Origin of the sequence: Streptomyces geranii (genome assembly GCF_002954775.1) — a bacterium.
Classification (GTDB): domain Bacteria; phylum Actinomycetota; class Actinomycetes; order Streptomycetales; family Streptomycetaceae; genus Streptomyces; species Streptomyces geranii.
In genome coordinates this window covers 1-55,869 of the sequence record NZ_PJME01000013.1, presented here as the reverse complement: position 1 = coordinate 55,869, position 55,869 = coordinate 1, and the positions used below count along the sequence as shown (strand labels likewise).

The window sequence follows — 55,869 nt, the reverse complement described above, 5'->3', positions numbered from 1 at the left end:
GCTCTCGCTCGGCACCTTCGGTGTCGCGTACGCGGCCCGGCCGGTCGGCGCGCTCTTCCTCGGCCACTTTGGCGACCGGCTCGGCCGCAAGAAGATCATGGTGTTCACGCTGATCCTGATGGGCGTCTCGACGTTCCTCATCGGCTGCCTGCCCACCCGTGACCAGGTCGGCACGCTCGCCCCGGTGCTGCTCGTGCTCTGCCGCGTCCTCCAGGGCATCTCGGCGGCCGGCGAGCAGGCCAGCGCCAACTCCATGACCCTGGAACACGCGCCACCGGACCGGCGCGGCTTCTTCACCAGCTTCACCCTGAGCGGCACCCAGGGCGGACAACTGCTGGCCACCCTCGTCTTCATCCCGATCGCGGCCATGCCCGAGGACCAGCTGCTGGCCTGGGGCTGGCGCATCCCGTTCTGGCTGAGCATCGCGGTCGCCGTCGTCGGCTACGTCATCCGCCGCAAGCTGGAGGAGACCCCGGCCTTCGAGCAGCAGGCCGCCTCCGAGGGTGTCGTGAAGCTGCCGCTGCTGATCCTGCTGCGCGAGCACTGGGCGGACGTACTGCGGGTGATCGCGGGCGCGCTGGTCGCGTCGGTCTCGACGATCTTCACGGTCTGGGCGCTGGCGTACGCGACCAGCGACGCGGTGGGCATGGACCGCTCGTCCATGCTCTGGGTGGCCGCGCTCGCCAACCTGGTCGCGCTGGCCGCGATCCCGCTCTGGGCCACACTGTCCGACCGCATCGGCCGCCGCCCGGTGTTCCTGGCCGGCGCGGCGGGCAGCGGGATCATGATGTTCGTGTACCTGTGGGCGATCTCCACGGGCTCGTACCCGCTGATCCTCGTCCTCGGCATCATCACCTTCGGCGTGGTCTACAGCGCTGCGAACGGCATCTGGCCCTCCTTCTACGGCGAGATGTTCTCGACCCGAGTCCGGCTGTCGGGCATGGCGATCGGCACGCAGATCGGCTTCGCGGTCGCCGGTTTCGCGGTCACCTTCGCGGCGGAGATCGCCGGTCCGGACGGGGACGACTGGTTCTCGGTCGCCCTGTTCACGGCGGCGCTGTGCATCCCGCCGGTACTGGCGGCGATCACGGCGCGCGAGACGCACAAGGTGCCGACGGAGCGGCTGGGCGAGCGGGGCGTGGAGAACGTCGCGGAACGGGCGACGGTCTCCGCCTGAACGCTCCCCCCCCACCCACTGAAGTCCCCAAGTCCCCAACTCCCCGAGTCCCCGACAGCCCTGGGCTGTTCGGGGACTCGGGCATTTCCAGTCGGTATAACCCGATTGATGCTCGTCGCATGGTTGACAGCTGACGTTTCACGCAAGAACATCGGCCAAAACGAGCAAAAAGGAACAGCGCCTCCGCGCGTACCGGCCGATTTCAGGGGCGGCCGGTGCGCGCGGTTCCCCCGTTGACCTATCGTTGCCCGATCACAGACGCGAGAGGCGGGCGGGCGAGGGAGTGGCGGGGTCGGCCGGGTGGATACGGGTGCCGGTCGGCGACGACTCGGCCCGCTGGGCCACGCGGGGCGGAACCCACAAGGTACTGCTGGTCGTCCACAACGTGACGTCGGCGACCCGGCTCCTCGACATACTCCCCCTCTTCGACGACGACCTCCGCGTCCAACTCCTCGTGACCTGCACGGAGTCGTCGGCGTTCCGGGCGGGCGTGGCGGAGTTGCTGGCGGAGACGGGGGTGCCGGTACTGCCGTGGGAGCAGGCTGTCGAGACACCGGTGGCGTTGGCGATCGCGGCGAGCTTCGGCGGACAACTACCGGATATTATCGGACACTTGGCCATATTGTCGCACGGTATCGGGTATACTAAGAGGCTGGCGACAACCCGACACCCAACAGCGGGCGGCGGGAGTTCGGAAGTCGGCGGGCCGGTTTTCGGGTTGTCGCCCGAGTGGCTGCTCGACAAGGACGGCGTTCCGGTCGCGGACGCGCTGGTCCTGTCGCATCCCGAGCAGTACGAGCGACTGCGCACCGCCTGCCCCGAGGCCGTCCCGACCGCCGTACTCGCCGGGGACCCCTGCTGGGACCGCATGCTCGCGGCCCGACCGTACCGCGACCGCTTCCGCCGAGCCCTCGGAGTACGGGCCGGCCAGCGGCTGGTGGTCCTCAACTCCACCTGGAACCCGGAGTCGTTGTTCGGCGACGGTGATGGCGGCGATGGCCACGGCGACGACATCCTCCCATCGCTACTCCCGCGCCTGACCTCGGAGTTCCCGGCCGACGAGTACCGGTTCGCGGCCGTTCTGCACCCGAACATCTGGCACGGCCACGGTCCCGGACAGATCCGCGCCTGGCTCGACCGCGCCCGCCGGTCCGGGCTCGCGCTGATCGACCCCCTGCACGGCTGGCGCCAGGCACTGATCGCGGCCGACGCGGTGATCGGCGACCACGGCTCGGTCACCTATTATGTGGCGGCGCTGGGCACCCCCGTCCTGCTGGGAGCCGCTCCCCTGGCGGGCCTGGCGCCCGATGCCCCGGTCCACGACTTCGTGCGCGACGCCCCGCGCCTCGATCCGGCACTCCCGTTGCGCCTCCAGGTGGAGACGGTCGTCAGCGACCACCACCCCCGCCCTGAACCCGCCGAGTTCACCAGCTCCGTACCCGGCGAATCGGCCGGGCGACTGCGCCGCCTCTTCTACGACGCCCTCGGCATCCCCGAGCCCACCGAACCGGCGCTGCTGAACCCACTTCCCCTGCCCCCGCACGAACCCCCCTCGCACACGGTGCCGTTGCTCGTACTCACCCGGCTGCTGGGCACCGCGGAGGTCGAGGTCACCCGGTACGCACGGCCGCACCCGCCCGCCGACAGCACCGGCGAGGCGCATGTGGCCGTGCACGAGGACACCCGGGAGACGCACCAACTCGCCCTGGCCGATGTGGTGTTCCGGTACGGCGCACCGGACGACGTCCGCTTCGGCTCTCCGGAGCAGTGGACGAGCGAGGCACTGGCCCTGCACCCGCACTGCTCACTGACCGCCTATGTCAGCGGCCCCGGCGACTGCACGATCCGTACACGCGACGGTGAACTCCTGTCCCTGCGCGCCGAGTCGGGGTCGGACGCCGACCCGGCCGCTTACGCCTCGGCCCTGTACGCGTGGCTCGCCGCCGGGAAGTCGCTGGACGAGCCGGTCGCACTGGGCCTGACGGTACGGACGGGTGCGGTCACGCACCGGGCCACGGTCACCCGGCGCTGACGCACCGCTCCCGCAGCGTCCGCAGATGGGCGAGGTGGTACGCGGCGTTCTCCTGGCCGAGTGCCGTGATCGCCGCGTCCACCAGCGGCAACGCCTCCGTGAACTCACCGCCGTCCAGGCGGGTTTCGGCGAGGTCGGTGAGCGTGCGGGCGGTGTTGTAGGCCTCGCCGGTGTCCCGGAAGAAGCTCAGGGCCTGTTCGAGGCGTTCGCGGGCCTCGTCCCGGCGGCCCTGGCCTCGCAGGGCGCGGCCCCGGTGGCGTTCCAGCAGGGCGCGGGCGCGTGCGAGGTCGGCGGCGCCCTCGTCGGTGGGGCCGATGCCGTCGAGGATGCGGTAGGCCTCATCGAAGCAGTCATACGCCTCGGTGAAGCGCCATTGGCGCAGTCTGAGCAGGCCGAGGAACTCCACCGCGGAGGCGTGGCCCCTCGTGTGTCCGGCGGCCCGTTCGGCCCGGGCCGCCGCCAGTGCTTCCGGCTCCGCCTCGTCCCAGCGGCGCAACTCCGTGTAGGTGTGGGCCAGTTGGGCGTGCAGGGAGCCCGCCGTGCGGCTGTCGGTGAAGTGGGCGTCGGCTGTCCTCGCGCCTGCCTGGAGTGCGGAGAGCAGGACGTCGTGGTGGCCGGCCTTCAGCTGGAGGGGCCACAGTGCCTGGCACAGCCGTACGACGGTGTCCCAGTCGCCGAACTCCTCGGCCGCGCGCACCGCTTGGACCAGGTTCTGGGCCTCTGCGGCGAGGGCGGCGACGGCCGTGCCCCGGTCGCGATACGAGATCGGCGAGGTGCCTGACGGGACGCGCCAGCTCTCCGGGAGGGCGGCCTGCGCGGCGCCCACCGCCAGGTCGAGGTAGTGCTCGACGGTGCGGGTGACGGCCGCCGAGCAGGCGGCGATGCCGTCGGTGGCGGCGGCCGTGCGCTCGGCGTGGGCGCGTACGGCCGGGCGGTAGCGGTAGCGGCCGACGTCCGTCGGGTCGAGCAGCAGCGCGGCGGCCAGTTCGTCCAGGAGGTGAACCGCGTCCTCCTCCGCCAGGTCGGCGGCGCGGGCGGCTGCGGCGGCGTCGAGGGCTGGCCAGGCGTACAGGCCCGCGAGGCGGTAGAGGCGGGCGGCGTCGGGGGTCAGCAGGCGGTAGGAGTCCTCGGCCGCCCGGCCCACCGTGTCCAGCGCGGGATCGCTGGGGCTCTGAGCGGACTCGGACCTGGCAGGGACGGGTGCCGTGAGGCGGGGTGCCGCCGCCCGCAGCGCGTACGGGGAGCCGGCGCAGCGGTCGAGCAGGTCGGGCAGGGTGGCGCGGGCCGCGCCGATGGCGGGCTTGCCGACCAGCTCGGTGAGGAGTCGCTTGGCGTCCTTGCGGGCCAGGGGGCCGACCTGGACGCGCAGTGCGTCGAGGCCGGTGAGGGGCCGACGGGCGACGACCACGGTCACCACGCCAGGAGCCGAGGTGAGCAACGCCCTTACCTGACCCGCCGATTGGGCGTGATCGAGGACGAGGAGGAGCCGTCGGTCGGCGAGGCAGCCCCGGAAGAGGTCGGCGCGGTCGGCTGCGGCGGGCGGTATCTCCTCGGCGGGCAGGCCGAGTTGACGCAGGAGCATGCCCAGGGCGGCGTCGGGGCCGAGGGTGCGCAGATCGACGTAGAGCTGGCCGTCGGGGAAGCGGGACTGCTGCCGCCAGCCCCAGTGGATGGCGAGGGTGCTGGTGCCGATGCCTTCGGGTCCGTGCAGCAGGGCCAGTCGGGGGCGGCCGTCGAAGGCGCGGGTGGCCTCCTTGTCCAGGGACTTCAGGGCTTCCTGACGGTCCGTGAAGAAGCGCGGGGAGGCCGGCAGTCCGGCCCGGCGGGCGAAGGTCCCGGTCAGGGCGCCCTGCGCGGGCACTCCTTGCGCGAACAGCGTCCAGGCGCGGGCGAGTTGAGGATCGCTGCGCACCCGGTCGTGGACCAGGTGGGCGACCTCGGTCAGCTGTCCGGGGGTCGTGGGCGCGACGACCTCGCGCCCCGCGATACGGCGGACGACACCTCCGGCGGACTCCCAGGCCCACCGTCCGGCCTCGTTGGCCATGCCCGATCCGACGGCTCCGAGTACCGCGCCGATGGCGCCCATCGAAATCGGATCCATGATCCCGCACGCTCCCCGTCTCCCGCGCCCCGCACGGCCGTTGCACCGCACTGTGGATCAACCCTAGCGGCAGAGCGGACAGACTGACGGGGGGTCACCGGTGCGGCAGCCCGTACGCCCGCTCCACCCTGATCCGCAGCACAAGCCGCCCGTCCCGGACCATCGTCGTGCGGTAGTCGTCCCAGTCGGGGTGTTCGCCGCGTACCGCGCGATAGAGGCGGACCAGTTCCTCGACGGTCTCGTCGTTCGGGTCCTGTGCCACCGGCGTCAGGTCGGCGGTGCCCTCGACGACGGTGTACGCCCAGCGGTCGGCACTGGTCACGTGGTAGGAGACGCGGGGGTCCCGGCGCAGATTGCGGGTCTTGGCGCGGGAGTCGGTGAGCGAGATGCGGATGGTGCGTTCGTCGGGGTCGTAGGTGTGGTTGACGTTCGAGAGCTGGGGGCGGCCGTCCGCCTTGAGGGTCGTCAGCACTCCGCCGTCGTACTCGGAGAGCAGCTTGAGGAGCACGTCCTGGGTGTCGTCCTGCTTGTCGTCCTGAGTCATGCCTCGATCAACGGCGCTTCCGCACCATCCATTCCGGATACAGTGTGAACAGGCAACAGTAGACACTGTCTACTCCCCCCTGGTAGACAGTGTCTATGAGTGATGACTCCCTGCGCACCCGCCTCATCGACGTCGGCGTCGACCTGGTGACCGCCGAAGGCATCGACGCGCTCACCCTCCGCGAGATCGCCCGCCGCGCCGGTGTCTCCCACGGCGCCCCCCGGCGCTACTTCCCGACCCATCTGGAGCTGCTGTCGGCCATCGCCCGCCGCGGCTTCACCGAGTTGGCGGCGCAGGGGGCGCGGGCGATCGAGGGGAGTACGGCGGGGCCGCGCGAGCGGATCGGGACGCTCGGGCGCGTGTATCTCGACTTCGCGCTCGCCAACCGGGGCATGCACGAGCTGATGTTCCGTCACGATCTGCTGGAGAGCGGCAAGTTGGGGTTGCGCGAGGCCAGTCTGCCCGTGTTCGCCCTGCTGGTGGACCTCGTCGGGCAGGCGCGGCCGGACGCCGATGCCCGGCTCGTCGCCGGGGCGTTGCTGGCGAACCTCTACGGCATCGCCCAGCTGTGGAGCTGGGGCAGCCTGCAACTCACCACTGGTGCAGACGACTTCGCGCCCCTGTTGCGTACGGCCCTCGACGCGCACCTCGGGCCGGAGGAGCGGTGAGCGCACATCGTCGGGTCGCGCTGGCGAGCAGTGTGATCGGGGCGGTGGTCGTCGCTCTCGACGGCACCGTGCTGACCATCGCGCAGCCCACCCTGCAACGCGATCTGCACGCCTCCTTCGCCGAGGTCCAGTGGACGAGCACCGGGTATCTCATCGCGGTGGCGAGCCTGTTGGTGTTCGCCGGGCGGCTCGGCGACCGGTACGGGCATCAACGGCTTTTCGCCATCGGGGTGTTGGGGTTCGGGGCGGTGTCGGCGGGCATCGGGGTCGCGTCCGGGGTGGGCTGGGTGATCGGACTGCGGGTCCTCCAGGGGGTGTTCGGCGCGCTGCTCCAGCCCGCCACCCTCGGGATGCTGCGTGCCGCGTTCCCGCCCGACCGGCTGGGGATGCCGATCGCCGTGCGGACCAGTGCGATCGGCGTCGCGGCGGCGGCCGGTCCGCTGGTGGGCGGGGTGCTGGTGACCCACCTGGGCTGGCGGTCGGTGTTCTTCCTCAACGTCGTACCGGCGCTGGTGCTGGGCGTCCTGGCACTGGCCGTACGCCCGCAGGGCCCGCCCCGGGCCACTCCCCCGGCCGGAGGGCGCGGGCGGCTCGACCTCCCCGGGGCCGCCCTGCTCGCGCTGGCCCTCGCCTGCCTCGTGCACACGCTCGTGGGTGTCCCGGAGCACGGCTGGAGTGCCTCGGCCGCACTCGGGCTGCTCACCGCGACCGGGGCGGGCCTCCTCCTCGTACGCCATGAACGGCGTACGGCCGACCCGCTGCTGCCGCCCGACGTGCTCGGGTCGGCGGTCGTGGGCGCCGCGCTGGGCATTCTCGTGGCCGCGTCCGCTGCGATGTTCGGCACACTCTTCGTGGCCAGTTTCGTGCTCCAGGACGAGCTGGGCATGGACCCGCTGCGGACGAGTCTGGCCGCGCTGCCGGGTGGCGCGGCGATGGTGCTGGGGGCGCCGCTGGCCGCCGTGGCGATGCGTCGGTACGGGGCGCGGCGGACGACCGCGGTCGCGTTGGCGCTGCTCGCGCTCGGGGTGCTCGGGCTGTTCCGGGCGGCCGGGATGATGGCGGTCGGCGGCGGGTTTCTGCTGCTCGGAGCGGGTTTCGGGACCGTGATGGTGACCGCGACGGCCGTCGTCGTACGGGAGGCGGCGGCCGGGTCGGCGGGGGTGGCGGGCGGGTTGCAGCAGACCGCGATGAACGTCGGGCCGGTCCTCGGGGTGGCCGTGGCGGCGACGCTCGCCACCGTGACCGACGGGCTGCGGGTGGCGTTGCCCGTGCTGGCGGGTACCGCACTTGTAGGCCTACTGGCCGCCCGGAAACTGCCGGACGTGGGTGACCGGAGGGCGACGACTGTGGGCCCCCTGCGTCACCATGGGGGGTCTGAGGCCTGAGGTGGTCCTGTCGGGGTATGACAGGACGGCACTTCAAGCGACCGGAGGGGAACGATGGCACAGCTGCGACAAGAGGTCGATCCGAGCGAGGTCGGACTGGACGCGAAGGCGCTCGACCGCCTCGACCAGCACTTCGCCCACTATGTGGACGAGGGACGGCTGCCCGGCTTCCTCGTGTCCGTGGCCCGTGCGGGCCGCGTCGCGCACCTCACCACGCACGGCCGGCGCGACATCGCGGCCGGCCTTCCGGTCGAGGCCGACACGCTGTGGCGGATCTACTCCATGAGCAAGCCGGTCACCTCGGTCGCCGCGCTGACCCTGATGGAGGAGGGACGGCTCTCGCTCACGGACCCGGTCTCCCGCTTCCTGCCGGAGTTCGCCGACCCGCAGGTCTACGTGAGCGGCTCCGGCGACGACCTCACCACCCGGCCCGCCCAACCCCTCCTGGTCAAGCACCTGTTGACCCACACGGCGGGTCTCACCTTCGCGTTCTACCACTCGCACCCCGTCGACGCCCTCTACCGCGAGGCCAACCTGGAGTCGTCGGTGGTGCCGGGCACGACACTGGCGGAGACCTGTTCGGTGTACGCGGGGCTGCCGCTCCAGTACGAGCCGGGCACGCAGTGGAACTACTCGGTCGCCACGAACGTCCTCGGCCGGGTCATCGAGGTGGTGTCCGGGCAGCCGCTCGACGAGTTCGTCACCGACCGCGTCTTCCGCCCGCTCGGCATGACCGACGCCGGTTTCTGGCTGAGCGGCGAACAGACCGACCGGCTGGCCGAGTTGTACGGGGAGACCGAGAACGGCGGGATCGAGCCGACCCTCGGTCTGCCGTTGAAGTGCCGGCCCCGTTTCCTGTCCGGCAGCGGCGGTGTCGTCGCCTCCGCCCATGACTACCACCGGTTCATGGAGATGCTGCGCCGGGGCGGCGAACTCGACGGCGTCCGCGTCCTGTCGGCCGAGACCGTGGCCCTGATGACCTCCAACCATCTGCCCGGCGGCGTCGACCTGCGCGCCTTCGGCGCCCGTCCGCACGACGAACCCGGCAACGCGGGCGTCGGCTTCGGCCTCGGCGTCTCGGTCGTGATCGACCCGGAGCGCACCCTGGCCCCGACCGGCCTCGGTACGTACGGCTGGAGCGGGGTGGCGACGACGACCTTCTGGGTCGACCCGAGCCGTGATCTGACGGTGCAGTTCATGACCCAGGTACGACACCGGACGAGCCAGACCTACTGGCAGGACCTGCGGCGGCTGGTGCACGAGGCCGTAACCGATTAGCTGCCGCTGGGCAGTTGGCGGGGAGCGTGCCGCCGTCAGCCGACGGTGAGCCTGAACTCCAGTCCCTCCCCGCCGAGTTCACCGAGCCACTCCTCCGAACGCCGTGCCGTCTCGGCGGCGCGGCTGAGGCCCGGTGGCAACGAGCCGTCGAGGATGTGCCGGACACCCAGGGCGAGTGTGCGGGAGACACAGCGGGCCATCGCGCTCTCGGCCGCGTCGCCCTCCAGGTCGAGGAGATACCGGCCGGACCAGTTCCGCCGCCCCGAGCCACCCTCCCCCTCCCCTTCCGCGTCCACTTCGAGGGAGACCGCCAGCACCACCCGGTCGCGGTCCGCGTCGGTCGTCGGATAGCGCGCCGCCAACTCCCTTGCCAGCGGGCCGATCCGCTCGTCGTCGCCGCCCTTCAGCTCGGCGAAGACGGAGTCCCAGGCGCTGAGCCAGCCGTCCAGCCGCAGGGTGCCCCGGACGAAGGACTCCGCCTTCCACGCCTCCGGCAGCTCGTACTGGCCGACGAACGGCAGGCTGTCCCGGTTCGGGTACACCTCGAAGGTCTCGCCGTCGATCACGTGCGGGCGCGTGACCTCCCAGGGCCGGTCGGCGACCGTCTCGCCGCCGTCCTCGATGTAACGGGCGGGCGAGCGCAGGGCGTTGAGGACTCCTGCGGGTGCCCAGCTGAACCGGTACCTGAAGTCGTTGGGCACCGCCGGGATGCCTCCGCAGTAGGAGGTCAGGCGGTACGAGGCCGCAGTGCCGGCGCCGATCGTGTGCTCGGCGCGGGTGACCAGGCTGTGCGCGAAGAGGTGGTCGATGCCCGGGTCGAGCCCGCACTCGGTGAGGACGACCAGGCCTGCCGTCTCCGCTGCCGGTACCTGCTCAAGTACCGGCTCCGATACGTAGCTTGAGCAGGCGAAGTGCGCTCCGCCCTGGACGCAGGCCGCGAGGAGCGGGGCGTGCTCGGGGGCCGGGAGCATGGAGACGACCACGTCGCCGGGGGCGAGTTCGGCGGTGAGCGCGGGGAGGGTGTAGGCGCGGGGCTCGGCACGGCCGGTGAGGCCCAGGTGGGCGAGGGCCTCGGCGGCACGGTCGACCGTGCGGTGCCACACGCGTACATCGCGCACGGCGTCGCTGTCGCACAGGGCGGCGAGGCCGCCACCCGTGGACAGGCCCGCGCCGATCCAGTGGACGGTGCCGCTCGCGGGGACCCGCTCACTCATGGTCCAACTCCTCCTTGACGATGCCGAGTTCACGGCACACCTGATGGAACCGGTCCAGACAGCGCCCCCAGGCCCCGCCCACCTCGAAGTCGAGGAGCTGGGGCACCAGGTCCGCCGAGAAGTCCGCGCTGGCCTCGCGTGGCAGCAGGGACGGCAGGTTGTCGATGGCGATCAGATCGAGCGCGGGCTCGTCCCGGAGGCGGCGCACCGGGTCGTCCCAGGTGGTCGCCGTGTCGTACACCGGGAGGAGGTTCATCGGCGAGCCGACGTCGACGGTGACGTCCGAGAGGGTGCGCAGACGGCGGCCGGGGGTGTCCAGGTCCGCGTCCGTGAGGAAGGGCGGGACCGGGGTGGTCGTAAGGACGGTGTTGACCAGCAACTCGTGTGCCAGCAGGGCCGGTCGGTCGAGGTCGCGGGTCTCGGCGAGGTCCCAGCAGGTGGGGTCGATCCCGGCCTCGTCGAGCGCGACCCGCGCGCCCCGGCCGCTGCGGCCCAGGGCGCCGATCACCAGCGCGCTCAACCGGGTTCCGGGCGCCCGGAGTTCGGCCTCCAGGGCGTCCTTGGTGGTGGGCTGCAGGGGAGTTGTCAGCGTCCCCCGGTGCTGGAGCACGGCGAGGGCGGCTCCCAGATATCCGGCCCAGAAGCCGAAGGCGGCCAGCCGCCTGCCCTGTTCGTCGGCCAGGTACTCCAGGTCCAGCAGCGCCCCGCCCCCGGCGACGAAGCGGGTCAGCAGCTCGGCCGCGCCCGGCTGGCCCTTGTAGGCGTGCCCGAAGAAGATGTGCCGGTGGCGCAACTCGCCCGGCTCGTCGGGGAGTTCCTTGAGACCGACGATCACCGCGTCCGAGGGGGCGGAGACCCAGGACCCGCCGTCGGCAGCGCCGCAGCCGACAGCCTCGTACTCCTCGATCGGGAAGATCCGTTGCGGGGACTCCTCCACGGTCAGGCGCACGCCCGCCTCGACGAGCCGCCGGGCGTCGGACGGGACGACGGCGGTGCGGCGTTCGGTCGTGCGGGTCTCGTGGCGCAGCCACAAGTGAAGCTCGGTCATACGAGGTTGACCTCCGGGCGCAGGGCATCGGCCGCGAAACGGCCGGCGCTCAAGGGGCTGATGTCGACGAAGGGTACGCGGCCGAGGTACAGGTCGCGGACCACCTCGCCGACCGCCGGTCCCTGGAGGAAACCGTGGCCGGAGAAGCCCGTCGCGTAGAGGAGGCGGGAGACCGAAGTCGCCTCGCCGATCAGGGCGTTGTGGTCCGGGGTGATCTCGTACAGGCCCGCCCAGCCGCCGGTGCGGCGCAGGTCGAGCAGGGCGGGCGCCCGGTGTTCCATCGCCTCGTACAGGCGGGGGATCCAGCGGTCGTGGGTGTCGGTGGCGAAGCCGGTCGTCTCGTCGGGGTCGGACATGCCGAGGAGCAGGCCGGGTCCCTCGGTGTGGAAGTAGAGGCTGCTGCTGAAGTCGATGGTCATGGGGAGCGTGGGCGGCAGTCCGGGGACGGGTTCGGTGACCGCTATCTGGCGGCGCAGGGGGTCCACGGGCAGGTCCACGCCCGCCATCGCGCCGACGGCCCGGGACCAGGCGCCGGCCGCGCAGACGACGGTGTCGGTGGCGATCCGTCCCCGGTCGGTGACGACGGCCTCGATGGTGTCGCCCTCACCGTTCTCGCCGTCGCGTTCGATGCCGGTGACCTCGGTGTGCCGCAGGACGGTCGCGCCGTGGCGCCGGGCCGCGGCGGCGTAGCCGTGGACCACCGCTTCGGGGGTGCAGTGGCCGTCGTCGGGCGAGTAGGCCGCCGCGAGCAGGCCGTCGGTGGTGATCAGCGGGGAGAGGCGGCGGGCCTCGGCGGGCGTGAGCATGCGGCTGGGCACGCCGAGGCCGTTCTGCAGCGCGACGCCCGCCTCGAAGGAGGCGACGTCCTCGGGTGTGGAGAGGAGGAAGAGGTAACCGACCCGGTGGAGCCCGATGTCCTGCCCGATCTCCTCCCCGAACCGCCCGAACGCCTCCAGGCTGCGCGCCCCGAGCTGGATGTTGAGTTCGTCGGAGAACTGCGCCCGCACCCCACCGGCGGCCCGCGAGGTCGACCCGGACGCCAGTTCGTCCCGCTCGACGAGCACCACGTCCCGTACACCGGCCCGGGCCAGGTGATAGGCGATGCTGGCGCCCATCACCCCGCCCCCGATCACGACGACCTCCGCCCGCGTGACGCTCATCGACCCGCTCCCCACGCCGGGTGGCCGACGGCCCGCGCCGCTGCCACGTCCCGCACACCGGGCCCGACGCCGTCCGGGCCGGTGCGAGCAGCGGTTCGCACGCCCGCGCTCATCGGCCCACCGCCGACCGCACCGGCGCCCGCCCGCCGCAGGGCACTCATCGGCCCGCTCCCCGCGCCGCGCGCACCACGGCCCAGGCCGCCGCCGCGTCCTGTACACCGAGTCCCACGCTGTTGTAGAAGACGATGTCCTCCGGGCCCGTACGGGCGGTTCGCGCGCCCGTGAGGACGTCGCCGAGGGCGATCAGGTTCTCGCGGGTCAGGGGGCCGTTGCGCAGGGCGTCGATCACCGGGCCCGCGTGGCCTGCGGCGGTCTCCGGGTCGTCGACCACCACGGCCGCCGCCCGGCGCAGCACCTCGGGGTCCACCTCGCTGCGGGTCGGTTCGAACGAGCCGACGCTGACCACCGTGCAGCCGGGGGCGAGCCAGGCGCCGCGTACGACCGGGGTGGTGCTGAGGGTGCAGGCCGCGACCAGGGACGCCCCCGTCACCGCCGCCTCCGGGGTGTCGGTCGCCTCGGCGGCGATGCCCAGTTCGGCCGCGAGCAGGTCCGCCGCCCGCGCTCGGCGCTCGGGGGTCGGGCTCCAGATCCGTACCGCCTTCAGGTCCCGCACCCGGGCGACGGCCCGCGCGTGGGCGAGTGCCTGGGTGCCCGCGCCGAGCAGGGCCAGTTCGGCGCTGTCGGCGGTGGACAGCGCGTCGAAGGCCACGGCGCTCGCGGCGGCCGTGCGCGCGGTCGTGACCGCCGTGCCGTCCATGACGGCGGCGAGCGCGCCCGTCACCGGGTCCAGGGCGGTGATCACGGCGTGCACGGTCGGCAGGCCCGCCGCCGCGTTGCCGGGGTTGACGCTGCCGAACTTCGCCACCGCGCCGGTGTCCCGGGACAGCCGGGAGACGTACGCGAAGACCACACTGTCGTCGAAGCGGCTGGGATGCATGATCTTCGCGGGCAGATCCGGCAGCTCCGGCTGGTCCGGTGGATCGGGTCTGCCCGCGCCGCCCGCTCCCAGCGCGGTGAACGCCGCGCGCTGCGACGCGATCGCCGTGTCGGGGTCGAGCAGGGCCGTCACCCGGTCCCGGGAGAGGAAGAGGACGTCGTCGGTCATTCCCTCTTCCTTTCCGGAATCGGGGCCTCTCGCACCCCGCTCACCCGGTCAGGTCAGGACCAGTGCGCCACCGCGTCGAGATGCGGCAGGACGTGGTCCAGCCGTTCGCGCTTCGTCCGCAGGTAGGTGATGTTGTTCTCGCACGGCGGGATCAGCAGCGGCACGTCCTGGGCGATCTTGATGCCGTGCCGGAGCAACGCCTCGCGCTTGCGCGGGTTGTTGGACATCAGGCGGACCGAGCGGACCCCGAGGTCGTGCAGGATCTCGGCCGCGACGCCGTAGTCGCGGGAGTCCACCGGCAGGCCCTGGGCGAGGTTCGCCTCGACGGTGTCCAGGCCCTCCGACTGCAGCTGCATCGCGCGCAGCTTGGCGAGCAGGCCGATGCCCCGGCCCTCATGCCCTCTGAGGTAGACGAGAATGCCGCTCCCCTCGGCGACTATCGCGCGCAGCGCGGAGTCGAGCTGGTCGCCGCATTCGCAGTGCTGGGAGCCGAAGGCGTCACCGGTCAGGCACTCGGAATGCAGCCGGGTGAGTACGTCGTCCTCGGTGATCTCGCCGTAGACCAGCGCCACTTGCTCGTCACCGCGATCGTGGTCCATGTAACCGACCGCCTGGAAATCGCCGTACACGGTGGGCAACGGCGCATTCACGACGCGTTCGACTCCCGACGGCTGGGAGGCTTTGCCGAGTACGCCAATTTTTTCTGTCATGATCTGGTTCCTAAGCAGAGACGAAAGGCCGTGAGAACATGGATGATTCGGGAATACGGTTGCCGGTGGACACTACGGAAGACGTACGGACACGAGCCGCCGGCGTCTCAACACAGGTCGCCGTTCTTCCGGTCGGTAGCTTCGAACAGCACGGCCCCTTCCTCCCGTTGACGACAGACACCCTGGTCGCCTGTGCCGTAGCCCGGGAGATCGCAGCCGCGTACCCGGTGCACCTCCTTCCGCCGGTGACGATCGCCTGCTCGCACGAGCACGCCGCCTGGCCGGGAACCGTCAGCATCTCCTCCGTGACCCTTCACGCGGTAGTACGGGACATCGCCGACTCGCTGCGCCGCTCGGGCGTGGACGCCCTGGTCGTCGTCAACGGGCACGGCGGAAACTACGTACTGGGCAATGTCGTTCAGGAATCCTCCGCGCTCGGTGAGCGGATGGCGCTGTTCCCGGCCGCGGAGGACTGGGAGACGGCGCGCGAGCGGGCCGGTGTGGTGACCTCGCTGCTCACCGACATGCACGCGGGGGAAATCGAGACCTCCATCCTTCTGCACGCTCATCCCGAATTGCTCCGTCCCGGTTATGAGACCTCTGATTTCGTCGCCGACGACCGTCGGCATCTCCTCACCCTCGGCATGGCCGGTTACACCGATTCCGGTGTCATCGGCCGTCCTTCCCTGGGCTCCGCCGAAAAGGGGAAGGCGTTGCTGGCGAGCTTCGCCGAGTCCTTCGGGGCGTATTTCTCGATGCTGACCGCCGACGGCGGCAAAGACGAAGACGATGACGGGGTCTCGGCCGGGGCCGGCGACCAGAAGTAGCGGACGACCAGGACGACCGCGCCGGGCAGGGCGGCGACGAAGCTCAGCACGCCGTACACGACGGCGACGCTCAGCCCCATGCTCGCGCCCAGGCCCGCCGCGCCGAACGCCCAGACGGTGACGCCCTCGCGGGGGCCCCAGCCGCCGACGTTCAGCGGAACGCCCATCGCCAGCAGGGCCAGTACGGCGAGCGGCAGCAGTTGGGCGACCGTGGCGTGGGAGCCGGCGACCTTGGCGGCGACCACGAACATGCCGAGGTGGCCGGAGAGGACGATCACGGAGGAGAGGGCCACGCCCGGCGCGTTCTCGCGGGAGAGCAGGGCGCCGCGTGCCTCGGCGAGTACGGCGCGCAGGGCGCGGGCGCGGCGGGCCGCGACGCTCGGGGCCCGGTTCATCCGGACCGCGACGACCACCGCGAGGGCGCCGACCGCGGCGAACGCCGCCATCAGCGCGACCCGGCGGGCCTCCGCCATCACGGGTGACGGCTGGGTCAGCAGCACGCCGGCGCCGACGGCGACCAGCGCGATCTGCCCGGCGGCCCGTTCGAGGACGACCGCGCGGACTCCGCGCCCGACGTCGCCCGCGCTCTGTCCGTGCCGTACCGCGCGGTGGACGTCGCCGAGGACGCCGCCGGGGAGGGCGGCGTTCAGGAACAGCGAGCGGTAGTAGTCGGCGACGGCGGGGCCGAGGGGGAGGCTGATCCGGAGGCTGCGGGCGACCAGGGCCCAGCGCCAGGCGCTGAACACGGTGGTCAGCAGTCCGATGCCGAGGGCGACGAACAGCGTCGGTACGTCGATGCGGCGCAGGCCGTCCAGGAAGACGCCGGTGCCGAGGCGCCAGAGGAGGATGCCGAGGATGGTCACTCCGGCGAGGGTGCCGAGGTGGGGGCGGATGCGTTTCGCTGCGCGGCTCAGGCGGCTCGGGGGTTTTGCCTGGGCGGCGGCCCCTACGAAGCCGATCACGCCTGCTCGACCGGCCGACGCGGAGCGCCCCGCGGGGTAGGCGGTTCGTTGGGTGCGGGTCAGTGGGGGCTGGTCGCGCCCCGCGGCGGAGCCGCTGATCGATACCGTCCCGCGCCCTTTTCGGGGCGCTTCCACCGTCTGGATGCTCATGACGTTGCCCCGCCCGTCGGCCTCGCCAGGGCCAGGAGGTCGCTGTGGTGGACCTCGACCCGTAGTTCGCCCGCCGCGCAGGCCTCAAGACGGTCGGTGAGGTACTGGTCGGCCTTCGGCTTCAGGGAGGGACGTTCCTCCACCGCCGCCGCGACCCAGCCGCGCAGCCACTCCGCGGTGAGGGGGGCCTCGACCGGGCCCAGGCGCCAGGCGCTCGGGTGGACGTGGACCGTGGCGCCCCGCTGGTCGAAGGCCTCGCAGGCCGCCGTGACCGCGTCGGGACCGAGCAGGCCCGCCCGGCGCTGGTGGGCGTTGAACGCGTCGGCGATGTCCCCGTCCAGCGGGTCGGGGGAGGCGAACTCGACGCGGCCGGCGACGGAGAGGGTCAGCAGGGCGGGGCAGCCGACGCCCGCGCAAGCCGTGGCGAGGGCGTCGACCTCCTCACGGGTGAGGACGTCGAGGAGGGCGGAGGCGGTGACCAGGGAGGCGCCGACCAGGGCGTCGGAGGTCAGCCGGGCGACATCGCCGCGCCGGGTCTCGACCGTCACGCGGCTGCCGTCGGCGGCGGCGCGCGGCGAGGCCACGGCGGCGAAGTGCAGGAGGTAGGGGTCACGGTCGTGCAGGACCCAGTGCTGGGCACCGTCGAGCCGGGGCGCGAGCCAGCGGCCCATGGAACCGGTGCCGCAGCCCAGGTCGTGGACGACGAGACCGCCCGCCTTGCCGGGCAGGTTGGCCAGCCGGATACGGAGCGGGTCGAGCAGTTCGACGGCGCGCGCGGCGGCGTCGGCGCCCTCGCGCAGCTCCAGCCAGTCGGGAGCGTAGCGGGGCGGGTCGTCGGGCCCGGCCTCGCGCAGCCGGATGGTGCCCCGCTCCCCCGGTGCGACCGGTCCGGCGCCGGGCTTGACGTCCCGGTGGGTGGGCTGGGCCGGAATCCCGGCGGCGGGCTTGGCGTTCGCGTCCACCGGCGTCACCGGCCCCCGTCGCTGGATCTCGGCCGCCGCGGAAGTAGTGACGGTCGTTGCCTTCTTCATGCCGCGCTCCTTGCATCCCCGAGGTTCCGCCCCGACGCCCCCACGAGACCCCGCAGCGCGGCCACCCGGCGTCCCCGGGCGGCGACCAGCTCGACGTCGGCGTCCAGGGACGGCACGGAAGCCGACCGTCCCGTCTCCGCCGGGGCCGAATCCGCCATCGTCATCGCCTTCTTCACGCCGCGCTCCTTACTGCCCGAGGGCTCCGCCCCGACGCCCCCACGAGGCTCCGCAGCGCGACCACTCGGCGCACCCGGTCGGCGACCAGCTCGACGTCGGCGTCCAGGGACGGCACGGAAGCCGACCGTCCCGTCTCCGCCGGGGCCGAATCCGCCATCGTCATCGCCTTCTTCACGCCGCGCTCCTTGCTGCCCGAGGGCTCCGCCCCGACGCCCCCACGAGGCTCCGCAGCGCGACCACTCGGCGCACCCGGTCGGCGACCAGCTCGACGTCGGCGTCCACGACCACTGCCGCCGCGCACCGCGAGGCTCCCGAGACGATACGTCCCCGCACCCCGACGACAGTCCGCAGCGAGGCCACCCGACGCGCCCGGTCGGAGACCGGGTCGAGGGCGGTACCCGAGCCGAGGCCGATGGCCGGGCCGAGGCCGGAGACCGAACTCGGCCCGGAGACCGGGCCCGGCCCACTGGCCGGACCCGGGCCGGAGGTCATGCGTACCGCCGACCCCCGGCGCCCGGTCCTCTGTCCCGTCGAGGGGACTGTCATCGCTGTCTTCATGCCGCCCTCCGGGGTTCCCAGGGAATCCGGCCCAACACTCCGGCCAGGCTTCGTGCCGTCGCCGCCCAGCCGTCCAGGGCCGCCCGGCGGCCCCGCGCCGCTGCCTTCAGGCGGCGGCGGACGTCCGCCTCGCCGAACCAGCCGCGGAGTTCCGCCGCCAGGGCGGCCGGGTTCTCCGGGGGTACGAGGATGCCGGGGACGCCTCCGTCGGGGGCGCGGCCGACCGCCTCGGGGAGGCCGCCGACGTCCGTGGCCAGGACCGGGATGCCTCGGGCGAGGGCCTCCGTGACCGCCATGCCGTACGTCTCCGCGTAGGAGGTGAGGACCATCAGGTCGGCTGCCGCGTAGGAGGCGTCCAGCTGGGCGCCCGCCTGGGGGCCGGCCAGGTGCAGGCGGTCCTCCAGGCCGTGCTTGGCGATCAGGGCGCGCAGGTCGGCGACGTACTCCGGGTCCTGCTCCAGGCCGCCCACGCAGACGCAGCTCCACGGCAGGTCGGTCACCGCGGCCAGCGCCTCCACCAGGCGGTGCTGGCCCTTGCGCGGGGTCACGGCGGCGACGCACAGGAGGCGGGAGACGCCGTCCGTGCCGGAGGCGAGGGGGGCGATGTCCGCGCCGGGGGCCGCCATGTGGACGCGGTCCGGGGCGAGTCCGTGGTGGGAGACCAGGCGGCGTACCGCCCAGTCGCTGGTCGCGATCACCGAGGGCACCGCCCGCAGGACGGTCCGCTCCAGGGCGTCCAGCTCGGCCGCGACCGCCGGTTCGAGGCCCGTCTCGTCGCCCAGCGGGAGGTGCACCAGCACGGCGAGGCGCAGGCGTTCGGCCTCCGGGACGATGATCTCGGGGACCCCGCAGGCCACCAGACCGTCGAGCAGGACGACCGTGCCGTCCGGCAGGTCGCTCAGCGTCCGGGCCAGTTCCGCGCGGGCCTCCGCACCCGGCCGGGGCCACTCACCGGCGACGGCGTGCTTGTGCACCTGCCAGCCGAAGCCGGGCAGGTCGAGGCTGATCCGCCGGTCGTAGGCGTTGCCGCCGCTCGGCGTGGCCGGGTCGTCGACGCCGCCCGGCATCACGAAGTGGACGGAACGCAGGGACATGGGGATGATCGCCGCGTTCTTGAGGGCCGCGTTCTGCACCGGCACGTAGTTGAGCGTCTTCTGCACGTGTACCTGTACCTGTACCTGAGCCGGGGCGGCCGAACCGGCCGCCGGGGAGAGGGAAACCGCGCGGTCGAGGGTCGTGTCGGTCACAGGGCACGCTCGTAGCTCGCCCAGGCGACATGCGATTCGTGCAGGGTGACGGTCAGGCCCGCCAGGCCTCGCGCGCCCTCGCCCAGCGCGCCCTTCTCGATCCGTGCGGCGAGCCGGTCGGCGATGACCTTGGCCAGGAACTCCGTGGAGGTGTTGATACCGGCGAAGTCGGGCTCGTTGTCCAGATTGCGGTAGTTCAACTCGCTCACCACGGCACCCAGTTCCTGTGTGGCCAGGCCGATGTCGACGACGATGTTGTCCTCGTCCAGCTGTTCGCGGCGGAACGTGGCGTCGACGAGGAACGTCGCGCCGTGCAGGCGCTGCGCGGGCCCGAAGACCTCGCCGCTGAAGCTGTGGGCGATCATGATGTGATCGCGGACGGTGATGCTGAACAACGGACGACCCTCCAGGTGCGGCGCGTCTTGTCCCGTGCTGATCGCTGCCGGGGCATGCCGAGTAGTACGGCTGCTCAGGGCAGCCTGTTCAACTCGTTCAACGGCTTGTTCAATCGGAATAGCGGACTCGGTGGCACAGGGCCGGGATCTCCCCGGAGGCCAGCTTCGGCAGCAGGTCCGGAAGTTCCTCGAAGTCGCTCTCCCCGGTGACCAGGGCGTCCAGCGCCGGATCGGCCAGCAGGTCGAGGGCGAGGGCGAGCCGGTCGGCGTAGGTACGGCCGGGCCGCGCGGACGGTGACACGGTCCCCACCTGGCTGCTGCGGACGGTGAGCCGCCGGGAGTGGAACGCCTCGCCGAGCGGCAGGCTGACGCGCCGGTCGCCGTACCAGCTCAGCTCGATCACCGTGCCCTCGGCGCCGAGGAGTTCGAGGGAGCGGGTGAGCCCGGCCTCGGTGGCGCTGGCGTGCACGACCAGGTCGCACTCCCCCAGCGCGTCCTGCGGCAGCGCGAAGTCGACGCCGAGCGCCTCGGCGGTCTTCGCCCGCCCGGGATCGGCGTCCAACAGCTGCACGCGCACGCCCGGGAAGCGGGCGATCAGGGCGGCCACGGAGCAGCCGATCATCCCGCCGCCGACCACGGCGATCCGGTCCCCGGCGAGCGGGGCCGCGTCCCAGAGGGCGTTCACTGCGGTCTCGACGGTCCCGGCGAGCACGGCCCGTTCGGCCGGCACCGACTCCGGCACCACTGTCACCGCGCCGGCCGGGACGACGTACCGCGTCTGATGCGGGTAGAGGCAGAAGACCGTACGGCCGACGAGCGCGGCCGGGCCCTCCTCCACGAAACCGACGTTGAGGTAGCCGTATTTCACCGGACCGGGGAACTCGCCCTCCTGGAACGGCGCCCGCATGGCCGCGTACTGGCTGACCGGGACCCCGCCCCGGAAGACGAGGGTCTCCGTGCCGCGGCTCACGCCGGAGAAGAGGGTGCGGACCAGTACCTCGTCCTCGCCGGGCGCCGGAAGTCCGACGTCACGGATCTCTCCGCGGTCCGGCGCACCGATCCAGAACGCTCGTGCGGCGCGCTTCATCGGAGTCCTCCTGAACGCTTGGGAAGTTGTTCACGTACCGAGATGTGCACAGTCCGCGCACAGTACGCGGCATGATCCACTCTGTACATACGGCGGAGGACGAGCGGTGGCCCTGAACTACACGTACGACGTAAGGCCGGCACAGCAGGAGACCGCTCTGGGAGCGGGCGTCCAGATCCTGTTGCTGGCCCTGCTGGGCTACGCCATCGGTCTGGGCCCGGCCGGCTGGGTGACCGGACTCACGTTCGCGATCGCCACCTGGGCCGTCCTGTCCCGCGCGCTGCACCGCTCGGGGTCGAAGTCCTTCGGCCCGGCCAACCGTGTGACCCTCGGCCGGGCGACCCTGGTCGGCGGGGTGACGGCGCTGGTCGCGGACTCCTTCGAGAGCTCCCCGCCGGTCACGCTGTTCGTCGGTCTGACGGCCGTCGCCCTGATCCTCGACGGCGTGGACGGCAAGGTCGCCCGCCGCACCGGCACCTGCTCGACGCTGGGCGCGCGCTTCGACATGGAGGTCGACGCGTTCCTGATCCTCGTCCTCAGCGTGTACGTGTCCATGTCGCTGGGCCCGTGGGTCCTGCTGATCGGCGGCATGCGCTACGCCTTCGTCGCCGCCGCCCGCGTCCTGCCCTGGCTGAACGCCCCGCTCCCCCCGAGCACCGCCCGCAAGACCGTGGCCGCCCTCCAGGGCATCCTGCTCCTGCTCGGCGCCTCCGGCTACCTGCCCCTCGCGGCCACGGAGGCGGTCGTGGCACTGGCCCTGGGCACGCTGGTCTGGTCCTTCGGCCGGGACATCCTGTGGCTCTACCGCACCTCCCACCCGCGTACGACACCGTCCGCGCCCTCCACGCCCTCCGCGTCGTTCGCCGAGGTGGAGCAGCAGCTGCGCGCACTGGTACCCGCCGAGTCCATCTCCCGGTGATACGCGGTGCCGGTGAACGCGGGTGCACAGCCGCGCCCCTCAGGGGCGCGGGGAACTGCGCGACCAGCCCCCACCGGCCCGCGGCCGAAGAGCTGCCCGACCTCAAGCCTTACGAACGTGAACCTCGGCTCCTGACCAGCACGAACACCGCCGCAGCGAGCCCCAGCACCCCCACCACCAACCCGGCGATCCCCAGCCCACGAGCCGTGGAGTCACTGGCCGAGGCCGAAACAACCTGACCGGCGTCGCTCTTGGCGGCCTTCGCCGCGGTTCCTTCCGCCGAAGCCGCAGCCGCAGTCAGCTTCAGTGTGGGAGCCGGATTCTCCGGCTCCTCCTGCCCCGCCTCGGGCGTCTCGATCCAGCGGACGACCTTCCCGTCCGAGTAGGTCTGCAGCGTCTTGAAGGCCAGCTCGCCGGTGTCGTCGGGCAGTTGGCCGAACGCGACGTCGAAGTCCTCGTACTCCCCCTGCCCGATCTTCCCGCCGGACCAGGTGATCTCCGAGACCGCGTCGGTGATCGTCCCGTCGTCCGTCTTGATCGGTGTCTTGAGCCTGGTGGTCGTGACCTTCGCGGTCCAGCCCTGCTCCGGGGTGACCAGCACGCCGAGGACGGGGTGGTCGGTGGGCAGGAAGACCTGGACCTTCGTGGTGCTCGCGGTGTCCTCCTCGTTGGGGACCCGGAAGGTCAGGACGCCGTCCGTGGCGCCCTTCGCGTAGCTCTCGGGGTGCACGGTGACGTGCGCGAAGGCGGAACCGGCCGCCGCGAGGACACCGGCGGCGGTGATACCGGCGACGACGCCGGCGCGGCGCAGGGTGATGCGTGTCGGGAACATGAGCGGAACTCCGTACTTCCGTACTGGTGACTGCTGTCGAGGAACCTCAGGGCGTGTACGACAGCCCTGCGGGCGGCCCTCGACCGCTCACCGCGTATCGGAGGAGGAGTCGGCGCGGCCGGGCGACCGCCGGCGACATGCGTCCCGGGGCCGGGCGGACCGGTCCGGCGGGCGCGTCCCGCCACCAGGCGGCGAGGCCGGGCACGAAGGCGACGGCCCAGCGCAGCAGCGACCACAGCGCGGCCTCGCCCCGGCGCAGGCACCAGGAGGCGACCAGTGCGGCGAGGACGTGGGCGCTCATGGCGTGCGGGTGCGGGTGGGCCATCGGCATCCCGGGGTGGTGTATGGGCGGCATGGCCGCCATGGCCCGGCCGCGCAGCGCCCCGAAGGCGAGGTGCAGCCCCGCCTGGGTGCCCAGGGTCAGGGCCCCGATCCCCGGCAGCGACCGCTCCCGTCCGCCGAGCAGCCATCCGACGGCGAACACGACCGCGAACCCGGCCCCGTCGGCCGCCGGGACCGGCGGTTCGCCGGTCGCGAGGCCGTGCGCGGCGGCGGCCAGCAGCACGCACACCGCGGCGAACACCGCGGCGCGCAGGCTCCGTACCGCCGGGGAAGCGTCGCTCATCGTGCGGGGATCCTCCCACGGCCCGATCCTCGCACCCGCACCGCCTCTCGAAAGCCATTCGCCGGCTACTCGCCGCCCGAGGTCTCCTCGTCCTCCAGTTCCTTGGCGAGGCGGCGCAGGTGCGGGCCGTACTCGGGGTCGTTGAGCGCCGCCGCGAACTGGGCGGTGAGGTAGGCGAGCGGGTTGCCGGTGTCGTACCAGCGGCCGTGGATGACCTGGCCGTAGACGGCGCGGCTGGCGGCGTAGGCGTTGATCGCGTCGGTGAGGTAGACCTCGCCGGTGCGGTGGTCGTACCAGCGCTTGGTCTGTTCGCGGAGTTCGTCGATGATGCCGGGCGTGATGACGTACCCGCCGATGGCCGCGTACGACGAGGGCGCGTCCTGCGGGCGGGGCTTCTCGACCAGTCCGGTGATGCGCAGCAGGCCGTCGTCGAGGTCCTCCTTGACGACGGGGACGCCGTAGCGCTGCGAGTCACCCGGGTCCATCGGCATCAGCGCGAGGACCGGCGAGTTGGTGGCCTCGTACGCCTTGATCAGCTGCTGGGCGCGCGGGACCTCGGCGACGAACACGTCGTCGGGCCAGAGCACGAGCAGCGGCTCGTCGCCGATGTTGCGCGAGGCGTTGAGGACGGGCGTGCCGTTGCCGTACGGGCCCTGCTGGTAGAGGTAGGTGATGTGGCCGAGCCGGGACAGCTCGCCGACCTCCTCCACGGCGTCCGCGTACGCCGACTTGCCGTCGGCGCGCAGCTGGTCGACGAGGCCGGGGTTGGGCCGGAAGTGGTCCTGGATCAGCCCCTTGTCGCCGGACACCACGATGGTGATGTCGGTGATGCCGGAGGCCACGAGCTCCCGGACGGTGTGCTCGATGACGGGCTTGTCACCGACGGGCAGCATCTCCTTCGGTGTCGCCTTGGTGAGCGGCAGCAGCCGGGACCCCAGTCCGGCTGCGGGAATGACTGCCCTGCGAATCGTGGCCATTGGCCCCCCTGTGCGAAAGCGCCTGCGTATGTCTGGCGGTCGTCGTGCGTGGTCATGGTCCTGCTCAGCGGTGCGTCTCGCCGCTCACCCGCGCGTGTCGGCGCGGGTGGTGTGACGCTACCAATCGGCATGCCCCGCCGCCGCACCTCCCAGACCCCGCGGGTGCTCCCCCGGCCACCGGTTCAGGCCCGGCGCGGGAGTACGGCGACGGCGGCTAGGGGTACGGCGGCCAGCACCAGCCAGGGCACGGCGGCGGGCAGGCCGGTGTCGAGGAGGGTGCCGGTCAGCGAGCTGCCGACCAGCACGATCAGGCCGGAAACCGACGACAGGGCACCGGTGTAGAGGCCGAGCCGCCCCTCTTCGGCGAGGTCGGGCACCCAGGCGCGGGCCACCGGCGCGACCAGCATCTGGCCGAAGGTGAGCAGGACGACGAACCCGGCGGCGGGCAGCAGCCCCATGGTTCCGGTCCAGGCGGCGGGCCTGGCCAGCGCGACGACGGCGAACCCGGCGGAGATCAGCAGCAGGCCGGCGACCATCGAGCGGCGCAGGGCGAGCCGGTCGCCGACCCAGCGGGTGACCGGCAGCTGGGCGGTCACGACGAGCAGCGAGGAGAGGGCGAACAGCCAGGCCAGCGCGGTCTGGGAGCCGGTCGCGCGCTCGACCTCGTCGGGGAGCGCGAGGTACAGCTGGTTGTAGGCGAGGAGGTAGGCGCCGTACGCGGAGCAGAGTGCGAGAAACCGACGGTTGCGCAGCAGTGTGCGCACGCCCCCTTTCGCTCGGACGCGCTCCCTGCCGGGTATGTGCTGCGGGAGCAGCCAGGCGTGCCCGGCGAGGACGAGGACGAAGATTCCGGCGCCCGCGAGGCAGACGACGCGGAAGTCGACGGAGAGCAGCAGTCCGCCGAGCAGCGGCCCGACGAAGGCGCCCGCCTGTCCGGCGACGGTGAACAGGGCGAGGACGCGGGTGCGTGAGCCGTGGCCCTGCTCCTCCCAGACCACGGCCTGCCGGGCGACCTCCGACTCGACGGCGGGCGAGAACAGGGCGGCGGCGAAGCCGATGAGCAGGACGGCGCCGATGACGGTCGCGGTGGAGTCGGCGTAGCCGAGCCAGGCGAAGCCGGCGATGCGCAGGGCGCAGCCCGCGAGGACGACCGGCCGGATGCCGTACCGGTCGGCGAGCGCACCGCCGACCACGAAGAGCCCCTGCTGGCTGAAGGTGCGCAGCCCGAGCACGAACCCGACGAGCCAGCCCGCCATGCCGATCGCCTGTCCGAGGTGCTCGGAGAGGAAGGGCAGGACGGCGAAGAAGCCGACGTTGAAGGCGAGTTGGGTGAGGATCAGCAGCCGCAGGAGGGGCGACAGCCGGGTCCGGGCGGGTGCCTCGTCCCCGGCGGCGGCCGTACCGGTGCCCCCGGGCGGACCAACTCCCGCTCCTCCGCCCCCGACCAGGTGGCCCGCCACATCTTCCGCCGCTGCCGCGTCCCGAGCGGCGACGGAGGCTCCGTCCTGTCGGTCGCCCCGGCCCCCGGGCCGACGGCTGCGGAAGACCCGCGCCGGCAGGCCGGCTCCGGCCCCGATCGGGCCGTCCGCCGCGGCGCCCTCCGCCGCTCCCGTGTCCTGGGCCTCGGCGGGAACCCCGTCGGGGTGGTCGCCCCGCTCCGTGGACGGGCGGTCGTGGGGGATGTTCATCGGAAGGCCAACTCCCTTGTCTCCGGGCGGGCCTGGACCGCCCGCACCGCCTTCTTCCGCCGTCCCCCGGCTCTGACTCCCGCCGCCGTCACGGCCAGTGCGCCGAGCAGGGCCAGTACGGCGGCCGGGGCGAGGACCGCCCAGGGGGCGCGTTCGGCGTACGGCTGGTTCTCGGCGAGGAGCAAGCCCCATTCCGGGGAGGGGGGTTGGGCGCCGAGGCCGAGGAAGCCGAGGGCGGCCAGGGCCAACGCGACGGCGGGCAGGCGCAGTAGGGCGTGCCGGGTGACCGGGGGCAGGGCGGCGGGCAGGAGTTCGTGGCGCAGGACGTACCAGCGGTCGGCGCCCAGGCCCCGGGTGGCCGTGATGTGCAGGGTGGCCCGCTCCTGGTGCAGGAGGGCGGCGGTGTGCGCGGCCAGCGGTGCCCAGGCGACGGCGGTCACGGCGAGCGCGGGGGTGGCCCCGCCGCTGCCCGCCACCGCCGTGACGAGCAGCGCGGCGAGGACGGGCGGGATCGCGTTGACGGTGTCGACGAGCGGTCCCGACAGTCGCGGCACCAGCCCCAGCACCAGGCCGATCAGCAGCGCGGCGGCGCTGATCACGGAGGCGAGCAGGAGGGTGTCGAGGGCGCCGTGTCCGACCCGGGCGAGGACGTCGCGGCCGAGGGCGTCCGTGCCGAACGGGTGCGCCCAGGAAGGGGGTTGGAGCCGGGCCCGGGTGTCGAGGGCGAGCGGGTCGCGCGGCAGGCCGAGGGCGACGACGCCGAGCAGCACACCGGCGTACAGCAGGGGCGGGGTGCGGCGGGCTGGCGGTGCGGGCCGGTGCAGGGAGGTGAGGCCGCCGTCGCGCAGGGCGGGGCCGATCAGCAGGCGGGCCGTCAGCCGGGTGCCGCCCGCCGCCACCGCCGCCAGCAGGACCAGGGCGAGGGTGCTGGCCTGGAGGACCGGCAGGTCCTGGGCGACGGCGGCCTGCAGCGCGGTGCGGCCGAGGCCGGGGATGTCGAAGATCTGCTCGACGGCGACCGAGCCGCCGGTGAGTCCGACGACGAACAGCCCGGCGTTGGGCAGCAGGGCGGGCAGACAGCGGCGTACCGCCTGGCTCGCGATCCGCCGGGCCGGGATGCCGCGGGCGGCGGCGGCCAGGGCCCAGGGCTCGGCGAAGGCGCCGGGGAGGAGGTCGTCGAGGAGGCGGCCGAGCAGCGCCCCCGCGGGCAGGCCGAGGGCGAGGCCGGGGAGGATCGTCCACTGGAGTCCGTACCAGCCGAGGGCGGGCAGCCAGCCGAGCTGGACGCCGACGACGGTCGCCAGCACGGACGCGGTGAGGAACTCGGGGAGCGCGGCGACCATCGCGGAGCCGCCGCCGCCGGTGCGCCGCCGGCCTGCGCTCCACAGGGTCGGGGCGCACACCAGCGCGGCGACGAGGACGGCGATGGTCAGCGCGACGGCCATCAGCAGCAGCGAGGCGCCGAGTGCCTGGAGCACGCCGGGCATGACCTCGGCCCCGGAGATCCAGGACCGTCCGGCGTCACCGCGCGGCAGCCCGCCGAGCCAGTCGCCGAGCAGCCGCAACGGCCCGGCGTCCAGGCCGAGTTGGGCGCGGATGTCGGCCAGCACGGCCGGGGTGGCCTCGCGCTCCGCCGACCTGGCCTTGAGCACGGTGAACGCCGGGTCGGTGCGGGTCAGCCAGGGCAGCAGGCCGATCCCGCACACGAGCAGCGCGGCGAGCAGGGCACGCCACAGGAGCGTGACCGCACGGTCCCGCACGGGTCAGCGCCGGGTTCCGGTACCGACCAGCGCGCGCTCGTACGGATCGAGGAGCACGCCCTGTACGCCGTCGCCGACGCCGGTGATGATCCGCTGGTGGACGAGGGGGACGACGGCGTCGGCGCCGAGGATCAGGGACTCGGCCTTCATGGCCGCGTCCTGCCGCTTTGCGGTGTCCTCGACGCCCTCGGCCTCGGCGACGGCCTGGTCGACCTTCTTGTCGGCGAGCAGGGAGAGGTTGTAGCCGCCTTCGGAGGTGTAGTCGCTGGCGAGGACGGAGACGGGGTCGCCGGAGTCGAGCATGGTGTTGCGGGCGGCGACGATTGCGTCGAACTTGCCGGCCAGCGCGTCGCTCTCCAGGCGCGAGTACTCCCGTACCTCCAGCGTGACCTTGAAGCCGGCCTTCTCCAGCTGCTGCTTCAACACCTGGGCGGCTTCCGGCAGTTCGGGCCGGTTGTCGTACGTGGCGAGGGTGACGGAGGTGCCCTTCGGCGCCGTCGCCTTCGCGCGCCCGGTGGGTTCGACGCGCTTGCCCTCGGCCCAGGTGAGGGCCGGGCCGAAGATGCCCTTGCCGGCGTCGGCGTGGCCTTCGTAGACGCCGTCGGCGATGGCGGAGGTGTCGACGGCGGCGCGGGCGGCGGCGCGCAGCTTCGCGTCCTTGAAGACGCCCGACCTGGTGTTGAGGTGCAGTGAGGTGGTGCGGGCCGTGGCGGTCTCGCGGCGGGTCGCCTCGTCGAGGGAGGCGGCCTGGGCGACGGGGATCGCCTCGGCGATGTCGACCTGGCCGGTGCGCAGGGCGTTGGCGCGGGCGGTGCCGTCGGCGATGAAGCGGGCGTCGATGCCGGCGGCCTGGGCGCGTCCGCCCCAGTAGTCGTCGAAGCGGTCGAGGGTGGCGGCGGTGGAGCCGGTGGTCTTCGTCAGCTCGAAGGGTCCGGTGGCGGTGCCGACCGGGTCGACGGCACCCTTCTTCGCGTACGCCTTGGGCGCGAGGACGGCGAGGCCGGGGCTGGAGAGGCGCAGCGGGAGCACGGGGTCGGGCTCGGCGGTGGTGACGGATATGCGTCCGTCGGCGGCGGCTTTCGCGGTGAGGGTGATGCCGCTGAGGGCGGCGGGCTCGGGCTCGGCCTCGGTGGCGTGGGTGAGCGCGGCGGCGACGTCGGCCGCGGTGACGGCGGTGCCGTCCTGGAAGGTGGCCTCGCGGAGCGTGAACTCCCAGGTGCGGTCGTCCTTGCGGGTCCAGGACTCGGCGAGCGCGGGCGCGGCGGAGCCGTTGGCGTCCAGGCCGGTCAGTCCCTCGGTGACGCCGAGGCGGCTGAGGAGGGTGGCGTCGGCGCCGTACGGCGAGAACTTCTCGGCGGGCGGGAAGGCGAGCGCGACCTTCAGCCGGGTACCGCCGGACCCGGCGTCCGACGACGAGTCGCCGTCGTCGCCGCCGGAGGCGAAGCAGCCGGTGAGCAGCGGGGCGAGCAGTACTCCGACGAGCAGTCGGCGGCGGGGCGTGCGCATGATCCTCAGTTCTGTGAAAGGAGCGGGGCGGCACGGACGTACGCCGCACGAAAACTGGACTCTATATGATTATCATTTCCAGTAGCCAGCCGGGGTGATCGCCTGCGATCAACGCTCCAGCGGAACCTCGAAGTGGACGACGCTCTGCCCGCCACCCGCGTCCTCACGCTCGTCGTGCACGACCTTGCCGAGCGACCGCCAGAACCCCTCGGCGCCGGTCACGGCCGGATCGGTGTGCAGATACACCGCGCGATAGCCGCCGTCGGCCGCCGCGAAGGCCAGCAGTTCGGTGACGAGCCGCCGGGCGAGGCCGCGCCTGCGGTGTTCGGGGCGGACGTACACCCGGCGCAGTTGCGCGGTGGCGCCGGACGGGTAGCGCTCGGCGACGTGGCGCGGGTTCGGCGGGTGGAGCGGGCCGCGCGAGTCGAGGGCGGCGGTGGCCACGACGCTCGCGTCGCGTTCGTCGACCGCGACCAGGAGGGTGTGGCGGACCGGCGCGAGATAGGCGGCCCCGGGGTCGACGATGTCGCCGTGCCAGCGGGGCACGTAACCCGTTTCGAAGTCGCGGTAGACGGTGTCGAGCATGACCGCCCGCGCGCCGTCGAGGTCGTCGGGGGTCGCCGTCCTGATGCGGTACTCATGCACTTGCAGATCATATGCATTTAAGTCGATCGAACAAAGAGCGAGCATTGAGTGTGGCGATTTGACAGATCCTCAGGAGCCGCATAAAAACCTGCCACATGACATTCATTTTCAAAAAGATGGGCGACTGATGCGCGTCGCGTTCGTCGGCAAGGGCGGCAGTGGCAAGACCACGCTGTCCGCCCTGTTCTCCCGCCATCTCGCCCGCTCCGGGGCGGCCGTGCTCGCCGTCGACGGCGACATCAACCAGCATCTCGCCGAGGCGCTCGACCCGGTCGACGGCGACTCCTTCGCGGCCCCGCCGCTCAGCGCCCACCTCGGGGACATCAAGGACTTCCTGCGCGGCACCAACCCGCGCATCGAGTCGCGCGAGGCCATGGTCAAGACGACCCCGGCCGGCCGTGGCTCCCGGCTGCTGCGTCCGCTCGGCGACGACGAGATCCACGCGCGGCACGTCGAACGCGTGGGCGGTGTACCGCTGATGGCGACCGGCGCCTTCCAGGAGAGCGACCTGGGCGTGGCCTGCTACCACTCCAAGCTCGGCGCGGTGGAGCTGTACCTCAACCATCTCGTCGACGGCCCCGGCGAGTACGTCGTCGTCGACATGACCGCCGGCGCGGACGCCTTCGCCTCCGGGCTGTTCACCCGGTTCGACATGACCTTCCTGGTGGCCGAGCCGACCCGAAAGGGCGTCTCCGTCTACCGCCAGTACCGCGACCACGCCCAGGAGTTCGGGGTCCCGCTCGCGGTGATCGGCAACAAGGTCACCGGCGAGGACGACCTGCTCTTCCTCAAGGAGGAGACCGGCGACCACCTGCTCACCCACCTCGTCCAGTCCTCCTGGGTGCGCGCCGCCGAACAGGGGCGCGACCAGGGCGAGTTGGAGCCGCAGAACCTGCACGCGCTGAACCAGCTCAAGGACGCGGTCGACGCCCGCGTCAAGGACTGGGCGGCCTTCCAGCGGCACGCCGTGGAGTTCCATCTGCGCAACGCCCGCGCGTGGGCGAACACGGCGACGGGCCTTGACCTGGCCGAGCAGGTGGACCCGGAGTTCGTGCACGGGCCCACCGCTCTTCTCTGACCCCCCACAGACACCGTCCGCGAGAACGAAAGAACAGGAACCTCCCTCATGTCGCTCGACGTCTCCCCCCAGCTGCTCGCCGAAGCCGAGCAGGGTGACATCCGCGAGGACGACTTCGTGGAAACCGTCCGCACCTCGCTCCCCTACGCCTACAACCTGGTCGCGGGCCTCGCCTCCGAACTCCAGGGCGGCACCGCCGAGTTCGCCGACAACCAGACCCCGCCGCCCTCCGAGCAGGAGCGCGGCCAGCTGCTGCGGGCGCTGGCCAGCGACGCGATCCGGGGCAGCCTGGAGCGGCACTTCGGCATCGCGCTCGCCTTCCAGAACTGCCACCGGGTGGCGGCCTTCCACCCCGGCGCCCAGGCCGGCGAGACGTACGCCCGCTTCACCTCGCTCCGCTCGCAGATCCTCAACCAGTCACCGGAGTTCCGCGACTGCTGACCCGGCAGCCGACGCGGCGGCCTCCCGCCCCCGGAAACCCGATAACGATTCGGCAACCCCACGCCCTGCGCTGTCCTAAGGTCGAAGGGGTGAAGGACCGCATCGTCGTCGGGGGGCGGGACCGGCGACGGCCGCGCGATTGCCCGGGGCACTCCGGAACACGCGGCGGTCGAGACTCGTTCTCTTACAGGGACGTTCCTGCGTGCACTCCTGGAGAGGAAGTGAGCACGATGGCGACCGACACCGAGGTGACCGAAGTGTTCGACCCGGCCACCGAGGACGAGAGCGATGCTCCCCTCCCCCGGCTCGGCAACACGGGAGGGTCGGTCGATCAGGTGCGCGACTATCTCCGGCTGATCTCCAGGGTCCGCCTACTCGGCGCCGCGGAGGAGGTCGACCTGGCGAAACGGATCGAGGCTGGGCTGTACGCCGAGCACAAGCTGCTCGCGGACCCGCCGCCCGAGGAACCGGTGTTCCGGCGGGAGCTGGAGCTGGTCGCCGCGGACGGCGAGCGCGCCAAGTCCCACCTCATCGAGGCCAACCTCCGCCTGGTCGTCTCCGTCGCCAAGCGCTACACGGGCCGCGGGCTGCTGTTCCTGGACCTGATCCAGGAGGGCAACACGGGTCTGATCCGGGCCGTCGAGAAGTTCGACTACGCCAAGGGCTTCAAGTTCTCGACGTACGCGACCTGGTGGATCCGCCAGGCGATCTCCCGCGCGCTCGCCGACCAGGGCCGGACCATCCGCATCCCCGTGCACCTGGTCGAGGTCATCAACCGGGTGGCCCGCACCCGCCGCGAGCTGATCCAGGACCACGGCAAGGAGCCGACGCCGGAGGAGCTGGCGGAGAAGGCGGGCGTCGAGGTGGAGCGGCTCCCCGAGCTGGCCGCCTACACCAGGGAGCCCGTCTCGCTGCACACCGCCCTCAGCGAGGACGGCGACGGCGAGTTCGGCGACCTGATCGAGGACCGCGACAGCGTCACGCCCATGGACATGGTCACCTTCCTGCTGCTGCAGGAGACCATCCAGTCCATCCTGTCGGACATGACCCCCCGGGAGGCCGGGATCATCTCCCTGCGCTACGGCCTGTACGGCGGCCGGACCAGAACCCTGGAGGAGATCGGCCAGGTGTACGGCGTGACCCGCGAACGCATCCGCCAGATCGAGTCCAAGACGATGTCGAAGCTGCGCCATCCCTCTCGCTCCCAGATCCTGCGGGACTATCTCGACGCCATGTGACCCGGCCGTACCGGGCCCGCGCTCGCGTCCTGTGCCGGAGGAACAGGACGCGCCGGCGAAGCAGTCGCTCCGGCTGCTGACGGCCCAGGTGCGCGGAGGCTGACGCGCGCCCCTGCGGTCAGGGGCCCAGCAGGCGGCGTACGAGCACTCGCCCCTTGGGGGTCGGCCGTGCGACCTCGGTGAAGCCGGCGGCCAGGAAGAAGGGCAGGGTGCCGGTGTACGAGGCCGAGGCGGTCCGGTTCTTCGTGGCCGGGTCGACGGGGACCGCCTCGACGGCCGACGCGCCGCGCCGGGCGACCTCGTCGAGCGCGGCGGCGAGCAGGGCACGCTGTACACCCCGGTGCCGCCACTCCTCCGGTACGAAGAAGCAGGGCAGCACCCAGGTGTCGGCGCCGCTGTCCGGGGCGGGGGCCGTGTCGCGGGTGGTGTCGAGCCGGGGGTAGGCGTCCCGCCGGTCCAGGGCGCACCAGCCGACGGGTTCTTGTCCGACGTAGGCGAGCAGCCCGGGGAAGCGACCGGCCGCGAGCAGGCCCTGGGCCTCGGCTCGCCGGGGTCCCGTGCGGGGCTCGCCCTTCACCTCGCGCCACCACACGCACCAGCACCCCCGGTTTCCGCCCATCCGCCGGCAGAGGGCGGCGAAGTCGTCCCAGCGGTCCGGGGTCAGGCGTTCGACGTGGATGGGCGTCCTGGCGGCTGCGTCCGGCATCGGAGGGGGCTCCCTGTGTTGTACGGGCGGCGGCCTGACGACCGTACGACACGGGGTGGGTCAGTTGCGGGCGGCGGTTTCGGGCTGTGCGGGTGATGTTCCGGAGGCGGTCCTGGCCGTGCCGAGGGGGCCGCCGGTGCGGGCCGTCGGGACGAGGAGGGCGGCCAGGGCGGCGGCGAGGCAGAGGAGGGTCAGCAGGGCGAAGCCGTGGGTGTAGCCGGATTCGTACGGGAGGCCCGAGGGCTGGAGGCTGCCCGTGACCAGGACGCTGGTCAGCGCCGCGCCTATGGAGCCGCCGATGGTGCGGACGTTGGCGTTCATGCCGGTCGCCGCGCCGGTCTGCTCGGGCGGGACGCTGCCGACGATCAGGTTGGCCATCGAGGCGAAGGCCAGTCCGATGCCGAGGCCGAAGACGCCTGCCACGAAGGCGACCTGCCATTTCTCGTCGTGCCAGAGGGTGAGGAAGCCGCAGGCCAGGGCGCCGAGGGCGGCACCGGCGGTGAGGAGTTTCCTGGCGCCCAGGACCGGTGTCAGCCGGCCGCCGACGACGCCCGAGAGGAACATCGCGATCAGCATCGGCAGCATGAGCAGTCCGGCGGAGGTGACGCTCGCGCCGAAGCCGTAGCCGGCCGAGGCGGGGGTCTGGACGAAGCCGGGGAGGAAGGACCAGATCGAGTACATGCCCGCGCCGAAGAGCAGCGCGGCGGTGTTCGTCGTCCGCACGGCGGGTAGACGCATGACCTTCAGGTCGATGAGCGGGTTGCGGGAGCGGGCCTCGGCGAACAGCCAGAGGGCGAACAGGAGTACGGCGGTGGCGAACAGGCCGACGGTCCGGCCCGAGCCCCAGCCCCACCGGGTCGCCTGGCTGAGCGGCAGCAGCAGGGCGACCAGCCAGCCGGACAGCAGGACGGCACCGAGCCAACCGACGCGCCCCGCCGCCCTGTTGGGCGACTCGGGGACGTAGCGCAGGGCGATGAGCGTGGTGACGGCGACGACGCCGACGGGCAGCCAGAACAGCCAGCGGAAGTCGAGCGCGGTCACGATCGGCCCGGCGGCCACCATGCCGACACCGCCGCCGGCGGCGATCACGGCGGACAGGTTGCTGATGCTGCCGCTGACCTCGCCCGTCGGGAACTCGTCCCGGATGATGCCGAACGACAGCGGGAACAGCGCGCCGCCCGCGCCCTGGACGACCCGGGCGAAGATCAGTACGCCGATGTTCGGCGCGAGCGCGGCGAGCAGACAGCTGAGGGTGACGACGACGAGTACGGCGACGAGGGTGCGCTTCTTGCCGATCAGGTCGCCGACGCGGCCGAGGATCGGGGTGAAGATCGAGGCGGACAGCAGGAAGGCCGTCATCACCCAGGTCGCGGTGGACTGCGAGGTGTCCAGGGCACGTTGGACGGTCGGCAGGGCGGGCGCGATCAGCGACTGGAGCATGGAGAACACGCCCGCGCCGGTGGCGAGGACGGCGAAGGTGAGACGGGTGGAGCGGGTGGCAACGGGCGTGCCGGTGGACTTGCGGGGCATGGAAGGGCATCTCCGAACAGAGGTGGCGGAGTAGGAGGCGTGGTGACGGGGGCCGCGTTCGCGCATGCCTGCGATGCGTACGGCCGTACGTGGCACAGGGGGAACACGCCCCGACTGCTAAAGTGGAGGTACGCCTCCACTCTAGCGGAGGCACTCCTCCGCTTCAATACCGGAGGTCCACATCCGGTTCGGCCAGGGAGGCAACCGTGACGGCAGCGTCGTACCCCGTGAGCGAGTTCGTCGCGGGCCGGCGCCCGCACCGCAAGGACGCGGCGCGCAACTACGACGCCCTGCTGGCCGCCGCGCGCGAGGCCTTCGCGGAGCACGGCTCGGCCGCGTCCCTGGAGGACATCGCGCGGCGCGCGGGCGTCGGGATCGGCACGCTGTACCGCAACTTCCCCACCCGCCGGCATCTCTTCGAGAGTGTCTACGCCGACGAGGTGGACGCCCTGTGCCGGTTCGCGCTGGAGGTCGCCGACCGTCCGGCGTGGGAGGCGCTGACCGCGTGGCTGCGCCGTTTCGTCGGGTACACGGTGACGAAACGGGCCGTCCGGGAGGCCCTGAACCACGAGTCGGACATCTTCCTGGCCTGCCGGGAGTCGATGTACCAGGCGGGCGGTCCGCTGTTCGAGCGCGCGCAGGAGGCCGGGGAGGCGCGCGAGGACATGACCTTCGACGACCTGTTGCGGATGCTCGCGGGCATCACCTCGACGAACTTCCTCGACGACACCCAGCGCGACCGGGTCCTCGCGGTGGCCCTCGACGGGGTGCGGGTGCGCGGGTAGCACCGGGGTCGTAGTCCTGACGTAGACCCGTGGTCGTACGTCGTCGGCGCGGCAGGCCCGGCGAGTCGCACCCGCGGCCGTGCCGCCGTACGCACGATCCTGGCCGGACGGGCGGCAACCACCCCCGTCCAGAGCCACCTCAAAGCATCTCAAAGCCCCCCTGAGCCCCCAGAGCCACCGGAGAACCATGCCAGCCGACGACGGTACGTCCGCATCCCCGACCCCCGAACCCACCCCGGAACCGACCCCGGAACCCGCCCCCGAACCCGATCCCCGACCGGCCCCCGGCGGTCGTGCGCGGGCCGGCGCGCTGCTGGGCCGCCCCAAGCTGTGGCTGCTGCCTACCGTCCTGACCGGGCTGCTCGCGCTGCTGCTGTCGCTGCTCTACATGGGCGGCATCGTGAGCCCCAACCGCGATCTGCACGACCTGCCCATCGGCCTCGTCAACGCCGACCGGGACGCGCCGCTGCCCGGGCAGAAGGAGAACCTGGGTACGCAGATCACCCGGGCCATCACCACCGACACCTCCGCCGGTGACAAGGCCGAGTGGCGTGAACTGACCCTCGCCGAGGCCCAGGACGAGCTGGACTCGGGCAAGCTCTACGGCGCGCTGGTCGTCCCCGAGGGCTTCACCACCTCCGTCGCCGCGCTGACCGGCACGACCGCCACCGCCCGTCCGGCGCTGACCGTGCTCACCAACCCCGGCAAGGGCAGCCTCGGTTCGTCGCTCGCCAGTCAGATCACCACGGCCGCCGCCCACCAGGCCTCGCAGAACATCGGCAAGCAGCTCACGGCAAGCGCGACCCGGGCCGACGCGACGGCCAAGCTGCTGCTGGCCGACCCGGTCGCGGTCACCACGCAGGTCGGCCATCCGATCGGCACCAACAGCGGCCTGGGCCTGACCGCCTTCTACTACACGCTGCTGCTCGTACTGGCCGGGTTCATGGGCGGCAACGTCATCAGCAACGCGGTGGACACCTCGCTCGGTTACGCCGACAACGAGATCGGCCCCTGGCACACGCGCCGCCCGACCGTGCCCATCACCCGCACCCAGACGCTGCTGCTCAAGATGGGCATGACCGCCGGGATCACGCTCCTCAGCGTCTCCCTGGTGATGATCGCGACCGTCGCCGTCCTCGACATGGACGCGAGCCATCTGCCCCTGCTGTGGGTGTACTCGTACTGCGCGACCCTCGCGGTCGGCCTCGGCGTCCAGGCCATCAACGCGGCCTTCGGCGGGATCGGCCAGCTCGTGTCGATGTTCGTGTTCATCGTCCTGGGCCTGCCCTCGTCCGGGGCGACGGTCCCGCTGCAGGCGGTCCCCGGCTTCTACCGTTTCCTGTCGGCGTTCGAGCCGATGCGTCAACTCGGCGACGGGGTAAGGGCGATCCTCTTCTTCGACGCACGGGGGGACGCCGGTCTGACCCGCGCCTGGATCATGATCGCGATCGGTACGGCGCTCGCGCTGCTCTTCGGGTTCGCGATGGCCCGCTACTACGACCGCAAGGGCCTCGAACGCCTCACTCCGCAGCCTTCCTAGGGTGAAGCGCACGTCAATCGTTGCCCGTTCACCCTTTCGAACGACGGTCCCGGGCTGACAGACTCACCAGGGTGCCCGACTTCGACATGCTTGTCATAGGATCCGGCCCGGGCGGCCAGAAGGCTGCCATCGCGGCGGCCAAGCTCGGCCGCCGGGTCGCCGTCATCGACCGCCCCGACATGGTCGGTGGGGTCTCCATCCACACCGGCACCATCCCCTCCAAGACCCTGCGCGAGGCGGTTCTCTACCTCACCGGCCTCACCCAGCGCGATCTGTACGGCCAGAGCTACCGCCTCAAGGAGGACATCACCGTCTCCGACCTGACCGCGCGCACCGAGCACGTGGTCGATCGCGAGGTCGACGTCATCCGCAGCCAGCTGTCCCGCAACCATGTCTCCCTGTTCGCCGGCACCGGCCGCTTCGTCGACGACCACACCGTGGCGCTGACCGAAGTGAACGGCAACGAAAGGCTGTTGAGCGCCGAGCACATCGTCATCGCCACCGGCACCAGGCCGGCCCGCCCGGACAGCGTCGAGTTCGACCAGCAGACCGTCCTGGACTCGGACAACGTGCTCAACCTGGAACGGGTCCCGCGTTCCATGGTCATAGTCGGTGCGGGTGTAATTGGGATGGAATACGCCAGTATGTTCGCCGCACTCGGCAGCAAGATCACGGTGGTGGAGAAGCGGGCCGGGATGCTCGACATGTGCGACGTCGAGGTGATCGAGTCGCTCAAGTACCACCTGCGGGACCTGGCCGTCACCTTCCGCTTCGGCGAGACGGTCGCGGCGGTGGAACGCCACCCCCGGGGCACCCTCACGATCCTGGAGAGCGGCAAGAAGATCCCCGCCGACGCCGTGATGTACTCGGCGGGCCGCCAGGGCCTCACCGACGAACTCACCCTGGACAAGGCCGGGTTGTCGGCGGACCGACGCGGCCGGATCACGGTCGACGAGCATTACCGCACCGAGGTGCCGCACATTTACGCCGTCGGCGACGTCATCGGTTTCCCGGCCCTCGCCGCGACCTCGATGGAACAGGGCAGGGCGGCGGCGTACCACGCGTGCGGTGAGCCGGTGGACCAGATGCACAACCTCCAGCCCATCGGCATCTACACCATCCCCGAGATCAGCTTCATCGGCCGCACCGAGGACCAACTCACCGAGGACAGCATCCCGTTCGAGGTGGGCATCTCCCGCTACCGCGAACTGGCCAGGGGCCAGATCATCGGCGACTCCCACGGCATGCTCAAGCTCCTGGTCTGCCCGGAGACCCGCAAACTCCTCGGCGTGCACTGCTTCGGCACGGGAGCGACGGAGCTGATCCACATCGGCCAGTCCGTGATGGGCTGCGGCGGCACGGTCGACTACCTGGTCAACGCGGTCTTCAACTACCCGACGCTCGCGGAGTCCTACAAGGTGGCGGCACTGGACGCGACGAACAAGCTGCGGCAGATCGACCGGTTGCGGGACTGAGAACGGTTGCGGGACTGAGAACGACCGTGCGGCTGAGCCCGTCCGAGCACCACCAGGGCTCAGCCGCACGCGGAGGGCGCACCGATTGATCACCATCACCCAGGGAGCGAACGTCACCTCGCCGTGCACCGGTTGCGGTGGCGTGCTCGTCCGCGACGTCGGTCAGTTCATCGAAGGGGAGCAGCTGTGCTGGGGCGTCGAAGGCTGGTGCCAGACCTGCCCCGCCGCCTGGTGCGAGACGGGAGCGGGCCCGTCTCCGGAAGAGATCAGGCAGGCGCTGCTGGCCGAGCACGGGGCCGCTCGGCTCCGCCTGGCGGACAAGGAGACTGGTCTCGTACCCGTCCTGCGCGCCCTGCGCGAGACGCGCCAACTGTCGCTGGGTGAGGCCCGGTTGCTGGCCGCCGAGCTGAGCGGGGTCGGTCTGGTCGGCACCTTCGTGGAAATGGCGTACCTGGCGGCCGGACTGCACAAACGGTCCGTCGCCACGATCCTCGTCGCAGCGCCCGTCTGACAGCTCATGACCCACCTCACAACTCATCGCCCGCCCGGCCGTCGTGGCGGCGGTCGTCGCGCAGGCCGCGCAGGGGGACGGCGGGGAGTCCTGGCAGCGAGCGTGACAAAACACGGATGGTGCCGACCGGAATCCGGTCGGCACCATCCGCGTTCACAGAAAAAAATAGAACAAAGTGTCCGAGGGGGGACTTGAACCCCCACGCCCGATAAAGGGCACTAGCACCTCAAGCTAGCGCGTCTGCCATTCCGCCACCCGGACCAGGTGTCTGCCGCCGCCGGGAGTGCTCCCCGCAGCGACACGGACAACAATACCAAGCTTTCAGAGTGGCTTTCACCTGCATATCTCTCACCCCGGGCAACGAAACGGTCACCACCCGCCCACCTGCTGTCTCTCCCGTTCGTGGTACGTCTTCCGGGTGTGTTCCGTGTGCGCCCGCATGACCTCCGTCGCCCTGCGCTCGTCGCCGTCCGCTATCGCGGCGATCAGCTCACGGTGTTCGATCCATGACTGGCGGCCACGCTGGCGGGCCACCGGCGTGTAGTACCAGCGGACCCTTCTGCCGACCTGTGCCGCCAGCTCCGCGAGGACGGTGTTGCCGGCGAGTTCCATGACCTTCGCGTGGAGGCGGGCGTTCGTCGCCACCGCGCCGTCCACGTCGTCGGCGGCGACCGCGCGCTCGCCCTCCGCGCACAGTTCCTCCAGCAAGGTGACGGCCGCGGCACTCGCGTTGGCCGCGGCGAGGCGGGCCGCCTCGGCCTCCAACAGGGTTCGTACGGTGAGGAGTTGGTCGGCCTCCGCCTCCGTCGGCTCGTGCACGAAGGCGCCCTGGGCGGGGCGCAGGTCGACCCAGCCCTCGGCGCTCAGCCGTTGGAGCGCCTCACGCACCGGCTGGCGGGAGACGCCGAGGTGTCCGGCGAGTTCGCTCTCGACCAGGTGCCCACCGGGCTGCAGGGCGCGGGTCGTGATCAGTTCGAGCAGCGCCTCGTAGACGCGGTCCCGCAACGGGCCGGGGCGTTCGAGCCTGGGCACCGCGCCCTGGGGCAGTCCTGTCGTCGAGGGCATCACGGTCCTCCTGGGGCAGCGCCGGGCAGAGCAGCCGGAAGGTCAGTATGGATTGCCTTTCGTCTACAGTCTACGGCGCACAAACGACCGGAGAGCCGGCTCACGCGGCCCGAGCTGCCGTCCAGCTGCCGTTCCGAACCCTTGCTGGCATCACCTACATCCTGTAGACAATATTTCGTCGACAGTTTTCGACATTCGACAGTTCCGCGGTACACCCTCGACCGAACGGAGCGCCATCCAGTGAAAGTCGCCATCCTCGGCGCCGGAGCCATCGGCGCCTATGTCGGCGCCGCCCTGCACCAAGCAGGCGCCGACGTCCACCTCGTCGCCCGTGGACCGCACCTCGCGGCCATGAGGCAGCACGGCGTACGGGTCCTCAGTCCCCGCGGTGACTTCACCGCGCACGCCCACGCCACCGACGACCCGGCCGACATCGGCCCCGTCGACTATGTCTTCCTCGGGCTCAAGGCCAACTCGTACGCGGCGTGCGGGCCGCTCATCGAGCCACTGCTGCACGGGTCCACCGCTGTCATCGCCGCCCAGAACGGCATCCCGTGGTGGTACTTCCACCGCCACGGCGGCCCGTACGACGGCCGGCTCATCGAGAGTGTGGACCCGGGCGGTGCGGTCAGTGCCGTACTCGCGCCGGAGCGCGCCATCGGCTGTGTCGTCTACGCGGCGACCGAACTCGAAGGGCCGGGCGTCGTGCGGCACTTGGAGGGCACCCGGTTCTCCATCGGCGAGCCGGACCGCTCCATCTCCCCGCGCTGCCAGGCCTTCGGCGAGGCCATGCGGGCCGGTGGCCTCAAGTGTCCCGTCGAGCCCGAACTGCGCAACGACATCTGGCTCAAGCTCCTCGGCAACATCTCCTTCAACCCGATCAGCGCCCTCGCGCGCGCCACGATGCGCGAGATGTGCCACCACGGCGGCACCCGCCAGGTCATCCACACCATGATGGAGGAGACCCTGGCCGTCGCCGAGGCCCTCGACTGCCGGGTCGGCATCTCCATCGAACGCCGGCTCGCGGGCGCCGAGAAGGTGGGCGACCACCGCACCTCCACGCTCCAGGACCTCGAACGCGGGAAACCCCTCGAACTCGACGTCCTGCTGACCGCCGTCATCGAACTGGCCGACGTCACCGGCGTCGACGTCCCCACCCTTCGGACCGTCCACGCCATCAGCGACCTCCTCGCACTCGGGACCGCCGCCTGATGTCGATCCCGATGGAGATGGATTTCGTATACACATCATCTGTATACTGTCTCCCTGTATGCGTTCAGTATCCAACTGCCCCTGCACGGAGGCGACATGGAAGATCTGAATCCCGAGGTGGTGCTGGGAATGGCCGCCCAGGCGCCCGACGGCATAGTGATCATCGACGGCGAAGGACTGATCCGCTTCTGGAACCGGGGCGCTGAGCGCATCTTCGGGTTCTCGGCGGCTGACGTGGACGGCCGCAGTCTGGACGTCATCATCCCCGAGCGGCATCGCAAGCGGCACTGGGACGGCTTCGAGGAGGCCATGGCGCGCGGGACGACCAAGTACGGCGACGCGGATCTGCTGAACGTCCCCGCGCTGGCGGCGGACGGCCGGAAGCTGTCCATCGAGTTCAGCGTCGCCCTGCTGCCTGGCCCGGACGGCAGCACGTACGTCGGGGCGGTCATCCGGGACGTCACCGCGCGCCGCGAGCGGGAGCGCGAGTTGATGCGGCGGCGGGCCGAGACCGAGGCGAAGGCCGCGGTCTGAGCGGCGCCGGACGACAAGGAAGCCGAAGCGGCCGTGGCCCGAAGGCCACGGCCGCTTCCGCGTCGTCGTCCAGGTGTCAGACGATGACCCCGCTCTCCTTCAGCCGGCCGATCGTCTCCTCGTCATAGCCCAGCTCGACCAACACCTCGGAGCTGTGCTCGCCCAGCAGCGGAGCACCGGCGATGTCCGGCTTGAACGAGGAGAACTTCACCGGGCTGCCGACCGTCAAATACGTACCGCGGCCCTTCTGTTCGACCTCGACGACCGTGCCGCTCCTGCGCAGGTCCTCGTCGTAGGCGAGTTCCTTCATGCTCATCACCGGGGCGCAGGGCACCTCCCACTCGCGCAGGATGTTCACGGCCTCGTACTTGGTCTTGTCCGCGAGCCACTTCTCGATCTCCTCGAAGATCTCGAAGATGTGCGACTGGCGGGCGCGCGCGGTGGCGTACTCCGGGTCCGCGGCCCACTCGGGGCGGCCGATCACCTCGGCGGTGCGCTTCCAGTTCTGCTCCTGGACGGTGAAGTAGATGTAGGCGTTCGGATCGGTCTCCCAGCCCTTGCACTTGAGCACCCAGCCGGGCTGCCCGCCGCCGCCCGCGTTGCCGCCGCGCGGTACGACGTCTGTGAACTCCCCGTTGGGGTACTGCGGGTACTCCTCCAGATAGCCGACCCGCTCCAAGCGCTGCTGGTCGCGCAGCTTGACGCGGCAGAGGTTGAGCACGGCGTCCTGCATGGAGACGGAGACCTTCTGCCCCTTGCCCGTCTTGTTGCGGTCGATGATCGCGGTGAGGATGCCGATCGCCAGGTGCATCCCGGTGTTGGTGTCGCCGAGGGCACCGCCGGAGATGGTCGGCGGGCCGTCCCAGAAGCCGGTGGTGGAGGCGGCTCCGCCCGCGCACTGGGCGACGTTCTCGTAGACCTTGAGGTCGTTCCAGGACGAGTCGTCGTTGAAGCCCTTGACCGAGCCGAAGATCAGGCGTGGGTTGAGTTCCTGGATACGGTCCCAGGTCAGGCCCATCCGGTCGAGGGCGCCCGGCGCGAAGTTCTCCACCAGGACGTCGGCGTCGGTGATCAGCTTCTCCAACACCTCAAGGCCTTCAGGGGTCTTGGTGTTGATGGCGAGGGAGCGCTTGTTGCTGTTGAGCATCGTGAAGTACAGCGCGTCGAGGTCCTCGATGTCCCGCAGCTGCTTGCGGGTGACGTCGCCGCCGTTGGGGCGCTCCACCTTCAGGACGTCGGCGCCGAACCAGGCGAGCAACTGGGTGCAGGCGGGGCCGGCCTGGACCCCGGTGAAGTCGATCACCTTGATTCCGGCGAGCGGCTTTTCACTCATGTCAGCTTCCTTTTCGTGAAGTTGCGTGGTCACTTCTTGGCCGGCGTGATGTTGCCGACGGTGATGCCCTTGGGGTTGAGGTGCGAGATGTGGCCGCTCTCGGTGCCGGCCGAGGGGTCGATCACGCAGTCGATGAGCGCCGGTCCGCCGGAGGCAAGTGCCTCGGTGAGCGCGGCGGTTACCTCGGCGGGCGTGGTGGCGCGGTAGCCCTTGCCGCCGAACGCCTCGATGAGCAGGTCGTGTCGGGCCGCCGACATGAGGGTCGTGGGTGAGGGCGCGTCGTCGTACGGGTTGGTGTCGTCGCCCCGGTAGACCCCGCCGTTGTTCATGATCACGGTGACGACGGGCAGCTTGTAGCGGCAGATCGTCTCGATCTCGATCCCGCTGAACCCGAAGGCGCTGTCGCCCTCGACGGCGACGACCGGCGCCCCGCTCTCGACGGCGGCGGCGATCGCATACCCCATACCGATGCCCATGACGCCCCAGGTGCCGCTGTCGAGACGGTGGCGCGGTACGTGCATGTCGATGACGTTGCGCGCGATGTCCAGCGCGTTGGCACCCTCGTTGACGATGTACGTCTCCGGGCGCGCGCGCACGACATCGCGTACGGCCTTGAGGGCGCCCATGAACTGCATGGGGTGCGGGTCGGCCTCCAGCCGTATGGCCATCTTGGCGACGTTCTGCGCCGAGCGGGCGCCCAGCTCCTCGCGCCAGGCCGAAGGGGCCGCGATCTGGCCGGGCTTGGTCCGCTCGGCGAGGGCGTCGAGCACCGACTCGATGTCGCCGACGAGCGGGGCGGCGATGGGCTGGTTGCTGTCGATCTCCTTCGGGTCGATGTCGATCTGGACGAACTTGGCGTCGGGGTTCCACCCCGTCTGACCATGCCCCAGCAGCCAGTTGAGGCGGGCGCCGATCAGCATCACCACGTCGGCCTTCTTCAGCGCCAGGGAACGCGCGGTGGCCGCGGACTGCGGGTGGTCGTCGGGCAGCAGGCCCTTCGCCATCGACATCGGTACGTACGGGATGCCCGTCGACTCGATGAACTCCCGGACCTTGGCGTCCGCTTGGGCGTACGCGGCACCCTTGCCCAGCACCACCAGCGGGCGTTCGGCGGCGGCCAGCAGCTCGATCGCCCGGTCCACGGCCTCCGGCGCCGGGAGTTGGCGCGGCGAGGGGTCGACGAGACGGCTCAGCGTCTTCGCGCCCTCCTCGGCGGGCAGGATGGAGCCGAGGACGGCGGCGGGGATGTCGAGGTAGACACCGCCGGGGCGCCCGGAGATCGCGGTGCGCAGGGCGCGGGCGATGCCCCGGCCGATGTCCTCGACGCGGCTGACCCGGTAGGCGGCCTTCACGAAGGGCTGGGCGGCGGCGAGTTGGTCCATCTCCTCGTAGTCGCCCTGCTTGAGGTCGACGAGGTGGCGCTCGCTGGAGCCGGAGATCTGCACCATCGGGAAGCAGTTGGTGGTCGCGTTCGCCAGCGCGACCAGGCCGTTGAGGAAGCCGGGAGCCGACACGGTCAGCGCGATGCCGGGCTTCTTGGTGAGGTAGCCGGCCGCAGCCGCCGCGTGTCCGGCGTTGCTCTCGTGCCGGAAGCCGATGTAGCGGATGCCCTGGGCCTGGGCGAGCCGGGCCAGGTCGGTGATCGGGATGCCGACCACGCCGTAGATGGTGTCGACGTCGTTCATCTTCAGCGCGTCGACGACCAGGTGGTACCCGTCGGTGAGTTCGGTCGGGACGTCGGCCGGAACGTCGGCTGCTGCCGCGGTCTCCAGGGGCGAGGGGGCGGTCATGGTCCGAGGTCCTCCTTGGGCAGGTCCTGCCGGAGCGGCTACTTCTCTCACCATCCGCAGCACGCCGGGCCGCGTCCAAGACCCATCGGCGACCAGCCGATAAACAGCGTCTATCGACCGCAGGTGGAGGGGCCACCAACTCCCTTGATAGACAGTTGCTATCGGCCGTTCACCAGCGCGTATTGGACGCCGACCGCAGGTCACCCCACGCTCGCAGAGGACTGTTCCGTCAGAACTGGCGCGAGGGGGTGGGGTCATGGCCGTTCCGGCCGCGGCATCCGTGCGCGACACCGACCGGTACCGGTCCCCGGCGGTCACGGGCCTGGCCGATCTCCTCGACCGGCAGGTGCGTGAACGCCCGTACGCCCGGGCTCTCGTCGTCACCGGGGAGCGGGTGCCTCTGTCCTACCGGGGGCTCGCCGCGCTGGCCGACGATGTGGCGGCCCGGCTGAGCCGTGCGGGACTGGGGCGCGGTGACGCGGTGGGGCTGATCTGTGCCAACACCGCTGAGTTCGTCGTGGCGTTGCTGGGTGCGGCGCGGGCTGGGGTGGTGCTGGCTCCGCTGGATCCGGCGTTGCCTGCGGCCCAACTCTCGGCTCGGCTGGTGGCGTTGGGGGCGCGGGCGGTGCTCGTCGGGCCGCCGGTGAACGGGGTCGCGCTGCCGGTCCCGGTGTGGCCGCTGCGGGTGGAGGTCTCCCGGGCGGGCACGGCGTCGGTCACGCTAGCTACCGGCACGGCACTCGAAGTACCCAGCGCGGCTGACGAGTTGACGGATCGGGACGCCCTCGTCCTGTTCACCGCCGGGACCACCGACCGGGCGAAGATGGTCCCGCTGACGCACGCGAACGTGGCTGCCTCAGTCCAAGGGGTGTGCACCACCTACGAGTTGGGCCCCGACGACGCGACGGTCGCGGTGATGCCGTTCTTCCACGGCCACGGACTGTTCGCGGTACTACTGGCATCCCTGGCCAGCGGAGGCTGCGTACTGCTGCCCGGGCGGGGACGGTTCTCGGCCGGCACCTTCTGGGACGACATGCGGGCCGTGAACGCCACGTGGTTCACCGCGGTGCCGGCCATCCACGAGATCCTGCTCGACCGTTCGGAGCGCGAGTACCCGGGGCCGCAGGCACCTCCGCTGAAGTTCGTACGGAGTTGCAGCGCGCCCCTCAACACGGCGACGCAGCGCGCGCTGGAGCGCACGTTCGGTGCGCCGCTGCTGTCCGCGTACGGGATGACCGAGTCCTCGCACCAGGCGACCAGTGAACCCCTGCCGCAGCGGGGGCAGTTGAAGCAGGGGTCGGTCGGGCGGCCGACCGGGGTCGAGGTGCGGGTGGTCGACCGGAGCGGGCGGGCGTGTCCGGTGGGCGTCGAGGGCGAGGTGTGGGTGCACGGTCCGAGCGTCGCCCGTGGCTATCTCGGCGACCGGGACGGGACGACGTACACCTTCGTCGGCGGGTGGCTGCGGACCGGTGATCTGGGGACGCTGGACGAGGACGGCTATCTGTCGCTGACCGGGCGGATCAAGAACCTCATCAACCGGGGCGGGGAGAAGATCTCGCCCGAGCATGTCGAGGACATCCTCGCCGGGTGCCCGGGGGTCGCGGAGGCGGCCGTGTTCGCCGTGCCGGACGCGGTGTATGGGCAGCTGGTCGGTGCCGTGGTCGTCGTGCGCGAGGGGGAGAGCGTGGGGCCCGCCGAGATCCTGCGGTACTGCCGGGACCGGCTCGCCGCGTTCGCGGTGCCCGACCGGATCGACGTGGTCGCCGACCTGCCGTACACCGCGAAGGGGGGACTGGACCGGAAGGCGGTGCAGGCCAAGTACGCGCCCTGAACGGGGAGTTCAGCGCACGCGGGGCTCGGTCGGCGTCGGCAGCGGGCGGGCGAAGAAGTCGTCCAGGGACAGACCTGTGGCCGCGTTGACGAAAGCGCGGGCGGCGACCGAGCCGGGCGTGGCCGCGTGGATCGCGACCGAGACCTGGGCGCCGGCCTCCGGGTCGACCAGCGGCAGCGCTCTCGTCCGGCCGACCACCGGCATCGCGCGCAGCCAGGTGTGCGGCACGATGCTCGCCCAACCGCCGCCGCCCACATGGGCGTAGAGGGAGGCGATGGAGTCCGTCTCGACCTGCGGGGTCACCACGAACCCCTTTTCCGCGAACACGGTGTCTACAATCTGCCGGATACGCATGTCCGGTGTCAGGAGCGCGAGCGGGAGCTGGGCCGCGTCCGCCCATGTCACGGTGGCGGACTGCGCGACGAGTTGGTCGTCGGACACCAGCAGCATGTACCGCTCCTGGTAGAGGGGGACGACCTGGAGGCCCTCCAGGTCGCCCGGGTCGAAGTGGGCGATGGCCACGTCCAGTTCGAAGTCCCGCAGTTGGCGGTGGAGTTCCTTGGTCGACAGCCGGGAGCGGACCTGCACCTTGGCCAGTGGGTGCGCCGCGCAGAAGGCGGCCACGGGCAGTGCGAGGGTCGTGGACGCCGTGGGGTCCGTCCCGAGCCGCAGGGTGCCCGTGATGCCGGACTGCACGGCGGCCACCTCGGCCTTGAAGGCGTCCTGTTCGGCGAGGATGCGTTTGGCCCAGACGACGAGCCGTTCGCCTTCCGGGGTGAGGCCCTGGTAGTTGTGCCCTCGGTTGATGAGGGTGACGTTCAACTCCCGTTCCAGCTTGGCTATCGCCGCCGAGAGCGCCGGCTGGGACACGTAACAGGACTCCGCCGCCCGGGCGAAGTGCCGTTCCCTCGCCACCGCCACGAAGTACTCCAGCTGCCGGAACAGCATGAACGACTCCTCTCCGTCCGGGGCCGTCAGCGTACGCGGCGGGTCAGCGCAGGAGCTTCACGGCGGCGACCACCAGGGGGTCAAGCCCGTCCGCTCCGGCGTCGACGAACTCGTAAAGTCTGGTACGCATGCGCGGATCCCAGAACCTGCCGATGTGGCCGGCGATCTCCTCGGCGGCCCGCTCCCCCGGCAGGTGTCCGAGGTTTCTGGCGATGTCGTTGGCCATCCTGCGCTCCGACGGCACGGTCGCTGTCATGTCAATCCACCACCGTGACAAGGTCGTTGCCGGTGGCCTCGGTGTCGCTCTGTCGCTCCGGACGCGCGAGGCCGACCTGTACGGCGGTCACCTTGTACTCGGGGCAGTTGGTCGCCCAGTCCGAGTTCTCCGTGGTCACGACGTTCGCGCCGGTCACGGGGTGGTGGAAGGTGGTGTACACGACGCCGGTGGGCATCCGGTCGGAGATCTCCGCCCGCAGCGTCGTACGCCCGACGCGGCTGGCCAGGGTGACCATGTCGCCGTCCTTGATGCCCCGGTCCTCGGCGTCGTGCGGATGCAGTTCGAGGATGTCCTCGGGGTGCCAGGCGACGTTGCCGGTACGGCGGGTCTGCGCGCCGACGTTGTACTGGCTGAGGATGCGTCCGGTGGTGAGTACCAACGGGAAGCGGCGGGTGCTGCGTTCGTTGGTCGGTACGTAGGAGGTGACCACGAACCTGCCCTTGCCGCGCACGAATTCGTCGACGTGCATGATGGGCGTGCCCTCCGGCGCCGCCTCGTTGCACGGCCACTGGACGCTGCCGAGCTTGTCGAGCAGCTCGAAGGAGACTCCGGTGAACGTCGGTGTGACGGAGGCGATTTCTTCCATGATCGTGCGTGGATGGTCGTACGCCATCGGGTAACCCATCGCGGTGGCTATCTCGCTGACGATCTGCCACTCGTGCTTGCCCGTCTTCGGTTTCATCACCGCGCGCACCCGGTTGATCCGGCGTTCAGCGTTGGTGAACGTGCCGTCCTTCTCCAGGAACGAGGCGCCGGGCAGGAAGACGTGCGCGAACTTGGCGGTCTCGTTGAGGAACAGGTCCTGTACGACGACCAGTTCCATCGCTTCGAGGGCGGCGGTGACGTGCTTGAGGTTGGGGTCCGACTGGGCGATGTCCTCGCCGTGCACGAACAGGCCGCGGAATGTGCCGTCGATCGCCGCGTCGAACATGTTGGGGATGCGAAGTCCCGGCTCGGCCAGGAGGGTTCCGCCCCAGAGGTTCTCGAAGACGGTGCGTACCGCGTCGTCCGACACATGGCGGTAGCCGGGGAGTTCGTGCGGGAACGAGCCCATGTCGCAGGAGCCTTGCACGTTGTTCTGGCCGCGCAGCGGGTTCACGCCGACGCCGTCCCGGCCGATGTTGCCGCACGCCATCGCGAGGTTGGCCATTCCCATGACCATGGTTGAGCCCTGGCTGTGCTCGGTGACACCGAGGCCGTAGTAGATGGCTCCGTTGGGCGCGGTCGCGTACAGCCGTGCCGCCGCCCGGAGTTCGGCGGCCGGTACGCCGGTGATCGGCTCGACGGCCTCCGGGCTGTTCTCGGGGCGGGCGATGAACTCGGCCCAGTCGTCGAAGTCCTCGCACCTGGCGTCCACGAACTGCCGGTCCACCAGGCCCTCGGTGACCACCACATGGGCCATGGCGTTGACGACGGCGACATTGGTGCTCGGCCTGAGCTGGAGGTGGTGCTGGGCCTCGATGTGCGGGGAGCGTACGAGGTCGATGCGGCGCGGGTCGACGACGATCAACTTGGCGCCCTCGCGCAGGCGTCGCTTCATGCGGGACGCGAACACCGGGTGTCCGTCGGTGGGGTTGGCGCCGATGACCATGATGACGTCGGCCTCGGCCACGGAACGGAAGTCCTGGGTGCCCGCCGACTCGCCGAAGGTCTGCTTGAGTCCGTAGCCGGTGGGTGAGTGGCAGACGCGGGCGCAGGTGTCGACGTTGTTGTTGCCGAAGGCGGCGCGCACCATCTTCTGTACGACGTACACCTCTTCGTTGGTGCAGCGCGAGGAGGTGATGGCGCCGACGGAGCTGGTGCCGTACCGGTCCTGGAGTTCGCGCATGCGCCGGGCGACCGTGCCGATCGCCTCCTCCCACTCGACCTCGCGCCAGGGGTCGGTGATCCGATCGCGGACCATGGGCTTGAGGACGCGGTCGGGATGGGTGGCGTAGCCGAAGGCGAAGCGGCCCTTCACGCAGGAGTGGCCCTCGTTGGCGCCGCCGTCCTTGTGGGGCACCATCCGCACGAGTTCGTCGCCGCGCAGCTCGGCCTTGAAGGAGCAGCCGACACCGCAGTACGCGCAGGTGGTCACAACTGACCTGGTGGGCATGCCGAGTTCGACGACCGAGCGCTCCTGGAGCGTCGACGTCGGGCAGGCCTGGACGCACGCGCCGCAGGAGACGCACTCGGAGTCCATGAAGGACTCCCCCGCCCCCGGTGAGACCTTGGAGTCGAAGCCGCGTCCCTCGATGGTGAGCGCGAAGGTGCCCTGCACCTCGCCGCAGGCCCGTACGCAGCGGGAGCAGGCGATGCACTTGGACGGGTCGAAGTCGAAGTAGGGGTTGGAGGTGTCCTTCTCCGCTTCGAGGTGGTTGGCGCCCTCGTAGCCGTAGCGGACCTGCCGGAGCCCCACCACGCCTGCCATGTCCTGGAGTTCGCAGTCGCCGTTGGCCGGGCAGGTGAGGCAGTCGAGGGGGTGATCGGAGATGTACAGCTCCATGACGCCCTGGCGGAGCTTCTCCACCTTCGGCGTCTGGGTGCTGACCTTCATGCCGTCTGCGCACGGTGTGGTGCAGGATGCCGGGGTGCCGCGCCGGCCGTCGATCTCGACGACGCACAACCGGCAGGAGCCGAAGGCCTCCAGGCTGTCGGTGGCACACAACTTCGGTATGTCGACGCCTGTTTGGGCTGCGGCGCGCATCACCGAGGTGCCCTCGGGGACGCTCACCGGGAAGCCGTCGACCTCCACCGACACCGTTGCCGGGCCGGGCCGTTCCGGGGTGCCGAAGTCCGGTTCCTTGAGGAGTGTCATGCCGTTCCCTCCGTCCTCACGCCGCTCGCCTGTACGGGGTGGATCTCCAAGAGCCGACGACCGCCGAGGAAGTCGTCGGGGAAGTGCGTGAGGGCGCTGCGGACGGGCATCGGGGTCAGCCCGCCCATCGCGCACAGCGATCCGTCGGTCATCAGGTCGCAGAGGTCTTCGAGCAGGGCGAGGTTCTCGTCGCGATGCGTACCGGCGACGATCTTGTCGATCACCTCGACCCCGCGCACCGAACCGACTCTGCAGGGGGTGCACTTGCCGCAGGACTCCTCGGCGCAGAACTCCATCGCGAAGCGGGCCTGCGCCGCCATGTCGACGCTGTCGTCGAAGACGACGATCCCGCCGTGCCCGAGCATCGCGCCCGCCTCGGCGAACGCCTCGTAGTCCATGGGCAGATCGAACAGCGACTCCGGCAGATACGCTCCGAGCGGTCCGCCGACCTGGACTGTACGGACCGGCCGCCCGGTGTGCGTCCCGCCGCCGTAGTCCTCGATCAACTCGCGCAGGGTGATGCCGAAGGCGGTCTCCACGATGCCGCCGCGCGCGATGTTGCCGCCGAGCTGGAACACCTGGGTGCCTCGCGAGCGGCCGACGCCGAGGTCCTGGTAGGCCTTCGCGCCGTTCGCGAGGACGACCGGGACGGTGGTCAGGGTGAGGACGTTGTTCACCACGGTCGGTTTGCCGAACAGGCCCTCGATCGCCGGGATCGGCGGCTTCGCGCGGACCATGCCCCGCTTCCCCTCCAGGCTCTCCAGCATCGAGGTCTCCTCGCCGCAGATGTACGCGCCCGCCCCGACGCGGACATGCAGGTCGAAGTCGAGCGCGGAGCCGAGGATGTTCTTGCCCAACCAGCCCTGCTCGCGGGCAAGTTCGATCGCCTCGCGCAAGGTGGCGATGGCGTCCGGGTATTCGGAGCGGACGTAGACGTACCCCTCGCTCGCGCCGACCGCGTACGCGGCGATCGTCATGCCCTCGACGAGGAGGAAGGGGTCGCCCTCCATGACCATGCGGTCGGCGAAGGTACCGCTGTCGCCCTCGTCGGCGTTGCAGCAGACGAACTTCAGCTCGTCGGCGCAGTCCAGCACCGTCTTCCACTTGATCCCGGCCGGGAATCCGGCGCCGCCGCGACCGCGAAGTCCGGATTCGGTGACCTGGGCGACGACGTCGGCGGGCGTCATGTCCAGGGCGGCGCGCAGTCCGGCGAGGCCGCCATGCTCGACATACTCCTGTGGGGACAGGGGGTCGGTCACGCCGACCCTGGCGAAGGTGACGCGGTTCTGGCGGGCCAGCCAGGGCAGTTCGTCGACCAGGCCGAGGCGCAGGGGGTGTTCGGCGCCGTCCAGCATGCCTGCGGCGAGCAGCGCGTCCACGTCCTCGGCGGCGACCGGGCCGTAGCCGACGCGGCCCTGCGGGGTCACGACCTCGACCATCGGCTCCAGCCAGAGCAGGCCGCGCGATCCGTTGCGTACGACGTCGATGGCGAAGTCCCCGCGCGTGGCGGCGCGTTGGAGGGCACCGGCGACCTCGTCCGCGCCGACGGACCTGGCCGCCGAGTCGCGGGGGACGTAGACCGTCGCCGTGGAGTGGGCGGGGTGAGCGGAGTTGTTCATGAGGAGACCGTCCCGTTGAGCGTCGCGTCGCGCGTGCCGTTGAGGAGGGAGCCCAGTCGGGCCGGGCTCACCCGTCCGTGCAGCCGTCCGTTCGCCTCGACCGACGGTCCCAGCGCGCAGTTGCCCAGGCAGAAGACCTGCTCGACGGTCACCGAACCGTCCGGCGACGTCTCCCCCAGGGGCAGTCCGCTCTCGCGCGCGTAGTTCACGAGGCGGTCGGCGCCCAGGGCCTGACAGGCCTCGGCCCGGCAGATGCGTACCGTGTTGCGGCCCGCGGGCTCGCGGCGGAAGTCGTGGTAGAAGGTCACCACCCCGTGGACATCCGCCCGGGAGAGGTTGAGCGCGTCGGCCAGCACCGGAATCGCCTCCTGCGGCACATGGCCCAACTCGGCCTGGACCGCGTGCAGTACGGGCAGCAGCGGGCCGCGTCGGCCCCGATGCTCGGCCACCACCCTCCGGACCACACTCTCGACCGTCACATCGCTCCCGCTGGTCGTCATGTTCGCTCCGCCTTCCGAAACGCGGTCCCCGGCGAAAGTTGCAGGAGACTGAGACGATACCCCATACAGGCTTCTGTATACAGACGACAGACGACAAGTGGTCGTCAAGTGCGCTTCACCGCTTCACACGATCGAGGGGAACATCGCAGGGGAGGCGGTCCACGATCGACAGACCACGCCATGTTGCATACCAAAACCTGTATGCTGAAACCGTTGTCGGCAACTCTCTCGACGACCCCTCTCTTGGCAAAGCCGTCGGCCCGGCGGCGGAACGGGACAACCATGCGCGAGGCACTCACAGCCGCAGCGTCCCGGCGCGTCACCCGCCCGGCTCCACTGCGCCAGGCCGTGTACGACGCGCTGACCGAACTGATCGTCAACGGCTCGCTCAAGCCCGGCCAGCACCTGGTCGAGGCCGAACTCGCCGAACACCTCGGGGTCAGCCGGCAGCCGGTCCGCGAGGCGCTGCAGCGGCTGCAGACCGCCGGCTGGGTCGACCTGCGGCCCGCGCAGGGCGCCTTCGTCCACTCCCCCACCGCCGAAGAGGCCGCCCAACTGCTCGGTGTGCGCTCGGTGCTGGAGACCTACTCGGCCCAGCTCGCCGCCCGCAACGCGAAGTCCGAGGACGTCGAGCAGCTCTGCGAACTGCAGAACGAAGGCGTCGACGCGCTCGCCGCCGGTGACGTCGAGCGCCTGGTCGCGGCCAACACGGCCCTGCACGCGTACGTCACGTCCCTGGCCGCGAACGACGTACTGGCCGAGATGCTCTCGCAGGTGGGCCAGAAGGTGCGCTGGTACTACACGCCCATCGCGAAGCCCCGCGGCAAGGAAGCCTGGAACGAGCACACGCAGCTCATCAAGGCCATCGAGAAGGGCGACCCGGACCGCGCGGGCGAGGTCATGCGCAAGCACACCGAGCGGACGGCCGAGTTCTACCGCAAGCAGATCGCCGCAGGAGCGGGCCAGAGCTGACCTCGACCAGACTCTTCCAGAACTGGCCTCGACCGAAAGCGACTTCGGCCGAGGCAGCCGAACGGGCTTTTGCCAGGCCGGAGTTCAGGACGGCGCGAGGGATTCTGCGGTCCGGACTCCGACGGGCGTGAGGTGGTAGGCCTGGGTGTCGGCGGCGGCCCGTAGTTCGAGCAGCCACGGCAGGACCGTACCGAGCACGATGTCGAACCCGGCGCCGTCCGTGCCGAGCCTCGCCTCGGCGGGCACGAGCACCGGGTCGGCGAACACGGTGGACGTGGAGCTGCCGGGTGGCCCGGTCGCGTCGGGCCAGGCAGGCACGAACAGGTCGGGGGCGTGTGCCGGGACGCCCCAGAGGGTCAGCCCGTCGGGTGTGCCGAGCGGCCGGGAGGACCAGACGTAACTGTCGGCCTCCCCTGCCGCGACGACCCCGCGCTTGTGCCCGCGCAGGGCGACCACGCCACCGGAGCGCACGGCCGTGCCGCGCGGCAGGCGCAGTTGGGCCTCCGTATCCAGTCCGCCGGTGGCGTCCTCGGTGAGGGCGAGGCTGCCGAGGTGGCGGCCGACGGCGACCTCGCCGCGCACCCAGGGGCTGCCGTACGCCTCGATGACGGCGACCGCCGTGTAGTGGGACCGGAGTACGGCCGCTGTCGCCGGGCAGACCCGGGCCGTCCGCGCCACCACCTCGGCGGCTTCCGGCAGCCCCAGTCCGGCGCCGCCGAACTCGGTGGAGACGGTGAGCCCCAGCAGCCCGGTCGCCCCGAAGGCCGTCACCGCGCCACGGGGGAACCTGCCCTCCAGGGCGGTCAGTTCGGCGCAGGGCGCGACAGCGCGAGTGAGTACTTCCGTGAGAGCGGTGCGGTACGACACGGGTTGCCCCCTTCGGACTTCAGATTTCGGAGTGATCGCCTACGACGCCGGGGCGTGGGTCCGTCTCCCGCAGCAGCCCGGTCGCCACGTCGAAGACGAAGCCCCGGACGTCGTCCGTGTGCGGCAGGAACGGGTTGGTGCGTACGCGCTGCATCGACTGCCGTACGTCCTGGTCGACGTCCCGGAAGGCCTCCACCGCCCAGGCCGGCCGCTGGCCGACCTCCAGCTCCAGTTCGTGCCGGAAGTCCTCGGTCAGGGATTGCATACCGCAGCCTGTGTGGTGGATGAGAACGACACTGCGGGTACCGAGCGCACGCTGACTGATCGTCAGAGAACGGATGGTGTCGTCGGTGACGACGCCACCGGCGTTGCGGATCGTGTGGCAGTCGCCCAACTCCAGTCCCAGGGCGGCGTGCAGATCGATCCGGGCGTCCATGCAGGCCACGACGGCCACGCGCAGGACCGGGCGGGCGCCCATACCGGGGTCGGAAAACCCGGCGGCGTAGGCACGGTTGGACTCCACGAGCCGGTCTGTGACCGCCTCGGTGGTGAAACGGGGTGCGTGAGTGGACATGCTGGGCTCCCTCACTCGGGACGGAACGGGGCGGAACGAGGCAGAACGGAACGGCGTCGGCATCCGCGTCGGCCGTCGGCGGTCAGATCACGCCCTGTGCCTTGAGGAGCGGCAACTCGTCCGCTGTCAGGCCGAGTTCGCCGATGAGGATTTCCTCGGTGTGTTCGCCGAGGAGGGGCGGGGTGGTGATACGGGTGGGGGAGTCGGACAGCTTGAGGGGATTCCCGACCGTGGTGAACTCACCGCGTTCCGGATGCCCGACCGTGACGATCATGTCGTTCGCGGCGAGCGAGGCGTCCTCGATGATCTCCCTCGTGGACAGGATCGGCCCACACGGAATGCTGTATGCGTTCAACCGCTCCAGCACCTCCCACTTCG

53 protein-coding genes, 1 tRNA gene and 1 pseudogene (1 of these 55 only partly in view) are annotated in these 55,869 nt (G+C 71.4%); 18 read left to right on the top strand and 37 right to left on the bottom strand.

Translation table 11 applies throughout. From position 1 onward, the window contains the following. Both CW359_RS19400 and CW359_RS19395 read left to right on the top strand, forming a co-directional pair. Positions 1-1,177, top strand: partial view of an MFS transporter gene (locus tag CW359_RS19400; protein ID WP_105971224.1) — the 3' portion only. It extends 179 nt beyond the left edge of the window; 1,177 of the gene's 1,356 nt are visible here — the last part of the coding sequence; its start codon lies off the left edge, out of view; it ends in the stop codon at positions 1,175-1,177. 310 nt (positions 1,178-1,487) lie between these two features. Then, positions 1,488-3,209, top strand: a complete 1,722-nt coding sequence (locus CW359_RS19395) for a hypothetical protein (protein ID WP_232838473.1) — start codon at positions 1,488-1,490, stop codon at positions 3,207-3,209. On the opposite strand, the gene CW359_RS19390 is transcribed toward CW359_RS19395, so the two are convergent. Together CW359_RS19390 and CW359_RS19385 are read right to left on the bottom strand one after the other, a co-directional pair. Continuing rightward, positions 3,196-5,310, bottom strand: a complete 2,115-nt coding sequence (locus CW359_RS19390; protein ID WP_232838472.1) for a tetratricopeptide repeat protein — start codon at positions 5,308-5,310, stop codon at positions 3,196-3,198. The two genes, CW359_RS19395 and CW359_RS19390, sit on opposite strands and share 14 nt — an antisense overlap. Positions 5,311-5,404: 94 nt before the next feature. Then, positions 5,405-5,854, bottom strand: a complete 450-nt coding sequence (locus tag CW359_RS19385; protein WP_105971222.1) for a PPOX class F420-dependent oxidoreductase — start codon at positions 5,852-5,854, stop codon at positions 5,405-5,407. A 95-nt stretch (positions 5,855-5,949) separates the two neighbouring features. Between CW359_RS19385 and CW359_RS19380 the strand changes: the two genes are divergently transcribed. Genes CW359_RS19380 through CW359_RS19370 form a run of 3 tightly spaced genes read left to right on the top strand, consistent with a single transcriptional unit; the run spans position 5,950 to position 9,185 of the window. Beyond that, positions 5,950-6,522: a TetR/AcrR family transcriptional regulator gene (locus tag CW359_RS19380; RefSeq protein WP_408647497.1), complete on the top strand. Its 573-nt coding sequence runs from the start codon at positions 5,950-5,952 to the stop codon at positions 6,520-6,522. Beyond that, complete coding sequence (locus CW359_RS19375) at positions 6,519-7,907, top strand: MFS transporter (protein WP_105971220.1); 1,389 nt, start codon at positions 6,519-6,521, stop codon at positions 7,905-7,907. The genes CW359_RS19380 and CW359_RS19375 overlap by 4 nt, the downstream gene beginning before the upstream one ends. A gap of 54 nt (positions 7,908-7,961) precedes the next feature. Next, entirely contained in the window at positions 7,962-9,185 is a 1,224-nt protein-coding gene (locus CW359_RS19370; RefSeq protein WP_105971219.1) for a serine hydrolase domain-containing protein, read from the top strand. A gap of 35 nt (positions 9,186-9,220) precedes the next feature. Here the strand turns inward: CW359_RS19370 and CW359_RS19365 are convergent, their stop codons facing one another. From CW359_RS19365 to ribA, 6 genes are read right to left on the bottom strand one after another with little or no spacing between them, the layout of a single operon-like run. Then, positions 9,221-10,399 (bottom strand): saccharopine dehydrogenase family protein, encoded by a 1,179-nt coding sequence (locus tag CW359_RS19365; protein WP_105971218.1) that lies wholly within the window; start codon positions 10,397-10,399, stop codon positions 9,221-9,223. Further along, positions 10,392-11,447, bottom strand: coding sequence for a saccharopine dehydrogenase (locus CW359_RS19360; protein ID WP_105971217.1), 1,056 nt, complete (start codon positions 11,445-11,447; stop codon positions 10,392-10,394). The genes CW359_RS19365 and CW359_RS19360 overlap by 8 nt, the downstream gene beginning before the upstream one ends. Further along, positions 11,444-12,607: an NAD(P)/FAD-dependent oxidoreductase gene (locus CW359_RS19355; protein WP_105971216.1), complete on the bottom strand. Its 1,164-nt coding sequence runs from the start codon at positions 12,605-12,607 to the stop codon at positions 11,444-11,446. The genes CW359_RS19360 and CW359_RS19355 overlap by 4 nt, the downstream gene beginning before the upstream one ends. Next, entirely contained in the window at positions 12,604-12,768 is a 165-nt protein-coding gene (locus CW359_RS45330) for a hypothetical protein (RefSeq protein ID WP_157968590.1), read from the bottom strand. The genes CW359_RS19355 and CW359_RS45330 overlap by 4 nt, the downstream gene beginning before the upstream one ends. Then, a complete protein-coding gene (locus CW359_RS19350; RefSeq protein WP_105971215.1) occupies positions 12,765-13,772 on the bottom strand; it encodes an ornithine cyclodeaminase family protein in 1,008 nt (335 codons plus the stop codon). The genes CW359_RS45330 and CW359_RS19350 overlap by 4 nt, the downstream gene beginning before the upstream one ends. 53 nt (positions 13,773-13,825) lie before the next feature. Beyond that, on the bottom strand, positions 13,826-14,482 hold the full coding sequence (ribA, locus tag CW359_RS19345) for a GTP cyclohydrolase II (protein WP_105971214.1): 657 nt from the start codon (positions 14,480-14,482) through the stop codon (positions 13,826-13,828). 38 nt (positions 14,483-14,520) lie between these two features. Here ribA and CW359_RS19340 point away from each other — a divergent pair, with 38 nt between their 5' ends. After that, positions 14,521-15,309, top strand: coding sequence for a creatininase family protein (locus CW359_RS19340; protein WP_105971213.1), 789 nt, complete (start codon positions 14,521-14,523; stop codon positions 15,307-15,309). An 80-nt stretch (positions 15,310-15,389) separates the two neighbouring features. Here the strand turns inward: CW359_RS19340 and CW359_RS46570 are convergent. From CW359_RS46570 to CW359_RS19300, 8 genes and pseudogenes are all read right to left on the bottom strand, one after another. Then, positions 15,390-16,421: pseudogene (locus CW359_RS46570) on the bottom strand (lysylphosphatidylglycerol synthase transmembrane domain-containing protein); the annotation flags it as partial. Continuing rightward, positions 16,418-17,452, bottom strand: a complete 1,035-nt coding sequence (locus tag CW359_RS19330) for a trans-aconitate methyltransferase (RefSeq protein ID WP_232838471.1) — start codon at positions 17,450-17,452, stop codon at positions 16,418-16,420. The gene CW359_RS19330 and the pseudogene CW359_RS46570, both read right to left, overlap by 4 nt. Then, a complete protein-coding gene (locus CW359_RS19325; protein ID WP_105971211.1) occupies positions 17,449-17,628 on the bottom strand; it encodes a hypothetical protein in 180 nt (59 codons plus the stop codon). Before CW359_RS19325 ends, CW359_RS19330 begins: the two co-directional genes overlap by 4 nt. After that, complete coding sequence (locus tag CW359_RS19320) at positions 17,625-17,804, bottom strand: hypothetical protein (protein WP_105971210.1); 180 nt, start codon at positions 17,802-17,804, stop codon at positions 17,625-17,627. Before CW359_RS19320 ends, CW359_RS19325 begins: the two co-directional genes overlap by 4 nt. After that, positions 17,801-18,187, bottom strand: a complete 387-nt coding sequence (locus tag CW359_RS19315) for a hypothetical protein (protein ID WP_198655291.1) — start codon at positions 18,185-18,187, stop codon at positions 17,801-17,803. The genes CW359_RS19320 and CW359_RS19315 overlap by 4 nt, the downstream gene beginning before the upstream one ends. Beyond that, entirely contained in the window at positions 18,184-19,434 is a 1,251-nt protein-coding gene (locus CW359_RS19310) for a glycosyltransferase family 4 protein (protein WP_105971208.1), read from the bottom strand. Before CW359_RS19310 ends, CW359_RS19315 begins: the two co-directional genes overlap by 4 nt. Then, positions 19,431-19,829, bottom strand: coding sequence for a 6-pyruvoyl trahydropterin synthase family protein (locus tag CW359_RS19305; protein ID WP_105971207.1), 399 nt, complete (start codon positions 19,827-19,829; stop codon positions 19,431-19,433). Before CW359_RS19305 ends, CW359_RS19310 begins: the two co-directional genes overlap by 4 nt. A 109-nt stretch (positions 19,830-19,938) precedes the next feature. Continuing rightward, positions 19,939-20,916 (bottom strand): zinc-dependent alcohol dehydrogenase, encoded by a 978-nt coding sequence (locus CW359_RS19300; RefSeq protein WP_105971206.1) that lies wholly within the window; start codon positions 20,914-20,916, stop codon positions 19,939-19,941. A 106-nt stretch (positions 20,917-21,022) separates the two neighbouring features. On the opposite strand from CW359_RS19300, the gene CW359_RS19295 reads away from it, so the two are divergent. Continuing rightward, the gene (locus tag CW359_RS19295; protein WP_105971205.1) at positions 21,023-21,835 is read left to right on the top strand and encodes a CDP-alcohol phosphatidyltransferase family protein; all 813 of its coding nucleotides are present in this window, start codon (positions 21,023-21,025) and stop codon (positions 21,833-21,835) included. Between the two features lie 109 nt (positions 21,836-21,944). On the opposite strand, the gene CW359_RS19290 is transcribed toward CW359_RS19295, so the two are convergent. The 7 genes from CW359_RS19290 to CW359_RS19260 all read right to left on the bottom strand — a co-directional run bounded on the left by CW359_RS19290 (position 21,945) and on the right by CW359_RS19260 (position 29,913). Then, complete coding sequence (locus tag CW359_RS19290) at positions 21,945-22,667, bottom strand: YcnI family copper-binding membrane protein (RefSeq protein ID WP_105971204.1); 723 nt, start codon at positions 22,665-22,667, stop codon at positions 21,945-21,947. A gap of 46 nt (positions 22,668-22,713) precedes the next feature. Continuing rightward, positions 22,714-23,292 (bottom strand): hypothetical protein, encoded by a 579-nt coding sequence (locus CW359_RS19285; protein WP_105971203.1) that lies wholly within the window; start codon positions 23,290-23,292, stop codon positions 22,714-22,716. Between the two features lie 65 nt (positions 23,293-23,357). Next, the gene (locus CW359_RS19280) at positions 23,358-24,269 is read right to left on the bottom strand and encodes a UTP--glucose-1-phosphate uridylyltransferase (RefSeq protein ID WP_105971202.1); all 912 of its coding nucleotides are present in this window, start codon (positions 24,267-24,269) and stop codon (positions 23,358-23,360) included. A gap of 182 nt (positions 24,270-24,451) precedes the next feature. Beyond that, on the bottom strand, positions 24,452-25,957 hold the full coding sequence (locus CW359_RS19275) for an MDR family MFS transporter (RefSeq protein ID WP_232838470.1): 1,506 nt from the start codon (positions 25,955-25,957) through the stop codon (positions 24,452-24,454). Then, a complete protein-coding gene (locus tag CW359_RS19270) occupies positions 25,954-27,717 on the bottom strand; it encodes an ABC transporter permease subunit (RefSeq protein WP_105971201.1) in 1,764 nt (587 codons plus the stop codon). Before CW359_RS19270 ends, CW359_RS19275 begins: the two co-directional genes overlap by 4 nt. A 3-nt stretch (positions 27,718-27,720) precedes the next feature. After that, positions 27,721-29,223, bottom strand: a complete 1,503-nt coding sequence (locus tag CW359_RS19265) for an ABC transporter substrate-binding protein (protein WP_105971200.1) — start codon at positions 29,221-29,223, stop codon at positions 27,721-27,723. Between the two features lie 108 nt (positions 29,224-29,331). After that, entirely contained in the window at positions 29,332-29,913 is a 582-nt protein-coding gene (locus CW359_RS19260) for a GNAT family N-acetyltransferase (protein ID WP_408647496.1), read from the bottom strand. A gap of 82 nt (positions 29,914-29,995) precedes the next feature. On the opposite strand from CW359_RS19260, the gene CW359_RS19255 reads away from it, so the two are divergent. The 3 genes from CW359_RS19255 to CW359_RS19245 all read left to right on the top strand — a co-directional run bounded on the left by CW359_RS19255 (position 29,996) and on the right by CW359_RS19245 (position 32,625). Then, positions 29,996-30,946 carry an ATP-binding protein gene (locus CW359_RS19255; RefSeq protein ID WP_105971199.1) on the top strand — a complete coding sequence of 317 codons (951 nt, stop codon included), beginning with the start codon at positions 29,996-29,998 and terminating at the stop codon, positions 30,944-30,946. A 48-nt stretch (positions 30,947-30,994) separates the two neighbouring features. After that, a complete protein-coding gene (locus CW359_RS19250; RefSeq protein WP_105971198.1) occupies positions 30,995-31,387 on the top strand; it encodes an SCO5389 family protein in 393 nt (130 codons plus the stop codon). Between the two features lie 230 nt (positions 31,388-31,617). Continuing rightward, positions 31,618-32,625: an RNA polymerase sigma factor gene (locus CW359_RS19245; RefSeq protein WP_105971197.1), complete on the top strand. Its 1,008-nt coding sequence runs from the start codon at positions 31,618-31,620 to the stop codon at positions 32,623-32,625. A gap of 118 nt (positions 32,626-32,743) precedes the next feature. Here CW359_RS19245 and CW359_RS19240 read toward each other — a convergent pair whose 3' ends face one another. Together CW359_RS19240 and CW359_RS19235 are read right to left on the bottom strand one after the other, a co-directional pair. Beyond that, the gene (locus CW359_RS19240; protein WP_105971196.1) at positions 32,744-33,331 is read right to left on the bottom strand and encodes a GNAT family N-acetyltransferase; all 588 of its coding nucleotides are present in this window, start codon (positions 33,329-33,331) and stop codon (positions 32,744-32,746) included. A 60-nt stretch (positions 33,332-33,391) separates the two neighbouring features. After that, positions 33,392-34,861 carry an MFS transporter gene (locus CW359_RS19235; RefSeq protein WP_105971195.1) on the bottom strand — a complete coding sequence of 490 codons (1,470 nt, stop codon included), beginning with the start codon at positions 34,859-34,861 and terminating at the stop codon, positions 33,392-33,394. 206 nt (positions 34,862-35,067) lie between these two features. On the opposite strand from CW359_RS19235, the gene CW359_RS19230 reads away from it, so the two are divergent. The 4 genes from CW359_RS19230 (at position 35,068) to CW359_RS19215 (ending at position 39,172) form a co-directional block, all read left to right on the top strand. Then, positions 35,068-35,646 (top strand): TetR/AcrR family transcriptional regulator, encoded by a 579-nt coding sequence (locus tag CW359_RS19230; protein WP_105971194.1) that lies wholly within the window; start codon positions 35,068-35,070, stop codon positions 35,644-35,646. A gap of 187 nt (positions 35,647-35,833) precedes the next feature. Continuing rightward, entirely contained in the window at positions 35,834-37,186 is a 1,353-nt protein-coding gene (locus CW359_RS19225; protein ID WP_105971193.1) for a YhgE/Pip domain-containing protein, read from the top strand. A gap of 71 nt (positions 37,187-37,257) precedes the next feature. After that, positions 37,258-38,661, top strand: coding sequence for a Si-specific NAD(P)(+) transhydrogenase (gene sthA, locus CW359_RS19220; RefSeq protein WP_105971192.1), 1,404 nt, complete (start codon positions 37,258-37,260; stop codon positions 38,659-38,661). Positions 38,662-38,746: 85 nt separating this feature from the next. Continuing rightward, positions 38,747-39,172 carry a hypothetical protein gene (locus CW359_RS19215; RefSeq protein ID WP_232838469.1) on the top strand — a complete coding sequence of 142 codons (426 nt, stop codon included), beginning with the start codon at positions 38,747-38,749 and terminating at the stop codon, positions 39,170-39,172. A gap of 176 nt (positions 39,173-39,348) precedes the next feature. On the opposite strand, the gene CW359_RS19210 is transcribed toward CW359_RS19215, so the two are convergent. Both CW359_RS19210 and CW359_RS19205 read right to left on the bottom strand, forming a co-directional pair. Next, positions 39,349-39,433 (bottom strand) — tRNA-Leu (locus CW359_RS19210). Between the two features lie 108 nt (positions 39,434-39,541). Beyond that, the gene (locus CW359_RS19205) at positions 39,542-40,237 is read right to left on the bottom strand and encodes a GntR family transcriptional regulator (RefSeq protein ID WP_105971191.1); all 696 of its coding nucleotides are present in this window, start codon (positions 40,235-40,237) and stop codon (positions 39,542-39,544) included. A 240-nt stretch (positions 40,238-40,477) separates the two neighbouring features. Here CW359_RS19205 and CW359_RS19200 point away from each other — a divergent pair, with 240 nt between their 5' ends. Then, on the top strand, positions 40,478-41,449 hold the full coding sequence (locus CW359_RS19200; protein WP_105971190.1) for a 2-dehydropantoate 2-reductase: 972 nt from the start codon (positions 40,478-40,480) through the stop codon (positions 41,447-41,449). Positions 41,450-41,545: 96 nt separating this feature from the next. Beyond that, positions 41,546-41,983 carry a PAS domain S-box protein gene (locus tag CW359_RS19195; RefSeq protein ID WP_105971189.1) on the top strand — a complete coding sequence of 146 codons (438 nt, stop codon included), beginning with the start codon at positions 41,546-41,548 and terminating at the stop codon, positions 41,981-41,983. Between the two features lie 76 nt (positions 41,984-42,059). On the opposite strand, the gene frc is transcribed toward CW359_RS19195, so the two are convergent. Together frc and oxc are read right to left on the bottom strand one after the other, a co-directional pair. Next, on the bottom strand, positions 42,060-43,316 hold the full coding sequence (frc, locus tag CW359_RS19190; RefSeq protein WP_105971188.1) for a formyl-CoA transferase: 1,257 nt from the start codon (positions 43,314-43,316) through the stop codon (positions 42,060-42,062). Positions 43,317-43,345: 29 nt separating this feature from the next. Beyond that, positions 43,346-45,106 carry an oxalyl-CoA decarboxylase gene (oxc, locus tag CW359_RS19185; protein ID WP_198655290.1) on the bottom strand — a complete coding sequence of 587 codons (1,761 nt, stop codon included), beginning with the start codon at positions 45,104-45,106 and terminating at the stop codon, positions 43,346-43,348. A 256-nt stretch (positions 45,107-45,362) separates the two neighbouring features. On the opposite strand from oxc, the gene CW359_RS19180 reads away from it, so the two are divergent. Further along, on the top strand, positions 45,363-46,937 hold the full coding sequence (locus CW359_RS19180) for a FadD7 family fatty acid--CoA ligase (RefSeq protein WP_105971187.1): 1,575 nt from the start codon (positions 45,363-45,365) through the stop codon (positions 46,935-46,937). A 9-nt stretch (positions 46,938-46,946) separates the two neighbouring features. Here CW359_RS19180 and CW359_RS19175 read toward each other — a convergent pair whose 3' ends face one another. The 5 genes from CW359_RS19175 to CW359_RS19155 are packed head-to-tail and all read right to left on the bottom strand — an operon-like array spanning position 46,947 to position 53,078. Then, positions 46,947-47,885 carry a LysR family transcriptional regulator gene (locus CW359_RS19175; RefSeq protein WP_105971186.1) on the bottom strand — a complete coding sequence of 313 codons (939 nt, stop codon included), beginning with the start codon at positions 47,883-47,885 and terminating at the stop codon, positions 46,947-46,949. Between the two features lie 43 nt (positions 47,886-47,928). Beyond that, positions 47,929-48,141, bottom strand: coding sequence for a formate dehydrogenase subunit delta (locus CW359_RS19170; RefSeq protein WP_232838468.1), 213 nt, complete (start codon positions 48,139-48,141; stop codon positions 47,929-47,931). Position 48,142: 1 nt separating this feature from the next. Further along, the gene (fdhF, locus tag CW359_RS19165) at positions 48,143-50,959 is read right to left on the bottom strand and encodes a formate dehydrogenase subunit alpha (protein ID WP_105971185.1); all 2,817 of its coding nucleotides are present in this window, start codon (positions 50,957-50,959) and stop codon (positions 48,143-48,145) included. Further along, positions 50,956-52,578 carry a formate dehydrogenase beta subunit gene (locus tag CW359_RS19160; protein WP_105971184.1) on the bottom strand — a complete coding sequence of 541 codons (1,623 nt, stop codon included), beginning with the start codon at positions 52,576-52,578 and terminating at the stop codon, positions 50,956-50,958. Before CW359_RS19160 ends, fdhF begins: the two co-directional genes overlap by 4 nt. Beyond that, entirely contained in the window at positions 52,575-53,078 is a 504-nt protein-coding gene (locus tag CW359_RS19155; protein ID WP_105971183.1) for a formate dehydrogenase subunit gamma, read from the bottom strand. The genes CW359_RS19160 and CW359_RS19155 overlap by 4 nt, the downstream gene beginning before the upstream one ends. Positions 53,079-53,360: 282 nt before the next feature. On the opposite strand from CW359_RS19155, the gene CW359_RS19150 reads away from it, so the two are divergent. Beyond that, positions 53,361-54,050: a GntR family transcriptional regulator gene (locus tag CW359_RS19150; RefSeq protein ID WP_198655289.1), complete on the top strand. Its 690-nt coding sequence runs from the start codon at positions 53,361-53,363 to the stop codon at positions 54,048-54,050. A gap of 84 nt (positions 54,051-54,134) precedes the next feature. Here CW359_RS19150 and CW359_RS19145 read toward each other — a convergent pair whose 3' ends face one another. The 3 genes from CW359_RS19145 to CW359_RS19135 form a co-directional block, all read right to left on the bottom strand. Next, the gene (locus CW359_RS19145) at positions 54,135-54,917 is read right to left on the bottom strand and encodes an acyl-CoA dehydrogenase family protein (RefSeq protein WP_105971181.1); all 783 of its coding nucleotides are present in this window, start codon (positions 54,915-54,917) and stop codon (positions 54,135-54,137) included. Between the two features lie 19 nt (positions 54,918-54,936). After that, positions 54,937-55,491, bottom strand: a complete 555-nt coding sequence (locus CW359_RS19140) for a beta-class carbonic anhydrase (protein ID WP_105971180.1) — start codon at positions 55,489-55,491, stop codon at positions 54,937-54,939. Between the two features lie 82 nt (positions 55,492-55,573). Beyond that, a partial coding sequence (locus CW359_RS19135) for a CoA transferase (RefSeq protein ID WP_198655288.1) occupies positions 55,574-55,869 on the bottom strand: 296 nt, incomplete at its 5' end.

Bases quoted from the DNA above. Each gene is read 5' to 3' on its own strand.
- CW359_RS19390 (WP_232838472.1), bottom strand. From the start codon at position 5,310: ATGGATCCGATTTCGATGGGCGCCATCGGCGCGGTACTCGGAGCCGTC.
- CW359_RS19385 (WP_105971222.1), bottom strand. From the start codon at position 5,854: ATGACTCAGGACGACAAGCAGGACGACACCCAGGACGTGCTCCTCAAG.
- CW359_RS19380 (WP_408647497.1), top strand. From the start codon at position 5,950: ATGAGTGATGACTCCCTGCGCACCCGCCTCATCGACGTCGGCGTCGAC.
- CW359_RS19370 (WP_105971219.1), top strand. From the start codon at position 7,962: ATGGCACAGCTGCGACAAGAGGTCGATCCGAGCGAGGTCGGACTGGAC.
- CW359_RS19365 (WP_105971218.1), bottom strand. From the start codon at position 10,399: ATGAGTGAGCGGGTCCCCGCGAGCGGCACCGTCCACTGGATCGGCGCG.
- CW359_RS19360 (WP_105971217.1), bottom strand. From the start codon at position 11,447: ATGACCGAGCTTCACTTGTGGCTGCGCCACGAGACCCGCACGACCGAA.
- CW359_RS19355 (WP_105971216.1), bottom strand. From the start codon at position 12,607: ATGAGCGTCACGCGGGCGGAGGTCGTCGTGATCGGGGGCGGGGTGATG.
- CW359_RS45330 (WP_157968590.1), bottom strand. From the start codon at position 12,768: ATGAGTGCCCTGCGGCGGGCGGGCGCCGGTGCGGTCGGCGGTGGGCCG.
- CW359_RS19350 (WP_105971215.1), bottom strand. From the start codon at position 13,772: ATGACCGACGACGTCCTCTTCCTCTCCCGGGACCGGGTGACGGCCCTG.
- ribA (WP_105971214.1), bottom strand. From the start codon at position 14,482: ATGACAGAAAAAATTGGCGTACTCGGCAAAGCCTCCCAGCCGTCGGGA.
- CW359_RS19340 (WP_105971213.1), top strand. From the start codon at position 14,521: ATGGATGATTCGGGAATACGGTTGCCGGTGGACACTACGGAAGACGTA.
- CW359_RS19330 (WP_232838471.1), bottom strand. From the start codon at position 17,452: ATGAAGAAGGCAACGACCGTCACTACTTCCGCGGCGGCCGAGATCCAG.
- CW359_RS19315 (WP_198655291.1), bottom strand. From the start codon at position 18,187: ATGAAGACAGCGATGACAGTCCCCTCGACGGGACAGAGGACCGGGCGC.
- CW359_RS19300 (WP_105971206.1), bottom strand. From the start codon at position 20,916: ATGAAGCGCGCCGCACGAGCGTTCTGGATCGGTGCGCCGGACCGCGGA.
- CW359_RS19290 (WP_105971204.1), bottom strand. From the start codon at position 22,667: ATGTTCCCGACACGCATCACCCTGCGCCGCGCCGGCGTCGTCGCCGGT.
- CW359_RS19285 (WP_105971203.1), bottom strand. From the start codon at position 23,292: ATGAGCGACGCTTCCCCGGCGGTACGGAGCCTGCGCGCCGCGGTGTTC.
- CW359_RS19280 (WP_105971202.1), bottom strand. From the start codon at position 24,269: ATGGCCACGATTCGCAGGGCAGTCATTCCCGCAGCCGGACTGGGGTCC.
- CW359_RS19275 (WP_232838470.1), bottom strand. From the start codon at position 25,957: ATGAACATCCCCCACGACCGCCCGTCCACGGAGCGGGGCGACCACCCC.
- CW359_RS19265 (WP_105971200.1), bottom strand. From the start codon at position 29,223: ATGCGCACGCCCCGCCGCCGACTGCTCGTCGGAGTACTGCTCGCCCCG.
- CW359_RS19260 (WP_408647496.1), bottom strand. From the start codon at position 29,913: ATGCTCGCTCTTTGTTCGATCGACTTAAATGCATATGATCTGCAAGTG.
- CW359_RS19255 (WP_105971199.1), top strand. From the start codon at position 29,996: ATGCGCGTCGCGTTCGTCGGCAAGGGCGGCAGTGGCAAGACCACGCTG.
- CW359_RS19250 (WP_105971198.1), top strand. From the start codon at position 30,995: ATGTCGCTCGACGTCTCCCCCCAGCTGCTCGCCGAAGCCGAGCAGGGT.
- CW359_RS19245 (WP_105971197.1), top strand. From the start codon at position 31,618: ATGGCGACCGACACCGAGGTGACCGAAGTGTTCGACCCGGCCACCGAG.
- CW359_RS19240 (WP_105971196.1), bottom strand. From the start codon at position 33,331: ATGCCGGACGCAGCCGCCAGGACGCCCATCCACGTCGAACGCCTGACC.
- CW359_RS19235 (WP_105971195.1), bottom strand. From the start codon at position 34,861: ATGCCCCGCAAGTCCACCGGCACGCCCGTTGCCACCCGCTCCACCCGT.
- CW359_RS19225 (WP_105971193.1), top strand. From the start codon at position 35,834: ATGCCAGCCGACGACGGTACGTCCGCATCCCCGACCCCCGAACCCACC.
- CW359_RS19205 (WP_105971191.1), bottom strand. From the start codon at position 40,237: ATGCCCTCGACGACAGGACTGCCCCAGGGCGCGGTGCCCAGGCTCGAA.
- CW359_RS19195 (WP_105971189.1), top strand. From the start codon at position 41,546: ATGGAAGATCTGAATCCCGAGGTGGTGCTGGGAATGGCCGCCCAGGCG.
- frc (WP_105971188.1), bottom strand. From the start codon at position 43,316: ATGAGTGAAAAGCCGCTCGCCGGAATCAAGGTGATCGACTTCACCGGG.
- oxc (WP_198655290.1), bottom strand. From the start codon at position 45,106: ATGACCGCCCCCTCGCCCCTGGAGACCGCGGCAGCAGCCGACGTTCCG.
- CW359_RS19180 (WP_105971187.1), top strand. From the start codon at position 45,363: ATGGCCGTTCCGGCCGCGGCATCCGTGCGCGACACCGACCGGTACCGG.
- CW359_RS19175 (WP_105971186.1), bottom strand. From the start codon at position 47,885: ATGCTGTTCCGGCAGCTGGAGTACTTCGTGGCGGTGGCGAGGGAACGG.
- CW359_RS19170 (WP_232838468.1), bottom strand. From the start codon at position 48,141: ATGACAGCGACCGTGCCGTCGGAGCGCAGGATGGCCAACGACATCGCC.
- fdhF (WP_105971185.1), bottom strand. From the start codon at position 50,959: ATGACACTCCTCAAGGAACCGGACTTCGGCACCCCGGAACGGCCCGGC.
- CW359_RS19160 (WP_105971184.1), bottom strand. From the start codon at position 52,578: ATGAACAACTCCGCTCACCCCGCCCACTCCACGGCGACGGTCTACGTC.
- CW359_RS19155 (WP_105971183.1), bottom strand. From the start codon at position 53,078: ATGACGACCAGCGGGAGCGATGTGACGGTCGAGAGTGTGGTCCGGAGG.
- CW359_RS19150 (WP_198655289.1), top strand. From the start codon at position 53,361: ATGCGCGAGGCACTCACAGCCGCAGCGTCCCGGCGCGTCACCCGCCCG.
- CW359_RS19140 (WP_105971180.1), bottom strand. From the start codon at position 55,491: ATGTCCACTCACGCACCCCGTTTCACCACCGAGGCGGTCACAGACCGG.